Source organism: Streptomyces sp. C, from assembly GCF_000158895.1.
Classification (GTDB): Bacteria; Actinomycetota; Actinomycetes; order Streptomycetales; family Streptomycetaceae; genus Streptomyces; species Streptomyces racemochromogenes.
The window spans coordinates 2,758,504-2,815,726 of sequence record NZ_GG657750.1; the positions used below are offsets into that span (position 1 = coordinate 2,758,504).

Annotated in this window: 44 protein-coding genes and 4 pseudogenes (1 of these 48 cut by a window edge); 29 read left to right on the forward strand and 19 right to left on the reverse strand. The window is 73.5% G+C overall.

The genetic code is table 11. The features are described from left to right. Positions 1–390: pseudogene (locus SSNG_RS12200) on the reverse strand (alpha/beta fold hydrolase); the annotation flags it as partial. A gap of 94 nt (positions 391–484) precedes the next feature. On the opposite strand from SSNG_RS12200, the gene SSNG_RS12205 reads away from it, so the two are divergent. Further along, on the forward strand, positions 485–1,189 hold the full coding sequence (locus tag SSNG_RS12205; protein ID WP_007264131.1) for a 4'-phosphopantetheinyl transferase superfamily protein: 705 nt from the start codon (positions 485–487) through the stop codon (positions 1,187–1,189). A gap of 12 nt (positions 1,190–1,201) precedes the next feature. Here SSNG_RS12205 and SSNG_RS12210 read toward each other — a convergent pair whose 3' ends face one another. Then, complete coding sequence (locus SSNG_RS12210; RefSeq protein ID WP_007264132.1) at positions 1,202–1,879, reverse strand: nucleoside deaminase; 678 nt, start codon at positions 1,877–1,879, stop codon at positions 1,202–1,204. A 42-nt stretch (positions 1,880–1,921) separates the two neighbouring features. Here SSNG_RS12210 and SSNG_RS12215 point away from each other — a divergent pair, with 42 nt between their 5' ends. The 5 genes from SSNG_RS12215 (at position 1,922) to SSNG_RS12235 (ending at position 7,736) form a co-directional block, all read left to right on the forward strand. After that, positions 1,922–2,338 carry a GNAT family N-acetyltransferase gene (locus tag SSNG_RS12215; RefSeq protein WP_042803377.1) on the forward strand — a complete coding sequence of 139 codons (417 nt, stop codon included), beginning with the start codon at positions 1,922–1,924 and terminating at the stop codon, positions 2,336–2,338. 94 nt (positions 2,339–2,432) lie between these two features. Beyond that, positions 2,433–3,758, forward strand: coding sequence for a S8 family peptidase (locus SSNG_RS12220; protein ID WP_277752143.1), 1,326 nt, complete (start codon positions 2,433–2,435; stop codon positions 3,756–3,758). Between the two features lie 202 nt (positions 3,759–3,960). Next, a complete protein-coding gene (locus SSNG_RS12225; protein WP_128636938.1) occupies positions 3,961–5,256 on the forward strand; it encodes a hypothetical protein in 1,296 nt (431 codons plus the stop codon). 188 nt (positions 5,257–5,444) lie between these two features. Continuing rightward, positions 5,445–6,482, forward strand: coding sequence for a DUF916 domain-containing protein (locus SSNG_RS12230; RefSeq protein WP_007264136.1), 1,038 nt, complete (start codon positions 5,445–5,447; stop codon positions 6,480–6,482). A 63-nt stretch (positions 6,483–6,545) separates the two neighbouring features. Continuing rightward, positions 6,546–7,736, forward strand: a complete 1,191-nt coding sequence (locus SSNG_RS12235) for a hypothetical protein (protein WP_007264137.1) — start codon at positions 6,546–6,548, stop codon at positions 7,734–7,736. A gap of 169 nt (positions 7,737–7,905) precedes the next feature. Here SSNG_RS12235 and SSNG_RS12240 read toward each other — a convergent pair whose 3' ends face one another. The 4 genes and pseudogenes from SSNG_RS12240 to iolC form a co-directional block, all read right to left on the reverse strand. Further along, positions 7,906–9,405, reverse strand: coding sequence for a CoA-acylating methylmalonate-semialdehyde dehydrogenase (locus tag SSNG_RS12240; RefSeq protein ID WP_007264138.1), 1,500 nt, complete (start codon positions 9,403–9,405; stop codon positions 7,906–7,908). A gap of 11 nt (positions 9,406–9,416) precedes the next feature. Then, positions 9,417–11,304 (reverse strand): annotated as a pseudogene (gene iolD, locus SSNG_RS12245) (3D-(3,5/4)-trihydroxycyclohexane-1,2-dione acylhydrolase (decyclizing)). After that, positions 11,301–12,278: a 5-deoxy-glucuronate isomerase gene (gene iolB, locus SSNG_RS12250; RefSeq protein ID WP_050779607.1), complete on the reverse strand. Its 978-nt coding sequence runs from the start codon at positions 12,276–12,278 to the stop codon at positions 11,301–11,303. The pseudogene iolD and the gene iolB overlap by 4 nt, the downstream one beginning before the upstream one ends. After that, complete coding sequence (gene iolC, locus SSNG_RS12255; protein ID WP_050779857.1) at positions 12,262–13,185, reverse strand: 5-dehydro-2-deoxygluconokinase; 924 nt, start codon at positions 13,183–13,185, stop codon at positions 12,262–12,264. Before iolC ends, iolB begins: the two co-directional genes overlap by 17 nt. 116 nt (positions 13,186–13,301) lie before the next feature. Between iolC and SSNG_RS12260 the strand changes: the two genes are divergently transcribed. The 5 genes from SSNG_RS12260 to SSNG_RS12280 all read left to right on the forward strand — a co-directional run bounded on the left by SSNG_RS12260 (position 13,302) and on the right by SSNG_RS12280 (position 18,641). Then, entirely contained in the window at positions 13,302–14,216 is a 915-nt protein-coding gene (locus tag SSNG_RS12260; RefSeq protein WP_007264142.1) for a sugar phosphate isomerase/epimerase, read from the forward strand. A gap of 25 nt (positions 14,217–14,241) precedes the next feature. After that, positions 14,242–15,255 (forward strand): Gfo/Idh/MocA family oxidoreductase, encoded by a 1,014-nt coding sequence (locus tag SSNG_RS12265; RefSeq protein ID WP_007264143.1) that lies wholly within the window; start codon positions 14,242–14,244, stop codon positions 15,253–15,255. Positions 15,256–15,545: 290 nt separating this feature from the next. Next, positions 15,546–15,746 (forward strand): MerR family transcriptional regulator, encoded by a 201-nt coding sequence (locus SSNG_RS12270; RefSeq protein WP_042800909.1) that lies wholly within the window; start codon positions 15,546–15,548, stop codon positions 15,744–15,746. Positions 15,747–16,027: 281 nt separating this feature from the next. Then, positions 16,028–16,252 carry a cation transporter gene (locus tag SSNG_RS12275; RefSeq protein WP_007264145.1) on the forward strand — a complete coding sequence of 75 codons (225 nt, stop codon included), beginning with the start codon at positions 16,028–16,030 and terminating at the stop codon, positions 16,250–16,252. Positions 16,253–16,349: 97 nt separating this feature from the next. Next, positions 16,350–18,641 (forward strand): heavy metal translocating P-type ATPase, encoded by a 2,292-nt coding sequence (locus tag SSNG_RS12280; protein WP_007264146.1) that lies wholly within the window; start codon positions 16,350–16,352, stop codon positions 18,639–18,641. Positions 18,642–18,999: 358 nt separating this feature from the next. On the opposite strand, the gene SSNG_RS12285 is transcribed toward SSNG_RS12280, so the two are convergent. Continuing rightward, complete coding sequence (locus tag SSNG_RS12285; protein WP_007264147.1) at positions 19,000–20,289, reverse strand: citrate synthase; 1,290 nt, start codon at positions 20,287–20,289, stop codon at positions 19,000–19,002. Between the two features lie 183 nt (positions 20,290–20,472). Next, complete coding sequence (locus SSNG_RS12290; protein ID WP_042800910.1) at positions 20,473–22,719, reverse strand: ATP-dependent RecD-like DNA helicase; 2,247 nt, start codon at positions 22,717–22,719, stop codon at positions 20,473–20,475. A 276-nt stretch (positions 22,720–22,995) separates the two neighbouring features. Between SSNG_RS12290 and SSNG_RS12295 the strand changes: the two genes are divergently transcribed. Together SSNG_RS12295 and SSNG_RS12300 are read left to right on the forward strand one after the other, a co-directional pair. After that, the gene (locus SSNG_RS12295; protein WP_007264150.1) at positions 22,996–23,526 is read left to right on the forward strand and encodes a DUF937 domain-containing protein; all 531 of its coding nucleotides are present in this window, start codon (positions 22,996–22,998) and stop codon (positions 23,524–23,526) included. Between the two features lie 67 nt (positions 23,527–23,593). Beyond that, positions 23,594–24,085: pseudogene (locus tag SSNG_RS12300) on the forward strand (GNAT family N-acetyltransferase); the annotation flags it as partial. Here SSNG_RS12300 and SSNG_RS12305 read toward each other — a convergent pair. Beyond that, positions 24,036–24,974 carry an EamA family transporter gene (locus SSNG_RS12305; protein ID WP_007264152.1) on the reverse strand — a complete coding sequence of 313 codons (939 nt, stop codon included), beginning with the start codon at positions 24,972–24,974 and terminating at the stop codon, positions 24,036–24,038. The pseudogene SSNG_RS12300 and the gene SSNG_RS12305 sit on opposite strands and share 50 nt — an antisense overlap. Before the next feature lie 82 nt (positions 24,975–25,056). Between SSNG_RS12305 and SSNG_RS12310 the strand changes: the two genes are divergently transcribed. Further along, complete coding sequence (locus tag SSNG_RS12310) at positions 25,057–25,968, forward strand: LysR family transcriptional regulator (RefSeq protein WP_007264153.1); 912 nt, start codon at positions 25,057–25,059, stop codon at positions 25,966–25,968. Between the two features lie 59 nt (positions 25,969–26,027). Continuing rightward, positions 26,028–27,845 carry a glycoside hydrolase family 3 protein gene (locus SSNG_RS12315; protein WP_007264154.1) on the forward strand — a complete coding sequence of 606 codons (1,818 nt, stop codon included), beginning with the start codon at positions 26,028–26,030 and terminating at the stop codon, positions 27,843–27,845. Between the two features lie 50 nt (positions 27,846–27,895). On the opposite strand, the gene SSNG_RS12320 is transcribed toward SSNG_RS12315, so the two are convergent. Further along, complete coding sequence (locus SSNG_RS12320; protein ID WP_042800911.1) at positions 27,896–29,371, reverse strand: S28 family serine protease; 1,476 nt, start codon at positions 29,369–29,371, stop codon at positions 27,896–27,898. An 85-nt stretch (positions 29,372–29,456) separates the two neighbouring features. Next, positions 29,457–29,822, reverse strand: a complete 366-nt coding sequence (locus SSNG_RS12325; RefSeq protein WP_007264156.1) for a hypothetical protein — start codon at positions 29,820–29,822, stop codon at positions 29,457–29,459. A gap of 153 nt (positions 29,823–29,975) precedes the next feature. Here SSNG_RS12325 and SSNG_RS12330 point away from each other — a divergent pair, with 153 nt between their 5' ends. Continuing rightward, positions 29,976–30,530: an EF-hand domain-containing protein gene (locus SSNG_RS12330; RefSeq protein ID WP_007264157.1), complete on the forward strand. Its 555-nt coding sequence runs from the start codon at positions 29,976–29,978 to the stop codon at positions 30,528–30,530. A gap of 45 nt (positions 30,531–30,575) precedes the next feature. Here the strand turns inward: SSNG_RS12330 and SSNG_RS12335 are convergent, their stop codons facing one another. Beyond that, entirely contained in the window at positions 30,576–34,361 is a 3,786-nt protein-coding gene (locus tag SSNG_RS12335) for an ABC transporter ATP-binding protein (RefSeq protein WP_007264158.1), read from the reverse strand. A 250-nt stretch (positions 34,362–34,611) separates the two neighbouring features. Here SSNG_RS12335 and SSNG_RS12340 point away from each other — a divergent pair, with 250 nt between their 5' ends. Continuing rightward, entirely contained in the window at positions 34,612–35,712 is a 1,101-nt protein-coding gene (locus tag SSNG_RS12340) for an alpha/beta hydrolase-fold protein (RefSeq protein WP_007264159.1), read from the forward strand. A gap of 4 nt (positions 35,713–35,716) precedes the next feature. On the opposite strand, the gene SSNG_RS12345 is transcribed toward SSNG_RS12340, so the two are convergent. The 4 genes from SSNG_RS12345 to speB all read right to left on the reverse strand — a co-directional run bounded on the left by SSNG_RS12345 (position 35,717) and on the right by speB (position 39,116). Beyond that, positions 35,717–36,139, reverse strand: a complete 423-nt coding sequence (locus tag SSNG_RS12345; protein ID WP_007264160.1) for a PIN domain nuclease — start codon at positions 36,137–36,139, stop codon at positions 35,717–35,719. Then, a complete protein-coding gene (locus tag SSNG_RS12350) occupies positions 36,136–36,345 on the reverse strand; it encodes a type II toxin-antitoxin system VapB family antitoxin (RefSeq protein WP_007264161.1) in 210 nt (69 codons plus the stop codon). The genes SSNG_RS12345 and SSNG_RS12350 overlap by 4 nt, the downstream gene beginning before the upstream one ends. 63 nt (positions 36,346–36,408) lie before the next feature. Then, complete coding sequence (locus tag SSNG_RS12355) at positions 36,409–38,094, reverse strand: thiamine pyrophosphate-binding protein (RefSeq protein WP_007264162.1); 1,686 nt, start codon at positions 38,092–38,094, stop codon at positions 36,409–36,411. A 59-nt stretch (positions 38,095–38,153) separates the two neighbouring features. Further along, on the reverse strand, positions 38,154–39,116 hold the full coding sequence (gene speB / locus SSNG_RS12360) for an agmatinase (RefSeq protein WP_007264163.1): 963 nt from the start codon (positions 39,114–39,116) through the stop codon (positions 38,154–38,156). Positions 39,117–39,313: 197 nt separating this feature from the next. On the opposite strand from speB, the pseudogene SSNG_RS43715 reads away from it, so the two are divergent. The 5 genes and pseudogenes from SSNG_RS43715 to SSNG_RS12385 form a co-directional block, all read left to right on the forward strand. Further along, positions 39,314–40,926 (forward strand): annotated as a pseudogene (locus SSNG_RS43715) (PucR family transcriptional regulator ligand-binding domain-containing protein); the annotation flags it as partial. A gap of 151 nt (positions 40,927–41,077) precedes the next feature. Further along, complete coding sequence (locus SSNG_RS12370) at positions 41,078–42,235, forward strand: acyl-CoA dehydrogenase family protein (protein WP_007264166.1); 1,158 nt, start codon at positions 41,078–41,080, stop codon at positions 42,233–42,235. A 5-nt stretch (positions 42,236–42,240) separates the two neighbouring features. After that, positions 42,241–43,116 carry an acyl-CoA thioesterase II gene (tesB, locus tag SSNG_RS12375; protein WP_007264167.1) on the forward strand — a complete coding sequence of 292 codons (876 nt, stop codon included), beginning with the start codon at positions 42,241–42,243 and terminating at the stop codon, positions 43,114–43,116. A gap of 19 nt (positions 43,117–43,135) precedes the next feature. Continuing rightward, complete coding sequence (locus tag SSNG_RS12380) at positions 43,136–44,104, forward strand: cation diffusion facilitator family transporter (RefSeq protein ID WP_007264168.1); 969 nt, start codon at positions 43,136–43,138, stop codon at positions 44,102–44,104. A gap of 779 nt (positions 44,105–44,883) precedes the next feature. After that, positions 44,884–45,291, forward strand: coding sequence for a helix-turn-helix transcriptional regulator (locus SSNG_RS12385; RefSeq protein ID WP_042800912.1), 408 nt, complete (start codon positions 44,884–44,886; stop codon positions 45,289–45,291). A gap of 4 nt (positions 45,292–45,295) precedes the next feature. Here SSNG_RS12385 and SSNG_RS12390 read toward each other — a convergent pair whose 3' ends face one another. From SSNG_RS12390 to SSNG_RS12400, 3 genes are read right to left on the reverse strand one after another with little or no spacing between them, the layout of a single operon-like run. Continuing rightward, positions 45,296–46,120 (reverse strand): DUF4253 domain-containing protein, encoded by an 825-nt coding sequence (locus tag SSNG_RS12390; protein ID WP_007264170.1) that lies wholly within the window; start codon positions 46,118–46,120, stop codon positions 45,296–45,298. A gap of 55 nt (positions 46,121–46,175) precedes the next feature. Continuing rightward, entirely contained in the window at positions 46,176–46,982 is an 807-nt protein-coding gene (locus SSNG_RS12395) for a phosphatase (RefSeq protein WP_007264171.1), read from the reverse strand. A gap of 56 nt (positions 46,983–47,038) precedes the next feature. After that, positions 47,039–47,617 carry a TetR/AcrR family transcriptional regulator gene (locus SSNG_RS12400; RefSeq protein WP_007264172.1) on the reverse strand — a complete coding sequence of 193 codons (579 nt, stop codon included), beginning with the start codon at positions 47,615–47,617 and terminating at the stop codon, positions 47,039–47,041. A 100-nt stretch (positions 47,618–47,717) separates the two neighbouring features. Between SSNG_RS12400 and SSNG_RS12405 the strand changes: the two genes are divergently transcribed. The 7 genes from SSNG_RS12405 to SSNG_RS12435 form a co-directional block, all read left to right on the forward strand. Further along, complete coding sequence (locus SSNG_RS12405) at positions 47,718–49,334, forward strand: carboxyl transferase domain-containing protein (protein ID WP_007264173.1); 1,617 nt, start codon at positions 47,718–47,720, stop codon at positions 49,332–49,334. A gap of 25 nt (positions 49,335–49,359) precedes the next feature. After that, positions 49,360–51,504, forward strand: a complete 2,145-nt coding sequence (locus SSNG_RS12410; protein WP_007264174.1) for an acetyl-CoA carboxylase biotin carboxylase subunit — start codon at positions 49,360–49,362, stop codon at positions 51,502–51,504. 11 nt (positions 51,505–51,515) lie between these two features. Further along, entirely contained in the window at positions 51,516–52,436 is a 921-nt protein-coding gene (locus tag SSNG_RS12415) for a hydroxymethylglutaryl-CoA lyase (RefSeq protein ID WP_042803384.1), read from the forward strand. Between the two features lie 7 nt (positions 52,437–52,443). Next, positions 52,444–53,604 carry an acyl-CoA dehydrogenase family protein gene (locus SSNG_RS12420; protein WP_007264176.1) on the forward strand — a complete coding sequence of 387 codons (1,161 nt, stop codon included), beginning with the start codon at positions 52,444–52,446 and terminating at the stop codon, positions 53,602–53,604. Positions 53,605–53,754: 150 nt separating this feature from the next. Continuing rightward, positions 53,755–54,801, forward strand: a complete 1,047-nt coding sequence (locus SSNG_RS12425; protein WP_007264177.1) for an ABC transporter substrate-binding protein — start codon at positions 53,755–53,757, stop codon at positions 54,799–54,801. A gap of 123 nt (positions 54,802–54,924) precedes the next feature. Beyond that, the gene (locus SSNG_RS12430; RefSeq protein ID WP_007264178.1) at positions 54,925–55,833 is read left to right on the forward strand and encodes a siderophore-interacting protein; all 909 of its coding nucleotides are present in this window, start codon (positions 54,925–54,927) and stop codon (positions 55,831–55,833) included. Positions 55,834–56,013: 180 nt separating this feature from the next. Then, positions 56,014–57,223, forward strand: partial view of an aspartate aminotransferase family protein gene (locus SSNG_RS12435; protein ID WP_007264179.1) — the 5' portion only. 281 nt of this gene lie beyond the right edge of the window; 1,210 of the gene's 1,491 nt are visible here — the first part of the coding sequence; the start codon lies at positions 56,014–56,016; its stop codon lies beyond the right edge, outside the window.

Below are 57,223 nucleotides of genomic sequence, written 5' to 3' on the forward strand. Positions count from 1 at the left end.
GGCTGCGGGTCGAGGTTGGCGTCCACCAGGACGAGGGCGGGAGACCAGCCGGGGGTGACGGGCGGCCAGCACGATGGCCACCGCTCCGCCCATGCTGTGGGCGATCACCTCGGCGCCTTCGGCACCGGCCGCGGTCATGGCCTCCGCCACGGCGTCGGCGTGGGCCTCCAGGGTGTACGAGAACGTCTCGGGACGGTCGCTGTGGCCGTGCCCCAGCATGTCGAGCAGCAGCGAGCGCCGCCCGGCCAGCAGCGGGTGCACGGCGGTCGCGGCGAAGTAGGCGGGAGAGGTCGAGCCGAGCCCGTGCAGGTAGACACGGGGCGCGTCCGCTCCGGGCAGTTCTACCCAGCGGATCCGGTCGCCTTCCGGCGTCACGATGGCATTGTGCACGGCGAGTTCCCCCTGGAGCGATGCGTGAAGTGATGATCGACAAGTCCGGAACGAGGCTAACCGGGGCTCCAGCGGCCTCGTCTACCCTCATCTGATGACCTTGTACGTGAACCAGCTCGACGGCGCCGTGCCCCAGACCGGACCGCCCCCGGCCGGGTCCGGTGTGGCGGTGTGGTCGCTGGACACCACGCGCGAGGCGATCGGCGGCCACGAGGCCGGCGGGGCGCGGGCGCTGCTGGACGCGGCCGAACGGGAGCGCGCCGGCCGCCTGCTGCGCCCGGCCGACCAGCGCAGCTACCTCGCCTCGCACCTGGGGCTGCGCGTGCTGCTCGGCGGGTACCTGGGGCTGGCGCCGCAGGAGGTCGCCCTGGTCCGCGAGGACTGTCCGGGGTGCGGGGGGCCGCACGGCCGGCCCGCCGTGGCCGGGGGTGCGGTGCACTTCTCGCTGTCCCACAGCGACGACGTGGCGTACTTCGCCTTCTCGGGGGTGCCGGTGGGCGTCGACGTGGAGGGGATACCGAGGGCGAGCGCGGTGGGCGACGTCCTGAGCAGCCTGCATCCGGCGGAGGCGGGCGAGATCACCGCGCTCCCGGAGGCGGAGCGGCAGACGGCGCTGGCCCGGGTGTGGGCCCGCAAGGAGGCCTGCCTGAAGGGCACCGGCGTGGGGGTCGCCTTCGGCCTGGCCGATCCGTACGTGGGCTCGGGCCCCACCCCCGCCCCGGTCCCGGGCTGGACCCTGCGCGACCTCCCCGCCCCGGCCGGCTACGCCGCCGCGGTGGCCGTCCGCCGGCCTGCTTGACCGGAACCGGCGTCAGCGGGGCGGCCCCAGCCGGGCTGTGCGCGCCCGCGCGGCGGGGCCCAGCAGTGGCCACACCCCCGCCAGCCAGCCCGCCGCCGAACCGGCGGTGGGCAGCCCCGGGGGCACGCGGTCGTGGAGGGCCGTCGCCTCCGGTTCCACGGCCCGGTGGTGGGCGAGGATCGCCGGCTCGGCGGGCCCGGTGGCCGCGACGGCCACACTGCGCAGGAACATCAGGTTCGCGGCGAGCAGCCAGACCGGGTCCCCGACCGCGTCCGCTCCCGACGCCCCGTCGCAGCCGTCCGCCAGCGCCCAGGGGTCCGGCGCCAGGTAGCGCACCGCACCGACCCCCGTGAACCCGGCCGCCGCGGCGCACATCGCGCACGGCTCCTGCGTACTCCACAGCGTCGCGGAGCCGAGGTCCCATCCCGTCCGGGCGGCTCCGAGCGCGTTCATCTCCGCATGCGCCAGGGGCGTTCCCCGCAGCGGTCCCGTCCCCGTCCCTTCCCCGGGGGACTCGTAGGCCTCGTTGCGTCCCCGCGCCAATACCACCCCCGCCGGGTCCGTCAGCACCGCCCCTACCGCCAGGCCTCCGGCGGCCAGCGCCTCGTAGGCCAGTTCCAGCACCCGCCGCACCGCCTCCGGCGCAGACCGCCACGCCGTCTCGAACTCCCCACCCGCGTCCACCGTCATATCCGCATGCTCGCACGCCCCCGTCGCCCTACCCTGGCCGTCATGGACATTCGACGCGCCCGCAGCGCCGGCGAACTCATGGCCGCCGAGGGGCTCTTCGACGGGCCCGCGCGCCCCGAGTGGTGCGAGCGCTTCCTCGCTCGGACCGGCCACCTGATGCTCATCGCCTATGTCGACGGCGTGCCCGCCGGCATGGTCTCCGGCGTCGAGATGACCCACCCCGACAAGGGCACCGAGATGTGCCTGTACGAGCTGTCCGTGGACGAGGGCTACCGGCGGCGCGGCATCGGCCGGGCCCTGACGCTGGCCCTCGCCGACGAGGCCAAGGCCCGTGGCTGCTACGGCATGTGGGTGGGCGTCGACACGGACAACGAGGAGGCGCTGGCCACGTACGCGTCGGCGGGTGCCGAGGACGAGGGCCTCTTCTCCATGCGCGGCTGGCCCCTCCGCGACGCCTGACGGGCGCCCGGCCGCACCCTTTGGGCGGCGTGTCGTGGGGCCAGTCGGCGCACCCTCCGCGCGGGGGCGGTCGGGCTGGCCGAGCATCGGCCGCATGACCGCCATGACCGCAATGACCGCCGTGACCTCACTGCTCCCGGCCGCCGCCCTGCTCGCGGCGGCCGCCGTCCTGCCTCCGCACCCCGCCCCCGCCGCCGAGGCCGGCGACGCCCCCGCCGCCTACGTCGTCATGCTGAAGGACTCCACCTCCCGCGCCCCGACCCGGGCCCTGGCCGCCGAGGCGGCGCGGGCGGGGGACGAGGTCGGGGCGGTCTACGACGCCGCCCTCAACGGTTTCGCGGTCCGCACCACCGCCGCCCGCGCCGCCGCCCTCGCCGCCGACCCGAGGGTCGCCTCCGTGGAACCGGACGCGCCGTTCCGGATCTCCGGCGCGCCGGCCTTCCCCGACCCCCCTTACATCCCCGTCCCCGCCCCCGACCTCGCCCCAGGGCCCGTCCCAGGGCCCGTCCCCGTCCCCGGCCTCGTCCCCGATCCCGTCGCCGCACCCGCGCCCCTGACCCAGCGGCCGGCCCCCTGGGCGCTCGACCGGATCGACCAGCGCGAGCTGCCGCTCGACGGTGCGTACACGTACTCGGGCAATCAGGGCCGGGGCGTCACCGTCTACGTGGTCGACACCGGGATCAACACCCTCCACCAGGAGTTCGGCGGCCGCGCCCGCAACGGCTACAACGGCTACAACGGCCTCTTCCAGGGCGGCGCCCAGGACTGCAACGGCCACGGCACGCACGTCGCCGCCACCGTGGGCGGGGCGACGTACGGGGTCGCGAAGGGGGTCTCCCTGGTCGGTGTGAAGGTGGCCGACTGCCGGGGCGACGGGAGCCTCTCGGTGATCCTGCGCGGCCTCGACTGGATGGTGAGGGACCACGTCAGGAACCCGGCCCGGGGTCCCGCAGTCGCCAACATGAGCATGGGCGGCACCCGGAGCCACTCCATGGAGGCCGCGGTGATCCGCGCGGTCGCCTACGGGATCACCTTCACCGTCGCCGCCGGCAACGAGGCCCGGGACGCCTGCGCCGGCTCCCCGGCCGCCGTCCCGCAGGCCCTCACGGTCGGCGCGACCGACGGCGCGGACCGGCGGCCGACCTTCTCCAACCACGGCCGCTGCGTGGACATCTCGGCACCGGGCCAGTCCGTCACCTCGGCCTGGAAGGGCTCCCCGACCGCCCTCGCGCGGGCCTCGGGTACGTCGATGGCCGCCCCGCACGTCGCCGGCGCCGCCGCGCTGCTGCTGGCGGACGGCCGGGCCGGGACCCCCGCGGAGGTGGGCCGGCTGCTCGTCCGCGACGCCGTCCCGGACCGGATCGCGAACCTGCCCGCCGGGACCCCCAACCTGCTCCTGCACGTCCCCTCGGAGCAGTAGCCCGGCGGCACCGACCAGTCGGTATCCGATGTCCCATCAGACCAGGTCTGATGGGACATCAATGTCTGTGCGTTTCGGGCGAAAGCAAGCCATTGACTTCTCAACACCGCGACGCGTCAATGACGGCCATCCGCACCGGCTCGGCCTTCCCCACACAGCGGGTGGGGGGAGGGGTTCGTCATGACGAAGGAGTCGCGACCCTGTGAGTACGAGAACCCTCAGACGAAAAGTGCTGGCCGGGGCGGGCGCCCTGTCCCTGGCCCTGACGGGCGGCGTCGTGGCCCTGACGGGACCGGCGCAGGCCGCGACCAAGACCACACCCGTGCCGGTGAAGTGCGTCGCCCCCGCGCCCCAGCCGGGCGCCAACGGCAACCAGGACTACACCGTCACGGTGCCGGACACCGCCAAGGCGGGCGAGACCGTGCCGATCACCATCGACCCCGGCGAGACACCGGTCGTCCCGATGTTCACCATCGACACGGTCAACACCATCAAGGCGAAGCTGCTCGTCGGCGGGGTCGCGCAGACGGTCACCAGCCCGCCCGTGAACAGCCACCAGGAAGCCGGCAAGAAGGCCGACCCGCCCGCCTTCAGCGGCACGATCAAGATCCCGGACGGCACCGAGGGCACGACGGTCCAGATCACGATCGACCAGGTGGTCACGGACGCCGACCTCGGCGGCACGGTCTACACGACGACCTGTACGCCGGACCCGCGCCCCAGCGCCCCGGTCGCCTCGATCGCCGTCGAGGCCCTGCCGAAGGACCCGGTCACCACCAAGCTGACGCCGAACAGCGGCAAGGCCGGCACCGCCGTCACCGCCACCGGCGCCAACTTCCCGGCCGGCCCGGTCACCTGTTCCGCCCAGCTCGCGGGCGCGGCGACCGGTGACGCGGGTACCGGTACGGCGGACGCGTCAGGCGCCGCCACCTGCAACATCACGATCACCAAGAAGGCCGACGCGATCAAGATCGACGGATCGGTCGCCCCCGCCAAGCCCTTCGTGTTCATCGAGGAGCAGGCGGGCGTGCAGAACCCGGTGGACATCGAGGTGCTGCCCGGGCCGCTGGCCCTCGGCCCGAAGGACGGCCAGCCGGCCGTCAGCTTCGGGGCGGTCACCATCAACGGCAAGGCCCAGTCGGTGTTCGGCGCGTTCAACGCCGCGACCGTCCAGGACTTCCGCGGCGGCAGCCTCGGCTGGGACGTGACGGCGACCCGTACGCCGTTCCTGAACCAGGCGACGGGCCACTCGATGGCCAAGGCGCAGCTCGGCATCCAGCCGTCCTGCACCGTGACCAACCCGGACAGCCCGAGCACCTGCACGGCCGGCGCGCCGGGCGCCATCTCGGGCACGCCGATGAAGGTCGCCTCCCAGGCGGCCGGCGGTGAGGAGCTGACCGGCGGCGAGTTCGCCGTGGGCGGCGCGGCGATGATCCAGCTGCCGCCGTTCATGTTCGCCGACACCTACCAGTCGGTCGTGACCTTCTCCATCGCCTGACGGGCTTCCTGACGGACGCCCCGGACCGGGTGGTGCGGCGCCCCGGCGCCGCACCACCCTCCCGCGTTCGCCCCTCCCGCGTTCCACACGCCCGCGTTCGCCCCTCCCGCGTTCGCCCCTCCCGCGTTCCACACGCCCGCGTTCCACCCTCCCGCATTCCGCCGCCGCGACCCTGGAGACCGACGCCCATGCGCATCCGCACCGTTGTCCGCTCCCTCCTCCCCGCCCTGTCCGGCGCGCTGGTGCTGCTGGTGCTGCTGCTCCCCGCCGCCCCCGCGAGGGCCGCGGACAACGGCACGTGGGGGGTCTTCCCGACGCCGCCGGCCGGCGCGTCGGTGACCGACCGGGCGTACTTCTTCCACCAGGGCGCCGCCGGGACCTCCGTCAGCGACAGCGCGACGATCGTGAACTCCTCCGACAAGGAGCTGACCTTCCGGGTCTTCGCCACCGACGCGATGAACACGCCGTCGGGCGGGGCCTTCGCGCTGCTGCCCGTGCAGACGAAGCCGAAGGACGTCGGCGCCTGGGTCGCGCTGGCGCCCGAGGCGGCGGCCACCGTCACCGTCCCGCCCCGGGGCCGCAAGGACGTCCCCTTCACCGTCAGGGTCCCGCAGGACGCCGTGCCGGGCGACCACGTCGGCGGGATCGTCGCGCTGAACACCGAGGTCGAGGGGGTGCGCAAGGAGGGCAAGGTGCAGGTCGGGGTGCAGCGCCAGGTGGGCGCCCGGATGTACTTCCGGGTGCCCGGCCCGCTGACGCCCGGACTGACCGTGGAGGACGTACGGGTCACCCGGGGCGCCCCGCTGCTGCCGTGGGTCAAGGACGCCCGGGCCACCGTCACGTACACGCTGGTCAACCGGGGCAACGTGGTCGTCGAGCCGAGGGTGGCGGTGTCCGCCGAGGGGCTGTTCGGGCGTCGGGTTCTGGACCGGCCCGCCCGCGACCTGAAGCTCGTACTGCTGCCCGGCCAGCGCATCGAGCTGACCGAACCGTGGCCGGACGCGCCGCAGTTGGACTGGGTGTCCGTCAAGGTACGGGCGGGTGCGGCCGCTTACCCGGACCTCGCCCCGGACGCCGGTACGGACTTCGTCGCCGTCCCGTGGCCCGCGGCGGGCGTCGCCCTGCTCCTGGCGGGGGCCGGGGCCACCTTCCTGCTGCTGCGCCGGCGGCGCCGCGGCACTCCGGAAGAAGCGCTGAGCGAACCGGACTTGGCGGCGGCCCGCTGACCGGCGAGGGTGTCCCCGGGGTGACGGCATTCGGCCATCACCCGCGACGGGGAGGCACGACGGATGGAACGAGAGCACAGCGAGCCCGGGTCCGCCGCGCCCGCCGCCCGGCCGGTCAGGGGCGTGGGCCTGCTGACCCGCATCGAGCGGGCGCTGGGCACGGGGACCGCCGCCTACCTGCCCGGGGACGGCTGGATACGGCTCACCCTCCCGCTCGACGACGGGGGCCCGGCGCCCGTCACGGTGGACGTGATCGCCGACACCGTGCGGCCCCCGCGCGGGATCGCGTACCTGCTGCCCGGCGGTGGCCTGAACTTCGCGGCGGACTTCTTCACTCCGGGCCGCGACAACCTGGCCCACCACCTGCGCCGCCAGGGCCTGCTGGTGGTCGGGGTGACCCCGCGCGAGGACGCCGCCCGCCCCGAGGAGGTCACCGCGGACTTCGGACTGGCCGCGCACCGCCGGGACCTGGCGGCCGTGGTGGCCGCGCTGGACTCCGTACTTGCCCTGCCGTACGAGTACGCGGGCCACTCGGCCGGCGCCGCCCTGGCCCTGGACGCGGCCTCCCACGACCCCTCGGAGCGGCTGCGCCGGGTGCTGGCCCTGGACACGACCGGCCCGTACGCGGGGGCCCTGGCCGAGCGGGCCGCCGAGACCCGGGAGGCGTACGAGGAGCAGCTCGCGCGGGGCGCCCACGCCACCGACCCGGGCCTCGCGGCGCTGGTCGCACGGGCGGTCGCGGACCCGTCGGGCGCGTCGGAGGCGCCCTGGCCGCCGGACCCGGCCCGGCGCTTCACGCACGCGGGCCTGGCCCACTTCGCGCTGCTGTGCACCGCCGCGCTGCCCGGTCCGGCGAACTGGATCTACCGGCAGGGCCACGGCGCGGGCGAGTACGTCTTCGGCGCCACCCCGGCCGAGGACCGCTTCGCGCCGGCCCACACCCCGCTGGCCGCCTGGCACGCGGCCACCTCGGCACTGGGCAGCGGGCTGGTCCCGACGGCGCTGATGCGGGACCTCGCGGCGGTGTGGGCGGGCGACGGCAAGGCGTACGGGATCGCGTGGGAGCGGATCCGCTGCGAGGTGGTGTGGGTCAACACCGAGCTGGGCCGGGGCGACGAGCCGCGCGGCGCGGAGCTGATCCGCGCGGCGGGCAACGACCGGGTCCGCTTCGCCGTGGTCCCGGGCTACGGGCACGGCGACGCGGTCTGGTCGCGGACGGCGGCGGCGGACGTCTGGCCGCTGCTCCAGGGCTGAGGGGACGGCGCAGCCCCCGGCCGGTGAGGGTTGGCCGGGGGCTGCTGGTTCGGCGGGGCGTCGGGCCCGGCGCGGGGCGTCGGGCCCGGCGCGGTGGCGGCCCGGCGCGGGCGGTGGCCCGGCGCGGGCGGTGGCCCGGCGCGGGCGCGGCCCGGGGGACGGCCAGGGCTCAGTGGTTGCGGGGGAAGCCCAGGTCCACGCCGACGGGGGCGTCGGCCGGGTCGGGCCAGCGGGTGGTGACGACCTTGCCGCGCGTGTAGAAGTGGATGCCGTCGTTGCCGTAGATGTGGTGGTCTCCGAAGAGCGAGTCCTTCCAGCCGCCGAAGGAGTGGTAGCCCACCGGCACCGGGATCGGCACGTTGACGCCGACCATGCCGGCCTGGATCTCCAGCTGGAAGCGGCGGGCGGCGCCACCGTCGCGGGTGAAGATCGCGGTGCCGTTGCCGAACGGCGAGGCGTTGATGAGGGCCACGCCCTCCTCGTAGGTCTCGGTGCGCAGCACGCACAGGACCGGGCCGAAGATCTCGTCGCGGTAGGCGTCGGAGTCGGTCTTCACGTTGTCGAGCAGGGACAGGCCGATCCAGTGGCCGTTCTCGTACCCGTCGACCGTGTAGCCGGTGCCGTCCAGGACCACGTCGGCGCCCTGGTCGGCCGCGCCCTTGACGTACGAGGCCACCTTGTCGCGGTGGGCGGCGGTGATCAGCGGGCCCATCTCGGAGGTCGCGTCGTTGCCGGGGCCGATCTTGATCTTCTCGGCGCGCTCGCGGATCTTCTCGACCAGCTCGTCGGCGATGGAGCCGACGGCGACGACCGCCGAGATGGCCATGCAGCGCTCGCCGGCCGAACCGTACGCGGCGGACACGGCCGCGTCGGCGGCGGCGTCCAGGTCGGCGTCCGGGAGCACCAGCATGTGGTTCTTGGCGCCGCCCAGCGCCTGCACGCGCTTGCCGTTGGCGGAGGCGGTGGTGTGGATGTGGCGGGCGATCGGGGTGGAGCCGACGAAGGAGACGGCGGAGATGCCGGGGTGGGCGAGGAGGGCGTCGACGGCGACCTTGTCACCGTGGACGACGTTGAGGACGCCCGCCGGCAGGCCGGCCTCGGTCATCAGCTCGGCCAGCTTGACGGAGGCCGACGGGTCCTTCTCGCTCGGCTTGAGGACGAAGGTGTTGCCGCAGGCGATGGCCAGCGGGAACATCCACATCGGAACCATCGCCGGGAAGTTGAACGGGGTGATGCCCGCGACGACGCCGAGCGGCTGGCGGATGGCGGAGACGTCGACCCGGTTGGAGACGGAGGTCGACAGCTCGCCCTTGAGCTGCGTGGTGATCCCGCAGGCCAGCTCGACGATCTCCAGGCCGCGCGCGACCTCGCCCAGCGCGTCGGAGTGCACCTTGCCGTGCTCGGCGACGATCAGCTCGGCGATGGCGTCGCGGTTGGCGTCCAGCAGCGCGCGGTAGGCGAAGAGCACCTTGGTGCGGGCGGCCAGCGAGGACTGGCCCCAGGACAGGAAGGCCTCCTGGGCGACCTTGACGGCCGCGTCGACCTCCTCGGCGGAGGCCAGGGCGACCTGCGTGGTGACCTCGCCGGTGGCCGGGTCGGTGACCGGGCCGTAGTTGCCCGACGCGCCCTCGACGGTCTTGCCACCGATCCAGTGGTTGACGGTCTTCATGTGCTGCTCCTTCACAGATGGCGACGTCGCTGCGCGGCTTGCCGGTCGTACTCTTCACGGGCTCGGGCCGCCGACGCACGGGTCGCGGTCTCGGCCACAGGAACATCCCACCACGCCTGCGCCGGGGGCGGGCCCGACACAGTGTCGGGTGTTCGGGTCTGTGCGTAGACACATGTGGGCCGGTCCGACAGTCGGGCCTCGGCCAGGGCTTTTCGCAGGTCACCGATGGTGCGGGTGCGGATCACGGCCATCCCGAGGGAGGCCGCGTTGGCCGCGAGGTCCACCGGAAGGGGGGCCCCGGTGTACGCGCCGCCGGGCGCCCGGAAGCGGTAGGCCGTGCCGAAGCCCTCGCCGCCGACCGCCCCGGAGAGGCCGCCGATGGAGGCGTAGCCGTGGTTGTCGAGGATCACCACCTTGAGGGGGACGCCCTCCTGGACGGCGGTGACGATCTCGGTGGGGTTCATCAGGTACGAGCCGTCGCCGACGAGCGCCCACACCGGCCGCTCCGGGGCGGCGAGGGCCACGCCGAGGGCGCCGGGGATCTCGTAGCCCATGCAGGAGTAGCCGTACTCCACGTGGTACTGGTACGCGGAGCGGGCCCGCCAGAGCCGGTGCAGGTCGCCGGGGAGCGAGCCGGCCGCGTTGACGATCACGTCGGTGTCGTCGACGACGGGCGTCGAGGGCGCCGAGCACCTGGGCCTGGGTGGGGACGGCGTCCTCGTCGGGGGCGTGGAAGGCCTGGTCCACCAGGGCCTCCCAGTAGAGCTTGGCCTTGCGGTACGTCCGCTCGTACGCCGGGTCCACGCGGTGCCCCGCGAGCTCCGCGCGCAGCGCGTCCAGGCCCTCGCGGGCGTCGGCGACCAGCGGCAGCGCGGCCTGCTTGTGGGCGTCGTACGGGTCGAGGTTGAGGCCGAGGAAGCGGACGCCGGGGTCCTGGAAGAGGGTCGAGGAGGCGGTGGTGAAGTCGGTCAGCCGGGTCCCGGCCGCGATGACCAGGTCGGCTGCGCGGGCCAGGTCGTCGGCGGTGGCGGTGCCGGTGTGGCCGACGGCGCCGACTTCGGCGGGGTGGTCGTGGCGCAGCGCGCCCTTGCCGGCCTGGGTGGCGGCGACGGGGATGCCGGTGGCGTCGGCGAAGGCCCGCAGGGCGTCCTCGGCACCGCTGTGGCGGATGCCGCCGCCGACGACCAGCAGGGGCCGGCGGGCCGCCCGTACGGCCTCGGCGGCCGCCCGCAGCTCGTCGGTGCCGGGCCGGGGGCGGCGCACCCGCCACACCCGCTCGGCGAAGAACTCCTCGGGCCAGTCGTACGCCTCGGCCTGCACGTCCTGCGGGAGCGCGAGGGTGACGGCGCCGGTCTGGACGGGGTCGGTGAGCACCCGCATCGCCTGGAGGGCGGCCGGGACCAGGGCCTCGGGGCGGGTGATCCGGTCGAAGTAGCGGGACACCGGCCGCAGGGTGTCGTTGACGGAGACGTCGCCGGCCCAGGGCACCTCCAGCTGCTGGAGCACCGGGTCGGCGGGGCGGGTCGCGAAGGTGTCGCCGGGTAGCAGGAGCACCGGGATCCGGTTGATCGTGGCGAGGGCGGCGCCGGTGACGAGGTTGGTGGCGCCGGGCCCGATGGAGGTGGTCACGGCGTGCGCGGAGAGCCGCCCGCGCTGCCGGGCGTACCCGACGGCGGCGTGCACCATGGCCTGCTCGTTGCGCCCCTGGAGGAACGGCATGGCCTCCGGCCCGCTCTCCAGCAGCGCCTGCCCGATCCCGGCGACGTTCCCGTGCCCGAAGATCCCCCAAGTGGCGGCGATCAGCCGGTGCCGGCGCCCGTCGCGCTCGGCGTACTGCACGGCGAGGAAGCGGACGAGCGCCTGCGCGGTGGTGAGCCGGACGCTCCGCTGGGCGGTCACGGGGTCTCCTCGGGTCGGGGGAACGGGAGGCGGGGGTCGACGGTCTGGGCGGGCCAGGTGTCGCGGATCCAGGCGTGGTCGGGGTGGTCCCGGATCAGCCACTGGCGCTCCGCGTCCGGGCCGGCCATCACGTTCAGGTAGTACATGTCGTGCCCGGGCGCCGCGATCGACGGGCCGTGCCAGCCGTCGGGGATCAGGACGACGTCACCCGACCGCACCTCGGCGAGCACGTCGGTCTTCCCGGCGGGCGAGGGCGTCACGCGCTGGTAGCCGACGCCGGGGGTGTCGCCGTGCGGGGCGATCTCGTAGAAGTAGATCTCCTCCAGGCGGGATTCCTCGCCCGGGTGGTGCTCGTCGTGCTTGTGGGGCGGGTACGAGGACCAGTTCCCGCCGGGGGTGAGCACCTCGACGGCGATGAGCCGGTCGCAGTCGAAGGCGTCGGCGGCGGCGAAGTTGTGCACCTGCCGCGAGCACTGGCCGGCGCCGCGCAGCTCTACGGGTACGGCGGCGGCGGGGCCGTACCGCGCGGCCAGCCGCCGCTCGCACCGCGCCCCGACGAGCGCGAACCGGCCGCCTGCGGCGGAGGCGATCTCGGCGCGGGCGTCCCGGGGCAGGTACGCGAAGTCGGTGGGCCCGTCGAACACCGACCCCCGCCCGCCCAGCCGGAAGGTGCCTGCGGGCCCCTCCCCCACCCCGCCCCTTCCCGAAACCATGGCTGCGCCCCGGCCCCCCTCGGGGGCTCCGCCCCCGAACCCCTGCGCCTCAAACGCCGGCGGGGCCGGATCTTCCAGCCCGTCCGGCGTTTGAGGACCGGGGTCCGGGGGAGCGGCCGCGCAGCGGATCTCGCAGGGGCCCGTCAGCGGGAGGACGATCCACTCCGCGTCCCCGCACGTGTGCGCGTACGCCTCCCCCGGCTCCAGCTCCAGCACCACCAGCCGGGTGAGTTCCATCCCCGCCTCAGACCGCACCGGCACGCCCCAGCACCTCCTCCACCTCGTGCGGGAACGGCATCGCCGACGAGCACGCCAGCCGCGAGGCCACGATCGCCCCGGCGGCGTTCGCGTACCGCAGCACCCGTTCCAGGTCCCAGCCGGCCAGCAGCCCGTGGCACAGGGCGCCCCCGAAGGCGTCCCCGGCGCCGAGCCCGTTCACGACCTCCACCTCCACCGGCGGCACCTCCACCGCCGTCCCGTTCCGGTGGACCGCGAGGACGCCCCGCGGCCCCCGCTTGACCACCGCCAGCTCCACCCCGGCCGCGAGCAGCGCCTCCGCGGCCGCGTACGGCTCGCGGCGGCCGGTGGCGACCTCGCACTCCTCGGCGTTGCCTACGGCCACCGTCGCCAGCCCGAGGGCCCGCTCGTACCAGGGCTGCGGCGGGCCGTCCCACAGCATCGGCCTCCAGTCGAGGTCGAAGACCGTGGTCCCGGACTTCGAGCGGGCCTCCAGCGCGGCCAGGGTCGCGGTGCGGCTCGGTTCGGCGCTCAGGCCCGTGCCCGTCATCCAGAAGATCCGCGCCGCCCGCACCGCCGCCCGGTCGATCTCGTCCGGGCCGATCTCCAGGTCGGGCGCCTTCGGGAGCCGGTAGAAGTAGAGCGGGAAGTGGTCGGGCGGGAAGACCTCGCAGAAGGTGACGGGCGTCGGGTGGGCGGCGACCTCCGCCACCCACCGGTCGTCGACCCCGAACGCCCGCAGCTCGGCGCGCAGGTACGCGCCGAACGGGTCGGCCCCGGTCCGGGTGATGACGGCCGTGCGCCGCCCCAGCCGGGCGGCCGCGACGGCGACGTTGGTCGGCGAGCCGCCGAGGAACTTGCCGAAGGTGTCGGCCTCGGCGAGCGGTACGCCGGTCTTGAGCGGGTAGAGATCCACCCCGATCCGCCCCATCGTGATCAGGTCGTGGACGGCTCCCCCGTCCGACGTCTCCACAGCCGGTTCTCCGCCCACTCGTCCTCCCACTCGTCCTCCCTCTTCCTCGGAGCCCGCACCCTAAGGTGGCCGTCATGACCTCCTCCCCACCCGCGTTGACCCGTATCCGTGTCGGTTCGGCTCCGGACTCCTGGGGTGTCTGGTTTCCGGAGGATCCCCTGCAGACCCCCTGGGAACGGTTCCTCGACGAGGTCGCCGACGCCGGGTACGAGTGGATCGAGCTGGGCCCGTACGGCTATCTGCCCACCGATCCGGCCCGGCTCGCCGACGAGACCGCCAAGCGCGGGCTGCGGGTGTCGGCCGGCACCGTCTTCACCGGACTCCATCACGGCCCCGGCGTCTGGGAGCAGACCTGGGCGCACGTGTCGCGGATCGCCGCGCTGGCCCGGGACACGGGGGCGGAGCACCTCGTCGTGATCCCGTCCTTCTGGCGCGACGACAAGACCGGCGGAATGCTGGAGGACCCGGTCCTGGACCCGACCCAATGGCGTGAACTGACGTCCCAGACCGAGCGCCTGGGCCGGGAGGTGCGTGAGCGGTACGGGCTGCGGATCGTGGTCCACCCGCACGCGGACACGCACATCGACACCCCCGAGAACGTGGCCCGGTTCCTGGACGCCACCGATCCGGCTCTGGTCTCCCTGTGCCTGGACACGGGGCACTACGCGTACTGCGGCGGGGACAGCGTCGAGGCGATCGAGACGTTCGGCGAGCGGATCGGCTACCTGCACCTCAAGCAGGTCGACCCGCGGGTCCTCGCCGAAGTGCGGGCGCAGGGGACGCCGTTCGGCCCGGCGGTGGCGCGCGGGGTGATGTGCGAGCCGCCTTCCGGGGTGCCCGCGCTGGAGCCCGTGCTGGCGGCGGCGCAGCGGCTCGGGGTGGAACTGTTCGCGATCGTGGAGCAGGACATGTACCCGTGTCCGCCGGAGCGCCCGCTGCCGATCGCCCGGCGCACGCGTGCCTATCTGCGCTCCTGCGGCGCCCGTTGACGACCCCGAACCTCGGAGGAGAGACATGAGCACGCTCGGCATCGCCGTCATCGGGACCGGGAAGATGGGCGCCGACCACGTCCGCCGGATCGGCGAGGCGGTCGGCGGGGCGCGGGTGGTGGCCCTGGCCGACCCGGACGGGGACCGCGTCAAGGAGGTCGCGGCGGGCCTGGAGGGGGTGGGCGCGTACACCGATCCGGCGGCGGCGGTGGCGGCGCCCGGGGTGGACGCGGTGCTGATCGCCTCGCCGGGACCGGCCCACGAGGAAGCGATTCTGCACGCCCTGGGGCGGGAGTTGCCGGTGCTCTGCGAGAAGCCGCTGACGCCGGATCCGGAGGGGGCCCTGCGGGTGCTGGAGGCGGAGCGCGCGCTCGGCCGGCGGCTGGTGCAGGTGGGGTTCATGCGGCGCTTCGACGCCGAGTACGAGCGGCTCAAGGCGCTGCTGGACGCGGGCGGGATCGGCCGGCCGCTCTTCCTGCACTGCCGCCACCGCAACGCCGCCTCGCCGTCCTTCTTCACCAGCGACATGCTGATCAGCGACTCGGTGGTGCACGAGGTGGACGCGGCCCGCTGGCTGCTGGGCCAGGAGGTGACGGCGGTGACGGTGCTGTCCCCCACGCCGTCCTCCGCGGCGCCGGAAGGGCTGCGCGATCCGCGGCTGGTGCTGCTGGAGACCTCGGGCGGGGCGGTGGTCGACGTGGAGATCTTCGTGAACTGCGGGTTCGGCTACCAGGTGCAGTGCGAGGCCGTCGGCGAGTCGGGCAGCGCCCGGATCGGCGACGGGCACGCGATGGTCGTCCAGTCGGGCGGCCGCTGGGGCGGGGAGATCACCCAGGACTTCACCACGCGCTTCGCCGACGCCTACGACCGCCAGGTGCGGCGCTGGGTGGCGGCGGCCGCGCGGGGGCGGGTGGACGGCCCCGACGCCTGGGACGGGTACGCGGCCGCCGCCGTGTCGGAGGCAGGACTGGCGGCGGCGCGCAGCGGCGTACGGACCCCGGTGCGGCTGGCGGAGCGACCGGAGCTGTACGCCCGCTGAGGCCCGGCGGCCCAGGCCCCCGGCCGCCCCGCGCCGAGGCCCGCCGGGCCCGGCCCCCGGCCCGCAGCCGCCACGGGCGGCTCCTGTGTCACGTACGTCACGGGCGTCGCCGCCGTGTCACACATGTCCGGACTACGCGGGTTTTCCGTCACAGGGAGTCCACAGACACTCCCCCGCCCTCACCGAGCGTCGTTCTCCGGGCACAACCCGAGTGATCGTCAGTGTCCACGCGCCGGCTCCCCCGACGGCCTCCCGGCCGGCCCCGCGCCGTGGACCAGGAGGTGGCGTCGATGAGCGACCGACAGCTGTGGTCCTACAAGGAGATCGCCGCCCATATCCGGGTCCAGCCGGACACCGTGCGCTCCTACCGCAAGCACGGGCTGCTGCCCGCCCCCGACCACGTGGAGGGCGGCAAGCCCTACTGGTACGCCGACACCATCCGGACCTGGGTCTCGCGCCGCCCCGGCAACCGCGGCCGCCGCGAGGAGTGATCCGGCGTACGGGGTCGGGGGCGGGGCCGGGCCCCGCCCCGGTCACCAGGACTCCTCCCCGCCGCGCCGTTCCGCAGGCGAGCGGCGGCGCGGGCACCGCGGCGGCCATGATGAGGATGAGCGTCACAGACCGGGCCATGAGCGCCATGCGCGTACGCTCCGGCGATCCCGGGCACCGGAGACCGACCGGAGAGCCGCCGGACCCGCGCCCAATGGACGCTCAATACCCCCTAGGGGTATAGAGTGGGAAGGACAGACGTCCCCCGACAGAGGAGAACGACATGACCGCCGTGACGGTAACCGTGTACAAGGTCACCGGGATGACCTGCGGGCACTGCGAGGGCGCGGTGACCGCCGAGCTCGCCGCCCTCCCCGGCGTGACCTCGGTCAAGGCCGTCGCCGCCACCGGCGAGGTCACCGTCGAGTCCCGGGCGCCGCTCTCCGAGGACGACGTACGCGCCGCCGTGGACGAGGCCGGGTACGAGCTCGCCGGCGTGGCGGCCTGAGCCAGGCCCCCGCACCCCTCGCACGGCAGTACCCGCCGGGCCGCACCCGCCAGCTCATACTGGACCGTACGGCCCGGCCCTCCCCCTGGAGCGGGACATGAGCAGCAGCACAGTGCACGACGCGCCCATAACGGAGGCCCCCGCCTCCGAGGTCGAACTGACGATCGGCGGGATGACCTGCGCCTCCTGCGCGGCCCGCATCGAGAAGAAGCTCAACCGGATGGACGGCGTCAGCGCCACGGTGAACTACGCCACCGAGAAGGCCCGGGTCTCGTACGGCGGCGCGGTCCAGGTGGCCGACCTGATCGCGACCGTGGTCAGGACGGGCTACACCGCCGAGGAACCCCCGCCGCCACGCCCCGAACCGGAACCGGAAGCGGAAGCCGAAGCGGAGCCCGGGGACGCCGCCGCCGTACGCGACCCCGAGCTCGCGGCGCTGCGGCAGCGGCTGCTGGTGTCCGCCGCCCTGGCCCTGCCGGTGGTCCTGCTCTCGATGGTCCCCGCCCTCCAGTTCGACAACTGGCAGTGGCTCTGCCTCACCCTCGCCTCACCCGTGGTGGTGTGGGGCGCCCTCCCCTTCCACCGGGCCGCCTGGACCAACCTCCGGCACGGCGCCGCGACCATGGACACCCTGGTCTCGGTCGGCACGCTGGCCGCCTACGCCTGGTCCCTGTGGGCGCTGTTCCTCGGCCACGCCGGCATGCCCGGCATGCGGCACGGCTTCGACCTCACCGCCGGGCGGACCGACGGCTCCTCCGCCCTCTACCTGGAGGTCGCGGCGGGCGTCGTGACCTTCATCCTGCTCGGCCGCTACCTGGAGGCCCGCTCCAAGCGGAAGGCGGGCGCGGCGCTGCGGGCGCTGATGGAGCTGGGCGCCAGGGACGTGGCCGTACTGCGCGACGGCCGCGAGGTCCGGATCCCCGTCGGCGCGCTCGCGGTCGGGGACCGGTTCGTGGTCCGGCCCGGCGAGAAGATCGCCACCGACGGCACCGTCGTCGAGGGTTCCTCCGCCGTGGACGCCTCCATGCTGACCGGCGAGTCCGTCCCGGTCGACGTGACCGCCGGGGACGCCGTCACCGGCGCGACCGTGAACACCTCCGGCCGGCTCGTCGTGGAGGCCACCCGGATCGGGGCCGGCACCCAGCTCGCCCGGATGGCCCGCATGGTCGAGGAGGCCCAGAACGGCAAGGCCGAGGTGCAGCGGCTCGCCGACCGGATCTCCGCCGTCTTCGTGCCCGTCGTCCTGCTCCTCGCGCTCGGCACCTGGGTCGTCTGGCTGCTGCTCACCGACGACCCCGCCGCCGCGTTCACCGCCGCCGTGGCCGTGCTGATCATCGCCTGCCCCTGTGCCCTGGGCCTGGCCACGCCGACCGCGCTGATGGTCGGCACCGGCCGGGGCGCGCAGCTGGGCATCCTGATCAAGGGGCCGGAGGTGCTGGAGTCCACCCGGCGCGTGGACACCGTCGTGCTCGACAAGACGGGGACGGTCACCACCGGCCGGATGACCCTGACGGGGGTGCACCCGGCCGAGGGCGTGGACGAGGGGGAGCTGCTGCGGCTCGCGGGCGGGCTGGAGCACGCCTCCGAGCACCCGGTCGCCCGGGCGATCGCGGCCGGCGCCGCCGAGCGGGCCGGGGAGCTGCCCGCGCCGGCCTCCTTCGAAAACCTCGCCGGGCTCGGCGTCCGGGGCACGGTCGGGGGACACGAGGTCCTGGTGGGGCGCGAGCGGCTGCTCACGGACCACGGGATCACCCTGCCCGCCCCGCTCGCCGCGGCCAGGGCCGCCGCCGAGGCGGCCGGCGCGACCGTGGTGCTGGCCGCCTGGGACGGCGCGGCCCGCGGGGTGCTGACCGTGGCCGACGCCGTCAAGGGGACCAGCGCCGAGGCCGTGGCCCGGCTCCGGGCGCTCGGCCTCACCCCGGTGCTGCTGACCGGCGACAACAGGGCCGTGGCCGAGACGGTGGCCCGGGAGGTGGGCATCGACGAGGTGATCGCGGAGGTGCTCCCGCAGGACAAGGTGGACGTGGTCCGCCGGCTCCAGGCCGAGGGCCGCACGGTCGCCATGGTCGGCGACGGGGTCAACGACGCGGCCGCGCTCGCCCGGGCCGACCTGGGCCTCGCCATGGGCACCGGCACCGACGCGGCCATCGAGGCCGGCGACCTGACCCTCGTACGGGGTGACCTGCGGGTGGCGGCGGACGCGATCCGGCTCTCCCGGCGGACCCTGGCCACCATCAAGGGCAACCTGTTCTGGGCCTTCGGCTACAACGTGGCTGCGCTCCCGCTGGCCGCCGCGGGGCTGCTCAACCCGATGATCGCGGGGGCCGCGATGGCCTTCTCGTCGGTCTTCGTGGTGACCAACAGCCTGCGGCTGCGCTCGTTCCGCTAGAGGATCTCCTCCCCGTTCCCTCCACAGGTCCTTCACTGGAGACGCAGATCACAGTGATGACAACGTAACCATCCGGGGTCGTCGCAGGTCTAATGGGGCGATGCCGGAAAACGTCTTGGGGGACGTTTCACGGAGGTCCTTGGGGGGGGCTTCCGGGCATCCGCCGGCCGGGACGCGTGCCCTCGGGAAGCTTTGAGCGGCCCACCCGACCCGAACGGGTCCCGGCACACACCGACGCCCCGGCGCGGGTCCCGTGGGGGGAATCCGCTGCCGGGGAAAAGGGAAGCGCCCCGACCGTCGACCCGTGGGGGGATCGACGGCGGGGCGCTTTCCGCAAGACGGGAGCGGCCGGAAGGACCTAGCGGGCCTCGACCGGGACGAACTCGCGCAGGACCTCGCCGGTGTAGATCTGGCGCGGGCGGCCGATGCGGGAGCCGGGCTCCTTGATCATCTCGTGCCACTGCGCGATCCAGCCGGGAAGGCGGCCGAGCGCGAAGAGCACGGTGAACATCTCGGTCGGGAAGCCCATGGCCCGGTAGATCAGGCCGGTGTAGAAGTCCACGTTCGGGTAGAGGTTGCGGGCGACGAAGTACTCGTCGGCCAGCGCGTGCTCCTCCAGCTTGAGCGCGATGTCCAGCAGTTCGTCGCTCTTGCCGAGCGCCGAGAGGACGTCGTGCGCCGCCGCCTTGATGATCTTCGCCCGGGGGTCGAAGCTCTTGTAGACGCGGTGCCCGAAGCCCATCAGGCGGACGCCGTCCTCCTTGTTCTTCACCTTGCGGATGAAGGCGTCGACGTCGCCGCCGTCGTTCTTGATGCCTTCCAGCATCTCCAGGACGGACTGGTTGGCGCCACCGTGCAGCGGGCCCCACAGGGCCGAGATGCCGGCGGAGATCGAGGCGAACATGTTCGCCTGCGAGGAACCGACCAGGCGCACGGTGGAGGTCGAGCAGTTCTGCTCGTGGTCCGCGTGCAGGATCAGCAGCTTGTCGAGCGCGGAGACCACGACCGGGTCCAGGTCGTACTCCTGGGCCGGCACGGAGAAGGTCATGCGCAGGAAGTTCTCGACGTAGCCGAGGTCGTTGCGCGGGTAGACCACCGGGTGGCCGACCGACTTCTTGTACGCGTACGCGGCGATCGTCGGGAGCTTGGCCAGCAGACGGATCGTCGAGAGGTGGCGCTGCTTCTCGTCGAACGGGTTGTGGCTGTCCTGGTAGAACGTCGACAGCGCGCTGACCACGGACGACAGCATGGCCATCGGGTGGGCGTCGCGCGGGAAGCCGTCGTAGAACCGCTTCACGTCCTCGTGCAGCAGCGTGTGCTGGGTGATCTCGTTGCGGAACGACGCGAGCTGGTCGACGGTCGGCAGCTCGCCGTTGATCAGCAGGTAGGCGACCTCGATGAAGGTCGAGCGCTCCGCCAGCTGCTCGATCGGGTAGCCGCGGTAGCGCAGGATGCCCTGCTCACCGTCGAGGTAGGTGATCGCCGACTTGTAGGCGGCGGTGTTGCCGTAGCCACTGTCCAGCGTGACGAGCCCGGTCTGGGCCCGGAGCTTCGAGATGTCGAAGCCCTGGTCACCGACGGTGCTTTCGACCACCGGGTAGGTGTATTCACCGTCCGCGTACCGGAGTACTACAGAGTTGTCGCTCACGTCATCCCTCACCGACGTAGTGCCTCTTCTTCGAGGTGCCCTGACTGCCTCTACCTTCCCCCATTTGGCGCAGGAGAGTGCACTCGGGGTCGGCCTTTGGTCTCTTTGACGGCACTGAGTGCCTTCAACCTGCTCATCCTGCCCCCTCCGCGCCGGTTGTCGGAACCCCAAATGATCGATCATCTAGGTGATGTTTCCCACCGAGACCCGGCCGGCGAGCCGCGCGGCCACCGCCGTGTACCTCCTGCCTGCGGAAACGGTACGCACCGCCTGCCCGAGGGCCTTGCGGGACCCGACCAGCACGACCAGTTTCTTCGCCCTGGTCACGGCCGTGTAGAGCAGGTTCCGCTGGAGCATCATCCAAGCCCCGGTGGTGACGGGGATCACGACCGCCGGATATTCACTCCCCTGGGAACGGTGGATGGTGACGGCGTACGCGTGCGCCAGCTCGTCCAGCTCGGCGAATTCGTACCCCACCTCCTCGTCCTCCTCTGTACGGACCGTCAAGCGCTGCTCTTCCACGTCGAGAGCGGTGACCACGCCCACGGTGCCGTTGAAGACGCCGTTGGCGCCCTTCTCGTAGTTGTTGCGGATCTGGGTGACCTTGTCGCCGACCCGGAAGACCCGGCCGCCGAACCGCTTCTCGGGCAGGTTCGGCCGGGCCGGGGTGATCGCCTGCTGGAGCAGGCCGTTCAGGTTCCCCGCGCCGGCCGGACCCCGGTGCATGGGGGCCAGGACCTGGACGTCCCGGCGCGGGTCGAGCCCGAACCGGGCCGGGATCCGGCGGGCGGCCACGTCCACGGCGAGGACCCCGGCCGCCTCCGTGTCCTCCTCCGGGAAGAGGAAGAAGTCCGGCAGGCCGTCGGTGATGGGCGGCACCCCGGTGTTGATGCGGTGGGCGTTGGTGACGACGCCCGACTGCTGCGCCTGGCGGAAGATCCGGGTCAGCCGGACGGCCGGCACCGGACCACCCTCCGCCAGCAGGTCCCGCAGCACCTCGCCGGCGCCGACCGAGGGCAGCTGGTCCACATCGCCGACCAGCAGCAGGTGCGCACCCGGCGCCACCGCCTTGACCAGCTTGTTGGCCAGCAGCAGGTCCAGCATCGAGGCCTCGTCGACCACGACCAGGTCGGCGTCCAGCGGCCGGTCACGGTCGTACGCCGCGTCCCCGCCGGGCTTGAGCTCCAGCAGCCGGTGCACGGTGGAGGCCTCGGCCCCGGTCAGCTCGGACAGCCGCTTCGCCGCGCGGCCGGTGGGGGCGGCGAGCACCACCTTGGCCTTCTTGGCCCGGGCCAGCTCCACGATGGAGCGCACCGTGAAGGACTTGCCGCAGCCGGGCCCGCCGGTGAGGACCGCCACCCGGCGGGTGAGGGCCAGCCTGACGGCGTCCCGCTGCTCGGGGGCGAGGCTGGCCCCGGTGCGGCCGGCGAGCCAGCCGAGGGCCTTGTCCCAGTCCACGTCCTGGAAGCCGGGCATCCGGTCCTCCTCGGCGTGCAGCAGCCGGCGGACCTGGCCGACCAGCGACAGCTCCGCCCGGTGGAAGGGGACCAGGTAGACAGCGGTGAGGGGGTCGGGGCCGCCCTGGGGGTCGGGCACGGGCTCCCGTACGACGCCCTCCGGATCGGCGGCGAGCTCGGCCAGGCACTCGATGACCAGCCCGGTGTCCACCTGGAGCAGCTTCACCCCGTCGGCGATGAGGCGCTCCTCGGGGAGGAAGCAGTGCCCCTGGTCGGTGGACTGCGACAGGGCGTACTGGAGGCCGGCCTTGACCCGTTCGGGACTGTCGTGGGGGATGCCGACGGCCTGGGCGATGCGGTCGGCGGTGAGGAAGCCGATGCCCCAGACGTCGGCGGCGAGCCGGTACGGCTGGTTCTTGACCACCGAGATGGAGGCGTCCCCGTACTTCTTGTAGATGCGGACCGCGATGGAGGTGGAGACGCCGACGCCCTGGAGGAAGACCATGACCTCCTTGATGGCCTTCTGCTCCTCCCAGGCGGCTCCGATCAGCTTCGTCCGCTTGGGGCCGAGGCCGGGGACCTCGATCAGCCGCTTCGGCTCGGCCTCGATGACGTCGAGGGTGTCGAGGCCGAAGTGCTCGACGATGCGGTCGGCGATCCTGGGGCCGATGCCCTTGATGAGGCCGGAGCCGAGGTAGCGGCGGATGCCCTGGATGGTGGCGGGCAGGATCGTCGAGTAGTTCTCGACGCTGAACTGTCTGCCGTACTGCGGGTGCGAACCCCAGCGGCCCTCCATGCGCAGGGATTCGCCGGGCTGCGCGCCGAGCAGCGAGCCGACGACGGTCAGCAGGTCTCCCGCGCCGCGGCCGGTGTCGACCCGGGCGACCGTGTAGCCGCTCTCCTCGTTGGCGTAGGTGATGCGCTCCAGCACCCCCTCGACCACCGCCTGTTGCACCGCCCCGTTGTTCGCCATGACACGAAGCTACCGCCCCGCTCCGACAGCCCGGCGGGCCTGTGGACAAACGAAAGGGGGTCCGGCCTCGCGGCCGGACCCCCTCACGGTTACCCCTCCCTCGTCGGACTTCCCGATCCCCCCGGATCCCCACCCGGAAGTCCCGACGTTCCATACGACCCGCGTGGCGCCCGGAGGGTTGCATGCGGAATCACAGCTTTACCTTTCCATTACGTTCAGCCACTCGGGGAGTACTCCGAGGTGCCATGAAATCGGCATGCACGTAGCGTTTCGGGCATGAGCGAACCCTCCTTCCAGGACGACGTGCTGAACGAGCTCGGCGACGACAAGCTGACCGAGATCGCGGGGCTGCTCGGCACCGACACAGACGGCGCCCGCCAGACCGTCTCCGAGACCGTCGGGGCCATGACCGGCGACCTCCAGGAGAAGGCCGACGACGGTGACGACGAGGTCCGCCAGGCCTTCGCCGAGGTGTCCGAGCCCCCGCTCCAGGGCGTGGCCACCCTGGGCGGCGGCCTCGGCGGGCTGCTCGGCGGCGGGATGATGGCCGGGGTGCTCTCCAAGGTGAGCAAGCCGGTGGCCAACGCCGTCTCGAAGAAGACCGGCATCCCCGCCCCGACGGTCATGCGCGTCATCGAGATGCTGATCCCGGTGCTGATGGCCGTCTTCGCCAAGCGCGCCGCGGGCAGGGGCACCGCCGGGGCCTCCGGCGCCGCCGCCCCCGGCGCCGCCGCCCCCGGCGCCGCGGCCTCCGAGGGCCCCGACCTCGGCGACCTGCTGGGCCAGATCCTGGGCGGCAGGAAGTAGCCCCGCCCGGCCGGCCGGCCCCGCGCTATCCTCGGCGGCCATGGAGACTTCCGGCGCGGCGGTGCGGCTGCGGGACCCCGGGCCCGGCGAGCTGGGCTGGATCGTGCAGCGCCACGGCGCGCTCTACGCCGCCGAGTACGGCTGGAACCAGGAGTTCGAGGGCCTGGTGGCCCGGATCGTCGCGGACTTCGCCGAGGACCACGACCCCCACCTGGAGCGGGTCTGGATCGCGGAGCACGAGGGCGAGCCGGTCGGCTCGGTGATGTGCGTGCGCGAGGACGGCTCGCCCGGCACGGCCCGGCTGCGGCTGCTGCTGGTGGACCCGGCCGGGCGCGGCCTCGGGGTGGGCACCCTGCTGGTCGACGCCGTCATCGCCTTCGCCCGTTCGGCGGGCTACCGCGAGCTGGTGCTGTGGACCAACGACGTGCTGACCGCGGCCCGTTCGCTCTACGAGCGGGCCGGCTTCACCCTGGTCGCCGAGCGCCCGCACCGCTCGTACGGGGTCTCCCTCACGGGGCAGGACTGGCGGCTGCCGCTGCGCGCGGACCCGCCGCGCTGACCGCGTCCGGGGCCGGGCCCGTACGGGTCTTCGCGCGCGCGGGGGCCAGCGAGGTCAGGCCCACCCCGCCGACCAGCAGCACCGCCGCCACCCAGCCCGGCCCCGAGACCCCCTCGCCGAGCACCAGCGCGGCCGAGGACATCCCGAACACCGGCACCAGCAGCGAGAACGGCGCCACGGCCGAGGCCGGATAGCGGCGCAGCAGGTAGGCCCAGGCGCCGAAGCCGAACACCGTGGACACCCAGGCGACGTAGCCGATGACGGCCACCCCGGACCAGTCCAGGGCGCGCAGCGCGGCCAGGTCCCGCTCCGGACCCTCCAGCAGCAGCGACAGCGCGAACAGCGGGACCACCGGGACGACGCACACCCACACCTGGAAGTTCATGGCGTCGGACGGAGCGGCCTTGCGGGTGAGCACGTTGGACACCCCCCAGCAGGCGGCGGCCGCGACGACCAGCACGAAACCGGTGACGGGCCCGGACAGGCCCCGGTCCACGGCGGCCACCCCGATCCCGGCCAGCGCCACGGCCATGCCCAGCAGCCGCACCCGGGCGGGCCGCTCGCGCAGCACGACGGCGGCCAGCGCGGCGGTGAAGACGGCCTGGACCTGGAGCACGAGCGAGGACAGCCCGGCCGGCATCCCGGCGGCCATCCCCGTGAACAGCAGCCCGAACTTGGCGATGCCGAGGGCGGCGCCGACCCCGACGATCCACTTCCAGGCGACCTTGGGGCGCCCCACGAAGAACACGGCGGGCAGCGCGGCGACGAGGAAGCGCAGCGCGGACAGCAGCAGCGGCGGGAAGTGGCCGAGGCCGATCTCGATGACGACGAAGTTGAACCCCCAGACGGCGGCGACGAGTACGGCGAGTGCGGTGTGTACGGGACGCATGCTCCGAGCATCGACGCCCGGACCATGTAGCACCAGCGCGGATCCCTACCGGGATGGATGAAGCAGTGCTTACGATTGGCGGATGCTCGACCTGTCCCGGCTGCGCGCCCTGCACGCCGTCTCCGTCCACGGTTCGGTCGCGGGCGCGGCGGCCGCCCTCGGCTACACCCCGTCCGCGGTCTCGCAGCAGATCGCCAAACTGGAGCGGGAGACCCGCACGACGCTGCTGGAGCGGCGCGGGCGCGGGGTCGCGCTCACCGAGGAGGCCCGGCACCTCGCCGACACCGCCCGTGAGCTGCTGGCGATCGTGGAGCGCGCCGAGACCACCCTGGAGGAGCGGCGCGGCCGGCCGAGCGGGCTGCTGACGGTGGCCGCCTTCGCTTCGGCGGCGCGCGGACTGCTGCCGGGGGTGCTGGCCGAGCTGGCGGAACGCCATCCCGCGCTGGACGTGCGCCTCACGGAGGTCGACCCCCACCTGTCGGTGGACCTGGTCGCCCGGGGCGTCACCGACCTGGCGGTGGCGCACGACTGGGACATCGCCCCGCTGCCCGCCCCCGACGGCGTGGAGCAGGCGGTCATCGGCGACGACCCCTGCGATCTGGTGGTCCCGGCCGGGCACCCGTTCACCACCCGGCGGGCGGTGCGCCGGACGGACCTGGGGGGCCAGCGGTGGGTGTGCCAGCCGCCCGGCCGGGTGTGCCACGACTGGCTGGTGCGGACCGTGCGCACGGCGGGGTTCGAGCCCGACATCGCGCACACCGCCGAGGAGAACCACACGATCGTCGCGCTGGTCGCCGCCGGTCTGGGGGTGGCGGTCGTGCCCCGGCTGGGCACGGGCGCGCTGCCGCCGGGCGCGGTGGCCGTACGGCTGGAGCCCGGTCCGGTGCGCAGGCTGTACGCCCTGTGGCGCACGGGAGCGGCCCGCCGGCCCGCGATCACGGAGACCGTGCGCACCCTCCAGGAGCACTGGGCGACAGCCGGGGGGCGTACCTAACGGGCCATTCCCGAGTGTCCGTCAGGCGTGGCGCCGGGTACGGCAGTAGGGTCCCACGGGTGCCGAACCACGCCTCCCGCCGGGCCCTGCTCGCCGCCGCCATGGCCGCCGTCACGGCCGCCGGAGCCGCCGGGGCCGCCTCCACGGCCTCGACCGCCGCCCCCGGGACCCCGGACGACTCCCGCGCCCCCGGCGGGCCGCCGGGGCGGCGCCCGGACCGGGAGCGGCTGCGGGCGCTGGTCTCCGGGCTCGGGCTGCCCGAGCTGGTGGGGCAGTTGTTCGTGTCCCGGGCCTACGGGCATTCGGCGACGGACCCCGACCCGGCGGACGCCGAGCTGAACATGGAGCACTTCGGGGTGCGCACCGCCGCCGAGCTGGTGGCCCGCTACCACCTGGGCGGGGTCGTCTACTTCGCGTGGGCCCGCAACACCCGTGACCCGCACCAGATCGCCGCCCTGTCCAACGGGCTCCAGCGGGCCGCCGCGGGCTCGGGGGCGGGGATCCCGCTGCTGCTGTCGGTGGACCAGGAGCACGGGGCCGTCGCCCGGATCGGCCGGCCCGCGACCCTGCTGCCGGGGGCGATGGCGCTGGGCGCGGCGGGCTCGGCCGAGGGGGCGCGCCGGGCGGCCCGGGTGGCGGGGACGGAGCTGGCGGCGCTGGGCATCCGGCAGGACTGGGCTCCGGTGGCCGACGTGAACGTGAACCCGGCCAACCCGGTGATCGGCGTGCGCTCCTTCGGCTCCGACCCGGCAGCCGTCGCGGCCCTGGCCGCGGCCCAGGTGCGCGGCTACCAGGGGGCGGGGGTGGCGGCCGCGGCGAAGCACTTCCCGGGCCACGGGGACACCGAGACCGACAGCCACGTCGGGCTGCCGGTGATGCGGCACTCCCGCGCCCAGTGGGAGGCGCTGGACGCGCCGCCGTTCCGGGCGGCGGTGCGCGCGGGCGTGGACGTGATCATGACGGCGCACATCGTCTTCCCCGCGCTCGACCCCTCGGGTGACCCGGCGACCCTCTCGCGGCCCATCGTGACCGGTCTGCTGCGCGAACAGCTGGGCTTCCGCGGGGTGGTGGTCACCGACGCCCTCGACATGGCGGGGGTCCGGCAGAAGTACGGGGACGACCGGGTGCCGGTGCTGGCCCTGAAGGCGGGCTGCGACCTGCTGCTGAACGCGCCGGACCTGGGGCTCGCGCAGCGCGGCGTGCTGGCGGCGGTGGAGTCGGGCGAGCTGTCGCGGGCCCGGGTCGAGGAGTCGGTGCTGCGGGTGCTGGAGCTGAAGGCCCGCCGGGGCCTGTTCGAGGACCCGTACACCTCCGACGCGGCGGTGGACGCGGCGGTGGGGACGGGCGTGCACCTGGCGGCCGCCGACGTCGTCGCGGCGGGTACGACGACGCTGCTGGCCAATCCGCGCGGGCTGCTGCCGCTGGACGCGTCGGCCGGGCCGAAGCTGCTGGTCACCGGCACCGACCCGGTCTCCCCCACGGGCACCACGGGCCCCCCGACGGCGGTCCTGGCGCGGGAGCTGACCGCCCTGGGGTGCCGGGCGCAGGCGCTCCCGCCCGAGCGGGCGGTGGCGGCCGCGCCGGGGCACGCGGCGGTGCTGGTGTGCACGTACAACGTCCCGGAGGGCGAGAGTCCGCAGCGCACGCTGGTGGCGGAGCTGGTCGCGACGGGCGTCCCGGTGGTGCTGGTCGCGGTCCGCAATCCGTACGACCCGGCGCGGCTGCCCGCGTGCGCGGCCGAGGTGGCCACGTACACGTGGACGGACGTGGAGATGCGGGCGGCGGCACGGGTGCTGACGGGCGCGAGCCGGCCGTCGGGCCGGCTCCCGGTGCCCGTCCCGGGCCGCTACCCGCTGGGCCACGGGCTGTCGTACTGAAGTACCGGAAGTACCGGAAGTACCGGAGTACGACAGCCCGTCGGGGTCCCTTACCGGCGCAGCGACTCGCGGCGCAGGTCGGTCTGGTCGAGCACCGGGTCCGGCGCGGCGAGCGGTGCCGCCGGCTGCGGGGCGGCCCCGTCCGCGCGGAACACGTCGGCGGCGGGGGCCACTCCGGCCCACTGGAGGATCCGCGCGGTCGCGAGGGCCTTCTCGCCGTCCTGGAGCTTGGCGACGTTGGCCCCGTGGTTGGCGCCCGGAGCGGTCATCACGTAGCTGTCGCGCACCCCGTACCCGAGGTGGAAGGGCTCGGCGCCCCACGGGTCGTTCTGCCCGTACACGAACAGCATCTGGTGGGCGTTGTTGCGGACCCAGGTGTCCACGTCCGCCATGGCCGCCGGCTGGAAGGTCATGGGGATGTCGCGCGGCACGAAGTTGCGCGGCGGCTGGTAGCCGTACCGGCTCAGGCCCTTGAGGTGGGGCTGCTTGATGTCGGGCGAGCCGAGCTGCGTACCGGCCTGGTAGTAGTACGGCGTGTACGTCTCCAGGCCCTGGTCGGCGTAGGCCGAGAAGCCGGAGATCGCGTCGACCGTGTCCCAGATCTGCTGGTCGGTGGCGGTCTTGGCGTCCGGGATCGTGGCGCAGTCGGCGAGCAGGCTGTACTGCCAGAAGGCCCAGGTGTAGTCCAGGACCACGGCCTCGAAGGCCTTGTCGAGGCTGCCGACGGTGTTGAAGGTCCAGCCGTTCTCGGCGGCGGCGGCCTTGTACTTGGCCTCCAGCGGCTCGCGGCGGATCAGGGCCTCGCGCTGGACGTTGTTCAGCTTGTCGCGGCACTCCTTGGTGCCGACCTTGCCGAAGAACCGGTCGTAGGCCGAGTCCTCCTTGTTCACGACGTCGTTGGGCGCCACGTAGGCGACGACACCGTCCATGTCGCGCGGGTAGAAGCGCTCGAAGTACGTCGCCGTCATGCCGCCCTTGCTGGCGCCCGTGGACAGCCAGTTCTTGGGGTAGATCTTCTTCAGGGCGGTGAAGAGGCGGTGCTGGTCGCTGGCGGCCTGCCAGATGTCGAGCTTCGACCAGTCCGCCGGGTCGGGGCGGGACGGGTTGAAGAATCGATACTCCATGGACAGCTGGTTGCCGTCGATGATGGTCGTCGGCTCCGCGCGGCGCGGGTTGGTGTTGACGTTGTAGCCCGAGGTGTAGAACACCGTGGGGCGGGAGACGTCCTTGTGCAACAGGGTGATGCGCTGCTTGAAGGTGCCCTTCCACGGCTGCCGGTGGTCGACCGGCTGCTCGTAGTTCAGTACGAAGAACCGGTAGCCGGGGTACGGCTTCTCCTCGATCAGGCTCATCCCCGGGATGGCGAGGATCTGGTCCTTGATGTCCGCTGCGGAGCCCTGTCCCGCGGTGGCCTGCGCGGCGGCGGCCGGCTCTGCGGCGGTTGCCGTCTGAGCCGTGAGACCGGCCGTGCCCATGGTGCCGATCAGCACCGCGACGGGCAGTACCCGGCCAAGCGTCTTGCGCATTCACCCTCCCCTTGAGTTCACTGTGGTCGCCCGTGAACCTAGCGGGATCAACGCGCCCGTGAACAGACCCAGTTGGGACGCGGCCTCAGCACAGGATCCAGCCAGATTCGACGGATCCGGCCGCCATCTCGCCCCTTACGTACACACACCGGCTGATCGCGCCCACGGTGACGGGGCCCGCGTAACGGGTGAACTGCCCCGCATCGCCCACCGGCACCCCGCCGCGCGGCTGAACGCTGACGGCCATGTGGCGGCGCTCCCCCGGCAGCAGGGCGACGGTCATCGCGCAGACCTGGGCCCGGCTCTTGAACACCCGCACCTCGGCCCCGGGCAGCGGCATCGTCTGGACCAGCTGGCCGGCACAGCCTCCGCCGGCCGCCGACGCGGCGGGCGCCGCGAGGACGCCTCCCACCGCGAGCCACAGCGCGCCCCCGAACACCCCCAGGGACACGGCCCGTCCCCGACGTCCGCGGTCCTGCCTCATCTGTCCCCCCGATCGGTCGTACGTAACACGTACGCACGTACGACGCTCGGTCGACCCGGAAGGTTGCACTACCCTGGGCGATCGACCGAACGCACACCGTAGCCGTGAAAGGCAGCCGACATGACGACCGATCTGCTCGACCGCAAGCTGGAGCGCGCCTTCGCCCACCTGGACGCCGACGACAACGGCGTGATCGACGAGAAGGACATGATCGCGCTCGGGTCGCGGCTGCTGACGGCGCTGTCGGAGCCCGCCGACTCCCCCAAGGCGACCGAGGTGTTCCGCGGGCTCACCGACTTCTGGGTGGACCTCTTCAACGAGCTGGGCGTCGGCCAGGACCAGAAGCTGACGCCGGTGCAGTACCGGGACGGCATGACCCGCCTGTACAAGGACGGCGGCCCGGCCTACGACAAGTCCTTCCGGCCGATGATGAAGGCGATCCTCACGGTCGTCGACACCAACGGCGACGGGCACATCAGCCCCGAGGAGTTCCACAAGGCGCAGCTGGCCTTCGACACCCGGCTGGAGCGCGCCGACGCGGACACCCTCTTCGCGAAGATCGACAAGAACCACGACGGCTACCTGTCGGTGGACGAACTCCTCGACGCCGTGCGCGAGTACTACACCGGCGACGACGAGGACGCCCCCGGGAACCTGCTCTTCGGCGAGCTCTGATCCCGGGGGCGCCCCTGTCGGACCGCGGCCGTGGCGGCCGGCCGGTTACGCGGCGGCGGCCGCCTCGTCCTCGCCGGCGAAGGTCCGCCACAGCACCGCGTACCGCCCGCCGCGGGCCAGCAGTTCCGCGTGGCTGCCGTCCTCCACGACCCGGCCCCGGTCCATGACCACCACCCGGTCGGCCCGGGCCGCGGTCGTCAGCCTGTGGGCCACCACGAGGGTGGTCCGCTTGCCCGCGAGGCGCTCGGTGGCCTGGTTGACCTGCGCCTCGGTGGCCAGGTCCAGGGCCGCCGTGGCCTCGTCGAGCAGCAGTACGTCCGGGTCGACCAGCTCGGCGCGGGCCAGCGCGATCAGCTGGCGCTGGCCGGCCGAGAGGTTGCGGCCGCGCTCGGCGACGGCGTGCAGGTAGCCGCCGTCGAGGGTGGCGATCATGTCGTGGGCGCCGACCGCGCGGGCGGCGGCCTCCACCTCGGCGTCGCTCGCCCCGGGCCGGCCGTAGGCGATGGCGTCGCGGACCGTCCCCGGGAAGAGGTACGGCTCCTGGGGGACGACCCCCAGCCGGTGGCGGTACGCCGTCAGGTCCAGCTCCCGCAGGTCGGTGCCGTCGGCGGTGACCCGGCCGGCGGTCGGGTCGTAGAACCGGGCCACCATCTTGACCAGCGTGGACTTGCCCGCCCCGGTCTCGCCGACGAAGGCGACGGTCTGCCCGGCGGGTATCCGCAGGCTGATGCCGGCCAGCGCGTCGCCCTTGGACCCGCGCTCCTCCGCGGTGCCGTAGCGGAACCGCACGCCCTCGAAGGCGATCTCGCCGCGCAGCGCGGTGACCTCGCGGGGCTCGGCCGGGCGCGGGGTGGTGGTGGGCTCGCGCAGCAGGTCCTGGATCCGGCCGAGGGAGACGGTGGCCTGCTGGTAGCCGTCGAAGACCTGGGACAGCTGCTGGACCGGCGCGAAGAACAGGTCGATGTACAGAAGGTACGCCACCAGCGCGCCGGTGGTGAGGGTGGCCGCCTCGACCCGGCCCGCGCCGACGATCAGCACGGCCGCCGCCGCGCCCGAGGACAGCAGCTGGACGAAGGGGAAGTAGACCGATATCAGCCACTGGCCGCGCACCCGCGCCTCGCGGTACGCGTCGCTGCGCTCGGCGAACCGGGCCCGGCCCGCGTCCTGCCGGCGGAAGGCCTGCACCAGCCGGAGGCCGGCCACGGACTCCTGGAGGTCGGCGTTGACCAGGCTGACCCGGTCGCGCGCCAGCTCGTACGCGGCGACCGACCTGCGGCGGAACACGATCGTGCCGACGACCAGCACGGGCAGGGTGGCGAAGACGATCAGCGCGAGTTCGACGTCGAGGACCAGCAGGGCGACCAGGATGCCGAAGAAGGTCAGGACGGAGACGACGGCGGTGACGAGCCCGGTCTGCAGGAAGCTCGACAGGGAGTCCACGTCGGTGGTCATCCGGGTCATGATCTTGCCGGTGAGCTCGCGCTCGTAGTAGTCCAGGCCGAGCCGCTGGAGCTGCGCGAAGATCTTGACGCGCAGGGAGTAGAGCACGCGCTCGCCGGTGCGCCCGGTCATCCGGGTCTCCGCGAACTGTGCGGCCCACTGGCCGAGGACCACGGCGAGGGCGAGCAGGGAAGCCGCCCACACCGCGCCCAGCGCGGCCCGCTCCACGCCCTGGTCGATGCCGTGCCGGATCAGGACGGGCAGCAGCAGCCCGGCGCCCGCGTCGAGGGCGACCAGGCCCAGGCTGATCGCGAGCGGGGCCCAGAAGCCGGCCAGCAGCCTGCGCAGGCCGTAGCTCTCCTCGGCGGCCGCGGACCGGGTCTCGTCCACGCCCGGCTCGTCGTCGGCGGGGGGCAGCGCGGCCACCTGCGCCAGCAGTTCGGGCGTGGCGCCCGGCGCCGGGGCGGCCTCGGACTCGTCCCCGCGCCGCCACAGCTCGGGGGTGACCCCGTCGACGACGCGCCGCTTGGCGCTCACCGGCTCGGAGTCGATCTCCGCTTCGAGCTCGATGTCCTTCTCCAGGTCCCGCTCGAACTCCGCCATGGGCGGCGCGTCGGGGGTGCGCGGCGAGTGCGCGCCGAGGACCTCGGGGTCGGTGAGCAGCCGCCGGTACAGCGCGGAGCGGCGCTCCAGCTCCTCGTGCGTACCGATGTCGGCGAGCCGGCCGTGCTCCATGACGGCGATCCGGTCGGCGAGCGCGAGGGTGGAGCGGCGGTGGGCGATCAGCAGGGTGGTGCGGCCGGCCATCACGGCCCGCAGCGCCTCGTGGATCTCGTGCTCGACGCGGGCGTCGACGGCCGAGGTGGCGTCGTCCAGGAGCAGCAGGCGGGGGTCGGTGAGGATGGCGCGGGCGAGCGCGACGCGCTGGCGCTGGCCGCCGGAGAGGGTCAGGCCCTGCTCGCCGACCTTGGTGTCGTAGCCGGCGGGGAGGGCTTCGATGAACCCTTCCGCCTGGGCGGCGCGGGCGGCGGCGCGGATGTCCTCCTCGGAGGCGCCGGGGCGCCCGTAGGCGATGTTGGCGCGGATGGTGTCGGAGAAGAGGAAGGAGTCCTCGGGCACCAGGCCGATGGCGCCGCGCAGCGAGTCGTAGGTCAGCTCGCGCACGTCGTGGCCGCCGACGCGGACGGTGCCGCGGTCGGCGTCGTAGAAGCGCGGCAGGAGCTGGGAGACGGTGGACTTGCCGCTGCCGGAGGCGCCGACGAGGGCCACGGTCTCGCCCTCGGCGAGGGCGAGGGAGAACCCGTCGAGGACGGGGCGGCCGGGCTCGTACCCGAAGTGGACGTCGTGGAACTCGACGGTGGCGGGCGCGTCGGCGGGGAGTTCCCGCGTCCCCTCGCGGATCTCGGGCTCGGTGTCGATGAGCTCGAAGACCCGCTCCGCGCCGGCCCGGGCCTGCTGGGCGACGGTGAGCACCATGGCGAGCATGCGGACGGGCCCGACGAGCTGGGCGAGGTAGGTGGAGAAGGCGACGAAGGTGCCGAGGGTGACCTGTCCCCGGGTGGCCATCCAGCCGCCGAGGGCCAGCATGGCGACCTGCGCGAGGGCGGGGACGGCCTGGAGGGCGGGGGTGTAGCGGGAGTTCAGGCGGATGGCGCGCATCCGCCCGCCGAAGAGCCGGCGGCCGGCCGCGCGGAGCTTGCCGGTCTCCTGCTCCTCCTGCCCGAAGCCCTTGACGACGCGTACGCCGGTCACCGCGCCGTCGACGACGGAGGCGACGGCCGCGGCCTGCTGCTGGGCGTACCAGGTGGCGGGGAAGAGCTTCTTGCGGCTGCGCTTGGCGATGAACCAGAGGGCGGGGGCCATCAGCAGCGCGACGAGGGTCAGCAGCGGGGACAGCCACAGCATGACGCCGAGGGATATCCCGAAGAGCAGGAAGTTCCCGATGGTCATGGGCAGCATGAAGAGCAGCCCCTGGATCAGCTGGAGGTCGCTCGTGGCCCGGCCGACGACCTGTCCGGTGGACAGCTCGTCCTGCCGGCGCCCGTCGAGGCGGGCGATGGTGTCGTACATGTCGGTGCGCAGGTCGTGCTGCACGTCGAGGGCGAGGCGTCCGCCGTAGTACCTGCGTATGTAGGTCAGTACGTAGACCAGCAGGGCGGCGCCTATGAGCAGGCCGGCCCAGGGCCCCATGGGCTTGCTCTCGTCGCCGATGACGTCGTCGATGATGACCCGGGTGACGAGGGGGACGAGCGCCATGACGGCCATGCCCGCCAGCGAGGACCCGAGCGCGAGGAGCACGTTGGCCTTGTACCGCCAGGTGTGGGCGGCCAGCCGCCTGCCCCAGCCCGGCTTCTCACCAGCCGCTGTCTCCCCAGCCTGCGCCGCCGTCACCTGATTGCCTCCCCGTAGGTCCTGTCCTGCCGCCTCCACCAACGCCCCCACCGGCGGATTTCATCCCACCGCAACAATCGCACCGGTGTCCGGACGGCGCCCGGGGGCGGCGGCCGTCCAGGGGACCGCCGGCCGCTCGACCCGCGCTGGAGGGGGGCGGGCGGCGGGAACCGATGGGCCCCGGGGGCGCTCTAGCCGGGTGCGCACCGGTTGGCGGTGCTCTGGGCTTGTTGGAAGGTTTCGCCGGTTCATGGGTCTGACGAGTGGCACGCTCCTGGCGGGTGCCGTGCTGTGCACGGTGCTGGCGTTCGCGGCGACGGTGTGGCTGTGGCCGCGGCTGGCGGGAGGGAACCGGGGACCGGTCCTGGGGCGCTTCGGGCTGCTGCTCCTGGTCCAGGTGCTCCTGTTCTCCTCGGTCGCGCTCGCGGCCAACCGGAGCTTCCTGATCTACGGCTCGTGGCAGGACCTGGCCGCCGGGGCGCCGCGCCAGGAGGCCGTGGCCGGCGGGGCGGCCGTGCAGGTGCTGGGGCGGCAGGCGCCGGACGTCCCGGGCGGGGGCGACCCGCGGTCGGGCGGGGTGATCGAGAAGGTGACCCTGCACGGGCAGCGGTCGGGGGTGGCGGCCCAGGCGTACGTGTACCTGCCGCCGGAGTACTTCCAGAAGGGCTCCGAGCAGCGCAGGTTCCCGGCGGCCGTGGTCCTGACGGGTTACCCGGGCACGGCGGAGAACCTGCTGAAGGGGCTGCGGTACCCGAAGACGGCCTGGACGCAGGCCCGGCAGAAGAAGATGCAGCCGATGATCCTGGTGATGATGCGGCCGGTGGTCGGCCCGTCCAACAGCCAGTGCGTCGACGTCCCCGGCGGCGGCCCGCAGAGCGAGACCTTCTTCGGCACGGACGTCCCCCGGACCGTCGCGAGCCACTACCGGGTCGGCACCGCAGCCCGGAACTGGGCGATCATCGGCGACTCGACGGGCGGCTACTGCGCCCTGAAGATGACCCTCCAGCACCCGGAGACGTACGCGGCGGGCGTCGGCCTCTCGGCGGACTACAAGCCGGAGGTCGACGCGGACTCCGGTGACCTGTTCCACGGGAACAAGGACGAGGAGAAACGTTCCGACCTGCTGTGGCACCTGGCCAACCGGCCCCAGCCGAACGCGTCGTTCCTGGTCACCACCTCACTCCAGGGCGAGAGCAACCTCCGGCCGACGCAGCAGTTCGTCAAGGCCGTGAAGGACCCGGCCCACGTCTCGTCGATCACCCTCGACCGGGGCGGCCACAACTTCAACACCTGGAACCGCGAGATCCCCCCGGCCCTGGCATGGACCAGCGCCCGGCTGAAGGCCGAGTGATGCCCTAGGCCTCGCCCGGGCGGGCCACCCAGCGGGTGGGCTGGCCCGTCGCCCGCGCGATGGCGTCGAAATCCTTGTCGTAGTGCAGCAGTGTGAGGCCGGTGAGTTCGGCGGTCGCCGCGACGAGCAGATCGACCGGGCCGGCGCTGCGGTGCTCACCCCGGCCGGTGAGCAGACGCTGCACCGCGCGGGCGCGGACGTAGACGCTCTCGGGCACGGGCGTCCAGTTGAAGAGCTCGCCCAGCAGCGCTTCCTTCTCCAGACGGTCGGCGAGCGACTTGGCCGAGAAGAGGATCTCCAGCTCCGTCACCTCACAGATGCCGATGACCCCCTCGGCGAGGTGGTCGCGCCAGGCCTTGCGCACGTCCTCGTTGGTCAGGACCCGCACCACCGCGGAGGTGTCGATCAGATACGTGACCGGGCTCATCGACGGTAGTCGGCCTTGTCGAGGAGGACGTCGAAGTCGCCCCGCTCGCCCATCTCCACGAGCCGCTCCAGCGCTTCGAGGCGCTTGCGCCTGCGGGCGACCTCGTGGAGGGCCGCGTTGACGGTGTCCTTCTTCGACTTCGTGCCGAGTATGGCCGCCGCCTCCGCGAGGGCCTCGTCGTCGACTTCCATGTAGAGGTTGGACATATATGCCTCCTATCCCCGTCTCATATGAAGCATAGGAACGAGGACGGGAGCACGCAATGGGTCTCAGAGGTGCGTCGGGGCGAACATCTTGAGGGTGGCCGGGAGGACCAGGAGGGAGGGGCCCGGGGTCTTCAGGGCCCGGGTGAGGTCCTCGCGGAGGGTGGCCGGGGTGGTGGTGGACGCCGGGACGCCGAAGGAGGCGGCCAGGGCGGTGAAGTCCGGGCGGGCCAGTTCGGTGGCCGTCGTGCGGCCGTCGAAGGAGGCCGTCATGTACTCGCGGAGGATGCCGTAGCCGCCGTCGTCGACGATCAGCCAGGTGACGTCCAGGTCGTGTTCCTTCGCGGTGGCCAGCTCCGAGAGGGAGTACATGGCGCCGCCGTCGCCGGAGACCGCGAGGACCGGGGTGCCGGGCTCGGCGACCGCCGCGCCCAGGGCCGCCGGGAAGGCGTAGCCGAGGCCGCCCGCGCCCTGCGCCGAGTGCATGGTGTTCGGGTGCTTCGGGTCGAACGCGGACCAGGCCCAGTAGGCCAGGATCGTCATGTCCCAGAAGGACGGGGAGCGGGGCGGGAGGGCCTGCCTGATGGAGTCCAGCAGTTCCCGTTCGAGGGTGACGTCCTGCGGGGCGAGGCGGTCCTCGACCGCGGCGAGGAGCGCGCGGACCCGCTCGGGGGCCTCGTCGTCCTCACGGGGTTCGACCGTCTCCAGGAGGGCCTGGAGGGCGAGGCGGGCGTCGGCGTGGATGCCGAGGGCCGGGTGGTTGGACTCCAGCTTGCCGAGGTCCGCCTCGATCTGGACGACCCGGCCGGTGGGGAAGAACGTGTGGTAGTTCGAGGACAGCTCGCCCAGGCCGGAGCCGACGACGAGGAGGACGTCCGCGTCCTCCAGGAAGTCCGTCGTGTGGCGGTCCTCCATCCAGGACCGGAGGGAGAGCGGATGGTTCCAGGGGAAGGCGCCCTTGCCGCCGAAGGTGGTGACGACGGGGGCGTTCAGGCGCTCCGCGAGCTGCCGGAGCTTGCCGGCGGCGTCGGCGCGGACCACGCCGCCGCCCGCGATGATCACGGGGCGGGAGGCCTTCGAGAGCCAGTGCGCGGCCAGCGCGGTGAGCTCCGGGCGCGGGGCCGTCTCGTGCGGGGTCGCGTCCAAGCCGGTGACCTCGGGGATCAGCGTCTCGGCGCGCAGCACGTCCTCGGGGATCTCCACCCAGACCGGGCCGTGCGGGGCGGTGAGCGCGGACTCCCAGGCCTCGGCGACCGCGGAGGGGATCTGGGAGGGGGTGCGGGCGGTGTGGACGGACTTGACCACCTCGCGGAAGGACGCCGACTGGTCCCGCAGCTCGTGCAGGTGGCCCCGGCGGCCCCCGCCCAGGCCCGCGGTGGGGACCTGGGAGGAGATCGCGAGGACGGGGGCGGAGGCGGCCGCCGCCTCCGCGAGGGCGGGCAGGGACATCAGTGCCCCGGGCCCGGTGGAGAGCAGCAGCGGCACGGCCTCGCCGGTGAGCCGGCCGTACGCGTCGGCGGCGAAGCCGGCGTTGTTCTCCGTGCGCAGGGTGACCAGGCGCAGGTCGGAGCGGCCGACGGCGTCGAAGAGGCCCAGCGCGTGCTGGCCGGGCAGGCCGAAGACGGTGGTGGCGCCGAGCCCGCGCAGCGTCTCCACGACCAGGTCCCCGCCCGTGCGGCCCGGCGGCGGCGCCAGGGCGGCCGCCGTCTGGGCCTCGGTGGGACGGAGTACCAGGTCGTGGTCGTGCGTCACGGGTGTGTGGTGCCCTTCGTGCTCGGCTGCCGCACCGTCCCCGCCGCCGTGCCGGGGGTTCAGCCCTGGCGGGAGGCGGCGATCTGACGGCTCATGATCGTGGTCAGCTCGTACGCGGTGTGCGAGGCCGCGACCGAGGTGATCTCCGCGTGATCGTACGCCGGGGCGACCTCGACGACGTCGGCCGAAACCAGGTTGCAGGACGACAGGCCGCGGATGATCTCCAGCAGCTCGCGGGAGGTCATGCCGCCGGCCTCCGGCGTGCCGGTGCCGGGCGCGTGGGCCGGGTCGAGCACGTCGATGTCGATGGAGATGTACAGCGGGCGGTCGCCGATGCGCTGGCGCAGCTGGTCGGCGACCTCGTCGGCGCCGCGGCGGTAGACGTCGGCGGAGGTGACGATGCCGAAGCCCATCTTGGCGTCGTCGTCGAGGTCCTGCTTGCCGTACAGCGGGCCGCGGGTGCCGACGTGGGAGAGCGCCTCGGTGTCGAGGATGCCCTCTTCGACGGCGCGGCGGAACGGGGTGCCGTGGGTGTACTCGGCGCCGAAGTAGGTGTCCCAGGTGTCGAGGTGGGCGTCGAAGTGGAGCAGGGCGACCGGGCCGTGCTTCTTCGCGACCGAGCGCAGCAGGGGGAGGGCGATGGTGTGGTCGCCGCCGAGGGTCATCAGGCGGGAGCCGTTGCCGAGGAGCTCGTCGGCGGCGGCCTCGACCGTCTCGACGGCCTCGTTGATGTTGAAGGGGTTCACCGCGATGTCACCGGCGTCCGCGACCTGCGCGAGGGCGAAGGGGGAGGCGTCCTGGGCCGGGTTGTACGGGCGCAGCAGGCGGGAGGCCTCGCGGATGGCGTTGCCGCCGAAGCGGGCGCCGGGGCGGTAGGAGACGCCGGAGTCGAAGGGCACGCCGACGACGGCGACGTCGGCGGAGCCGACCTCGTCGAGGCGCGGCAGGCGGGCGAAGGTCGCCGGGCCCGCGTAGCGCGGGATGCGGGAGGAGTCGACGGGGCCGCGCGGCTGCGTGCTCATGGGGGGTGCCCTTCTGGTGGTCCTGCTGGTGCGGTCCTTCGAGCGTAAGCGTGCCGTGCGGGGGTGGGGAGGGTACGTTTCATCCATCTGGCAGCACTGGAATGTACGGAGTATCCATGGCGGATGTCCCGGTCCCCTCGAACCCCGGCGACGGGCCGCGGGCGGGGGTGCCGTCGTCGGCGCCCGCCGGTGAGCCGATGACGCCGCCCGTGGGGCTGGCGGCGCTGCTCGGCGAGCGGGGGCTCGGGCTGCGGCACCTCGCGGGTCCGGCGGTGGCGGAGGTGCACGGGGTGCACGCCTCCGAGATGGCGGACCCCTCCCCGTACCTGCTGGGCGGCGAGCTCCTGCTGACGGCCGGGGCCGAGCTGACGGAGGCCGGCGCCGCCGCCTACGTCGGCCGGCTGGCCCGCGCCGGGGCCGCCGCGCTCGGCTTCGGTGTGACCCCGGTGCACGAGGTGGTGCCGCCGGGCCTGGCCGAGGCGTGCGAGCGGTACGGGCTGCCGCTGGTCGAGGTGCCGCCCGGGACCCCGTTCACGGCGGTCGCCCGCAGCGTCGGGCGGCTGATGGCGGAGGCGCGCACGCGGGAGCTGCGCCGGGTCGCGGAGGCGCAGCAGGCCCTGGCGGCGGCCGCGGCCCGCCCGGACCCGGTCCCGGCCCTGCTGTCCCGCCTGGCGGCGAGCCTGGGCGGCTGGGCGGCCCTCCTCGCCCCGGGCGCCGACCCGGCCCCCGACCCGGCGGGGGCCGTCGGGGCGGCCGCGGGGCGGCCCGGGAAGGCGGAGTCGGCGGGACCCGCCGGCCCGGGTGCCGGGCCGGCACCCGCGGCCCCCGGCGCCGCCGGGCCGGCCGGCGACGCCGGGAGAACCCGGAACTCCGGTACCGCCCGGGCCACCGGAGCCGCCCTGGGCGCCGCCCAGGACGCAGCTTCGCGCCGGGTGTCCCCGCGACACCCGCGACACTCGCGACCGGCGGAGGCGCCGGGGCCGTCGCCGCCGGGGGCGTTCCGGACGCGGAGGTGCTCGGGGCCGTGGCCGCGTTGGTGCGGCGGGTGGGGCCCGGGGCCGCGGCCACCGCCACCGACTCGCTCGGCGCGACGAGCCTGGCCGCGTACGCCGTCGGCGGCGGGCGGGTGCTGGCTCTGGCCACCCCGGGGCGGACCCCCGGGGACCACACCATCGCCTCCATCGCCGCCGTACTGCTGAGCCTGGTCACCGCGGAGCGCCCCGCCGGGGACGAGGCCGCGGCCCTGACCCGGCTGCTGCTGGACGGGGATCCGGCCGGGGCGCTCGCGCCCGGGCCCTGGTACGCGGTCCACGCCCGCGGCGGCGGCGACCCGGGGGCCCTCGCCGCCGCGCTGGGCACCGTACTGCTGGACCCGCGCGGGGACGGCGTACGCCTGCTCACCGACCGCGAGCCCGGCCCGCAGCCCGGCTGGCGGCTCGGGGTCAGCGCCCCGGCCGCGCCCGGCGCCCTGGCCACCGCCGCGGCGCAGGCCCGCCGCGCCCTGGCCCGTGCCGAGGCGGCGCGGACCCCGCTGTCCCGGCACGCGGACCCCGGCTTCGCGGGCCTGGTCGGCGACGCCGAGGCGCGGGCCCACGCCGAGGCCCTGCTGGAGCCCCTCTCCCCCGCGCTGCGGGACACCCTGCGCGGCTGGCTGGCCCACCACGGCAGCTGGGACCGCAGCGCGGCGGCCCTCGGCGTGCACCGCAACACCGTCCGCCAGCGCATCGCCCGCTGCGCGGCCCTGCTGGACCGGGACCTCGACGACCCGGACACCCGGATGGAGCTGTGGTTCGCGCTGCGCCGCCTTCCCTAGGGGGTGTCCGCAAAGTCTCGCCCGCCCCGGCCGGCGTCGGGCGGTGTGACCGACCCGCTATGGACAGGATCCACAACCCGCCGGTAACTTAGCTATGAGCAAGCGCTTAGACATGGGCGGCGGACCGCCGCGACGAAGGGAGCCGGCCGTGCGCCGTACGGTGTTCAACGAGGACCACGAGGCGTTCCGCGAGACCCTCCGCGCCTTCATCGAGGCCGAGGTCGTCCCCGTCTACGACGAGTGGTTCCAGGCCGGCCAGGCGCCGCGCGACTTCTACTACAAGCTCGGCGAGCTGGGCATCTTCGGCATCAACGTGCCCGAGGAGTTCGGCGGCGCGGGCCTGGACACCCACAAGTTCGAGGCCGTCCTCTACGAAGAGACCTCCCGCGCGGGCGTCAACTTCGGCGGCTCCGGCGTGCACGTGCTGCTCGCCCTGCCCTACATCAAGATGCTCGCCACCGACGAGCAGAAGAAGCGTTTCCTCCCGAACTTCGTCTCCGGTGAGGAGATGTGGGCGCTGGCGATGACCGAGCCGGGCACCGGCTCCGACGTCGCGGGCATGAAGACCACCGCCAAGCTCTCCGAGGACGGCACCCACTACGTCCTCAACGGCGCCAAGACCTTCATCACCGGCGGCGTGCACGCCGACCGCGTGATCGTCTGCGCCCGCACCTCCGCCCCCTCGGCCGAGGACCGCCGCTTCGGCATCTCCCTCTTCGCCGTGGACACCAAGTCCGAGGGCTACTCGATCGGCCGCAAGCTCGACAAGCTGGGCCTGAAGACCTCCGACACCGCCGAGCTGGCGTTCGTCGACGTCAAGGTCCCGGTCGAGGACCTCCTCGGCGAGGAGGGCAAGGGCTTCTACTACCTCGGCCACAACCTGGCCTCCGAGCGCTGGGGCATCGCCTTCGGCGCCTACGCCCAGGCCGCCGCGGCCGTCCGGTTCGCCCAGCAGTACGTCACCGACCGCACCGTCTTCGGCAAGCCGGTCTCGCACTTCCAGAACACCAAGTTCGAGCTGGCCGCCTGCCAGGCCGAGGTGGACGCGGCCCAGGCCGTCGCCGACCGCGCGCTGGAGGCCCTGGACGCCGGCGAGCTGACCCCGGCCGAGGCCGCCTCCGCGAAGCTCTTCTGCACCGAGGTCGCGCACCGCGTCATCGACCGCTGCCTCCAGCTGCACGGCGGCTACGGCTACATGAACGAGTACCCGATCGCCCGCCTGTACGCCGACAACCGCGTCAACCGCATCTACGGCGGCACCAGCGAGATCATGAAGTCGATCATCGCCAAGTCGATGGGTCTCTGACCCACTTGAACGACTCGCTGGCGGACCTCCTCGATCTGCTCGACCTGGAGCAGATCGAGGAGGACATCTTCCGCGGCACGAGCCGCACCTCCCTGGTGCCGCGCGTGTTCGGCGGCCAGGTCGCGGCCCAGGCACTGGTCGCGGCCGGCCGCACGGTGCCCGCGGACCGGCTGCCGCACTCGCTCCACTCGTACTTCCTGCGCACCGGCGACTCCGGCGCGCCGATCGTGTACTCCGTGGACCGGATCCGCGACGGGCGGTCCTTCACCACCCGCCGCGTGGTCGCCGTCCAGCACGGACAGCCGATCTTCCACCTCTCCGCGTCCTTCCAGACGTACGAGGAGGGCATGGAGCACCAGGCCCCGATGCCGGCGGCACCGGATCCCGAGTCCCTGCCGACGGCCGCCGAGGCGCTGCCCGCCTACCGGGAGATCTTCCGGGACCCGGGCACGGTCGAGCGGCTGCTGGAGGCCCGCGGCGCCGTGGACCTGCGGTACGCGACCACCCCGCCGTGGGGCTCGGTCGGCGAGCCGCTGGAGCCGCGCTCCCAGGTCTGGTTCCGCACCCAGGGCAAGCTCGCGGACGACCCGCTGCTGCACATCTGCCTGGCCACCTACGTGTCCGACATGACGCTGCTGGACTCGGTGCTCCTCGCGCACGGCCGGGGCGGCTGGGCGGTCGGCGACGTGGTCGGCGCCTCCCTGGACCACGCCATGTGGTTCCACCGCCCCTTCCGGGCCGACGAGTGGCTCCTGTACGACCAGGAGTCCCCCTCGGCGTCCGCCGGCCGGGGCCTGGGCCAGGCCCGCATCTGGACCCAGGACGGCCGCCTGGCGGTCACGGTCATCCAGGAAGGTGTCGTGCGCGTCCCGCGCGGCTGAGCGGACATACCGTCGCCCCATGCCGGTCGTAGCCGAATCCGACGTCGCAGCCGACGGGGCGGGATCCGAGAGCGTCGCCACGGTGGTCGTCGCCGTGGTCACCAACCTGGCCATCGCCGCCGCGAAGGCCGTCGCCGGGATCGTCAGCGGGTCCAGCGCGATGCTGTCCGAGGCCGCGCACTCGGTGGCCGACACGGTCACCGAGGTGCTGCTGCTGGCCTCCCTGAAACGCAGCGCCCGCCCCGCCGACGAGGCGCACCCGCTGGGCTACGGGCCCGAGCGCTACATCTGGGCGCTCCTCGCCTCGATCGCCACGTTCGCGGGCGGTGCGGTCTTCGCCGTCTACGACGGGATCCACACCCTGGTGCACGGCGAGGATCCCGGCGACCCGGCGTTCTCGTACGCCGTCCTCGCGGTCGCGTTCGTCCTGGAGGGCTACTCGCTGCTGGTGGCCTGGCGGCAGGTGACGGGCGAGGCGGCGCGGATGCGGGCGCCGCTGGGGATGTACGTGAAGCACACCCCGGACACGGCCGTGAAGGCGGTCCTGCTGGAGAACACCGCCGCACTGGCCGGCCTCGCGCTGGCGGCGGGCGGGCTGCTGGGGGCGCAGCTGACGGGGTCGGGCGTCTACGACGGGGTCGCCTCGCTGCTGATCGGGGTGCTGCTGGTGGCGGTGGCGTGGGAGCTGGGGCGCTCGAACGCGCAGTACCTGATCGGGCGGCCGCTGCCCGCGGCGATGCGGGCGGAGGTGCGCGAGGAACTGCTGTCGGTCCCGCACATCGAGGGGGTGCTGGAGCTGACCACCCTGGTGCAGGGGCCGGACGAGGTGCTGATCGCGGCGAAGGTGGACTTCCACGACCTGGCGTCGGCCCGGCAGGTGGAGGCGGCCTGCGAGGACGCGGAGGACCAGCTGCGGGAACGGTGGCCGGCGGTCCGCCGGGTCTACCTGGACCCGACGCCGGCCCCGACGCCTCCTGTGCAAGGCTGACGCAGTCCCTTGGGGATCCATGGTGATCGTGTTGTGCTCTCGCCGTGGTGTCCTGCGGTGGGCGGTGGCGGATGTGGGTTTGCTGGTCGAATGGGTGACCTTCCGCGGGCGGTGTCGTTGGTCGGATGAGAGCACTGGCGGCAGGGGAGGTGGGCGTTGAGTCGCAAGGTGCCGCTCGCCGTGGGTCAGACCGCCCGGACTGCTTGTGCCCGTGGTCTGTTGCGGGCCGGTGTGGATGAGAAGAGCGGTGAGCTGTTGGCGGTCTCGGTGCTGGCGGAGCGGGTCGGCTGGGCCGCTGGTCTGGTGGCCGCCATGGTCGCCGAGCTGCTGGCCGGCCACTGGAGCGCCGCCTGTGTGGATGCGCTGGCTTGCGGGGAGGACGCGGGCGGGCGGAAGCTGCCGTCGAACGCGTGGATGGCTCTGCGTCGTCTGGGATGGAGCGTCGCGCCGCCCGAAGGCATTCGGGTCAACAAGTCAACACGTCCGACGCCCAGGCGACGCCGGACGCCCTCCCCCGCCAGGCCCCTCGGCCGAGTGGGAAAGTGTCCGGAGGGACACGCTCACACGGACCGCGCACGGCTGCCCCGCGCAGCCCACCGGCACCAGGGCGTGACGACGATCAGCACACCCCCCACTAGCCGACACCGGCCACGAGGCGCGGCACTGGGCGCCGGATTCCACCTCCACGCCCACGCCACCCCTCCACGGTGGGAACAGATTCCCGAACCAGACACCATGTCTGCCACAGGATCACCAAGCTGATCAGAGACACTGAACGGGTGAACCTGGAGGACCTCGCCCGGCTGCGCCGGGCCCGCGACCTGATGGACCGCAACTACGCGGAGCCGCTCGACGTCACCGCGCTGGCCCAGGTCGCCCTGATGTCGGCGGGGCACTTCTCGCGCAGCTTCCGCGCCGCCTACGGGGAGACCCCGTACAGCTACCTGATGACGCGCCGGATCGAGCGGGCGAAGGCGCTGCTGCGGCGCGGCGACCAGTCGGTGACGGAGGTGTGCTTCGCGGTGGGCTGTACCTCGCTGGGGTCGTTCAGCGCGCGGTTCACGGAGCTGGTGGGCGAGAGCCCGAGCGCGTACCGGGCCCGTGACCACGGGGCGGACGCGGCCCTTCCGGCCTGCGTCTCCAAGATCCACACCCGACCGGTCAGGAACGGCCCCCACGCCGGCTGACCGGTCAGTCCCACCAGAACGACCAGTGGGCCGCGCCCACCAGCGCCTCCGCGGCGTAGTCGCGGACCGTGCCGGAGCCCTGCCAGACGTTGTCGGGGCAGAACGCGAAGTGCTCGGCGGCGACCGGGAGGGCCTCGGCGAGCGTGCGGGGCGGGGCCGCGACCGAGAGGTCGAGACGGGCGAAGCCGATGGCGAGGACGCGGGCGCCGAAACGGTCCTCCCAGGAGCGCAGGACGGCGCAGACGCGGGCGGTGTCGTTGTCGTGGTTGACGGGGCCGCACCAGCCGATCGCGGCGGGTACGTCGGCCCCGCGCCCGGCCGGGGCCAGCGCGAGCCGGGGGCCGTCGCCCAGCCACCGCTGCGCGAACAGCTCGCCCGCCACCGCATCGGCGGCCGCCCGCGGCTCCGCGGCGGGGGTCCCGGGCCGGGCGGTGCCGGGCCAGGACCGGCCGAAGGGGGCGATGAGCTCCGCGCCCTCCTCCCCCTCCTCCGGGTCGGGGACGACGGCGTCCCACCACTCCCGCAGCACGGTCTCGGCGTCGTGGTCGTCAGGGTCGGAGCAGCGGTCCGGCTCCACGTAGTCCTCGTCCTGCCACCACCGCTCGGGCCCGTACTGGTCGTGCAGCAGTACGGGCAGCAGCCCGGCGGGCGCCGGGTGCGCGGCGGCCGGGGTCTCCACCGGCCCGTCGGAGAGCCACAGCAGCGGCTCGTCCCGCCGCCGCCGCAACCGCCCCCGGCGCACCGCCCGGGTCACCAGCCCGCCGGGCGGCAGCCCGGCGAAGCCGCCGGGAACGTCGAGCACGGACAGCGGGTGCGGGTCATCGGCCATACCGCCGACGCTACCGACGCCCACTGACACCGCACGGGCGGCGGCCCGGCCGGGGCTACAACAGGCCCGCCGCCGACAGGAGGTACGCCACCATCGGGTCGTAGAAGCGCGGGTCGCGGACGTGGTCGTCCAGGGGGACGGCGACCTGGAGGGTGCCCTCCGCCTCGCCGAGGAACAGCGCCGGGTCGTTGCAGTCCGCGTACCCCACCGCGTCCAGCCCGCGCTGCGCCGCGCAGCCCGCCCAGCCGTGGTCGGCGACGACCAGGTCCGGCTGCGGGCGGCCCTCCGCCGCCAGGCCGTCCAGGATCGCGGCCATCGGGGCCGGGGAGTGCGTGTGCCACAGGGTCGCGCCCCGCTCCAGCACGGCCACGTCCGCGAACTGCCACACCGAGCCCTCGTCGGCGACCAGGCCGGACGGGATCCGGACGATCTCGCAGCCCGCGGCGCGCAGCGCGTCGGCGGTGGCGCGGTGGACGTCGAGCAGGCCACCGGGGTGGCCGGTGGCGAACAGCACGCTGTGCCGGTCGAGCGCGGCCTTGTGCAGCCGGGCCGCCATCCGGTCCAGGCCGGCGACGGTCAGTTCCGGGTCGATGGTGTCCTGGCCGGCCCGGTGGGCCGGGTCGTCGACGACGCCGACGCGCTCGGCCATCACGGCCAGCACGTCCTGCTCGTCGGCCCAGCGGTCGCCGAGCTCCAGGCCGAGCCAGTAGTGCCGGTCGCCGTTGGCGAGCTTGCGGTAGTGGGAGAGGTTGTTCTCGCGCGGGGTGGCGACCTGCCCCGCGATCCGCGTGCGGACCAGGTGGTCGACGAGTTCGGCGCGGCTGGGTACGGGCGTCTCTATCGGCTTCGGCATGCGGCCCATTCTGCCGCCGCCCGCCCGGAGGCGTCCGTTCCACCAAGCACCCCTTGAGCCGGGCCTCACCCCGACAGCGCCCCGAAGGCCCCGTTGGCCAGCCTGCGCAGCAGGGACTCGGTGGCCTCGCGGCCCGGCGCGGCCAGGTGGGGGGTGGAGTTCAGCAGGCCGAAGACGGCGTGCACGGCCACCCGTACCTCCGCCTCGCCGACCTCGGGGTGCAGTTCCCGTACGACCTCCACCCACAGCTCGACGTACTGCCGCTGGAGCTGGCGCACCAGCTTGCGGTCGGCCTCGCGCAGCCGGTCGAGCTCGCGGTCGTGCAGGGTGATCAGCGCCCGGTCGTCCAGGGCGAAGTCGATGTGCCCCTCGACGAGGGAGGCGAGGATCGCCTCCGGGTCCCCGGCCGCCTCCTCGACGCGCCGCCGGCCGCCGGTCAGCAGCCGCTCGCTGATCCCGACGAGCAGCTCGGCGAGCATGGCGTCCTTGCCGGCGAAGTGCCGGTAGAGGCCGGGGCCGCTGATGCCGACCGCCGCCCCTATCTCGTCCACGCCGACGCCGTGGAAGCCGCGCTCCGCGAAGAGACGAGCGGCCTCACTGAGGATCTGCTCACGACGGGTCGGGGTGGCCGCTCTGGTGCTCATGGAAATCCATTCTAGACAGGGCGGTTAGCGCTCGTTAACCTGAAGCCCAAACGCGTTAACGGTCATTAACAAAGCGTGCACGAGCAAGGGAGCTCGACCGATGCAGCAGGCACCAGTGCTGACGAGCGCCGCGGACCCGGCGTCCGAGGCCTGGCGGACCAATGAGGCCGCCCACCGCGAACTGGCCGAAGGCCTGCGCGCCCGGCTCGACGCGGCCCGCCTCGGCGGCGGCGAGAAGGCCCGCGCCCGCCACACCGCGCGCGGGAAGCTGCTCCCCCGCGACCGCGTGGACACCCTCCTCGACCCCGGTTCCCCCTTCCTGGAGCTGGCGCCGCTGGCCGCCGAGGGCATGTACGGGGGCGCGGCCCCCGCCGCCGGGGTGATCGCGGGCATCGGCCGGGTCAGCGGGCGCGAGTGCGTGATCGTCGCGAACGACGCGACCGTCAAGGGCGGCACGTACTACCCGATGACCGTGAAGAAGCACCTGCGCGCCCAGGAGGTGGCCCTGGAGAACCGTCTCCCCTGCCTCTACCTGGTCGACTCCGGCGGCGCCTTCCTCCCCATGCAGGACGAGGTCTTCCCCGACCGGGAGCACTTCGGCCGGATCTTCTACAACCAGGCCCGCATGTCCGGGGCCGGCATCCCGCAGATCGCCGCCGTCCTCGGCTCCTGCACGGCCGGCGGGGCGTACGTCCCGGCGATGAGCGACGAGGCCGTCATCGTCCGCAACCAGGGCACGATCTTCCTCGGCGGCCCGCCGCTGGTGAAGGCCGCCACCGGTGAGGTGGTCACGGCCGAGGAGCTCGGCGGCGGCGAGGTCCACTCGCGGGTCTCCGGCGTCACCGACCACCTCGCGGAGGACGACGCGCACGCGCTGCGGATCGTACGGAACATCGTGGCGACCCTGCCCGCGCGCGGGGCCCTGCCCTGGTCGGTCGAGGCTCCCGAGGAGCCCAAGGTCGACCCGTACGGCCTGTACGGCGCGGTCCCCGTCGACTCCCGCACCCCCTACGACGCCCGCGAGATCATCGCCCGCGTCGTGGACGGCTCCCGCTTCCAGGAGTTCAAGTCGGAGTTCGGGCAGACCCTGGTCACCGGCTTCGCCCGGATCCACGGCCACCCGGTCGGCATCATCGCCAACAACGGCATCCTGTTCGCCGAGTCCGCCCAGAAGGGCGCCCACTTCATCGAGCTGTGCGACCAGCGCGGCATCCCGCTGCTCTTCCTCCAGAACATCTCCGGCTTCATGGTCGGCCGCGACTACGAGGCGGGCGGCATCGCCAAGCACGGCGCGAAGATGGTCACCGCCGTGGCCTGCGCCCGGGTACCGAAGCTGACCGTGGTCGTCGGCGGCAGCTACGGAGCGGGCAACTACTCGATGTGCGGCCGGGCGTACTCGCCGCGCTTCCTGTGGATGTGGCCCAACGCCAAGATCTCGGTGATGGGCGGCGAGCAGGCCGCCTCGGTGCTGGCCACCGTCAAGCGCGACCAGATCGAGGGCGCCGGCCAGGAGTGGCCCGCCGAGGACGAGGAGGCCTTCAAGGCCCCGGTCCGCGCGCAGTACGAGGAGCAGGGCAACGCCTACTACGCCACCGCGCGGCTGTGGGACGACGGGGTCATCGACCCGCTGGAGACCCGGCAGGTGCTGGGGCTGGCCCTGACCGCGTGCGCGAACGCCCCCCTGGGCGACTCCGGCTTCGGCATCTTCCGTATGTGACGTGAGTGACGTGAGGACCCCTTCGATGTTCAGCACTGTTCTGGTCGCCAACCGCGGCGAGATCGCGGTACGCGTCATCCGCACCCTGCGGCAGCTCGGCATCCGCTCCGTCGCCGTCTTCAGCGACGCCGACGCCGACGCCCGCCACGTACGGGAGGCCGACACGGCCGTCCGGATCGGCCCGGCGGCCGCCGCCGAGAGCTACCTGTCGGTGGAGCGGCTCCTGGACGCCGCGAAGCGCACCGGCGCCGAGGCCGTCCACCCCGGCTACGGCTTCCTCGCCGAGAACGCGGCCTTCGCGGCGGCCTGCACGGAGGCCGGGCTGGCCTTCATCGGGCCGCCCGCCTCCGCCATCTCCCTGATGGGCGACAAGATCACGGCGAAGGAGACGGTCCGCGCGGCCGGCGTCCCGGTGGTCCCGGGCTCCTCCGGCAGCGGCCTGACGGACGCCGAACTGGCCGCGGCCGCCTCCGAGATCGGCATGCCGGTCCTGCTCAAGCCCTCGGCGGGCGGCGGCGGCAAGGGCATGCGGCTGGTGCGCGACGAGGCGCTGCTCGCCGAGGAGATCGCGGCCGCCCGCCGCGAGGCGAAGTCCTCCTTCGGCGACGACACCCTGCTCGTGGAGCGGTGGATCGACCGGCCCCGGCACATCGAGATCCAGGTGCTGGCCGACGCCCACGGGAACGTCGTGCACCTCGGCGAGCGCGAGTGCTCCCTCCAGCGGCGCCACCAGAAGGTCATCGAGGAGGCCCCCTCGGTCCTGCTGGACGAGAAGACCCGCGCGGCGATGGGCGCGGCGGCCGTGGAGGCGGCGCGCTCGTGCGGGTACGTCGGCGCGGGCACGGTGGAGTTCATCGTCCCGGGCGGGGACCCGTCCTCGTACTACTTCATGGAGATGAACACCCGCCTCCAGGTGGAGCACCCGGTGACCGAGCTGGTCACGGGCCTGGACCTGGTGGAGCAGCAGCTGCGGGTCGCCTCCGGCGAGCCCCTGCCCGTCACCCAGGACGGGATCCGGCTGACCGGGCACGCGATCGAGGCCCGCGTCTGCGCGGAGGACCCGGCGCGCGGGTTCCTGCCGTCCGGCGGCACGGTGCTGGCGCTGTCGGAGCCGGACGGCGGCGCGGTGCGCACCGACTCCGGCCTGACGGCCGGGGTGCCGGTGGGATCGACGTACGACCCGATGCTGTCGAAGGTCATCGCGTACGGGCCCGACCGGGCCGCCGCACTCCGTGTCCTGCGGGGTGCGCTGGCGGACACCGTGATCCTGGGTGTCCAGACCAACGCCGGCTTCCTGCGGCGCCTTCTCGCGCACCCGGACGTGGTGTCCGGCGACATGGACACGGGCCTGGTGGAGCGGGACCTCCCGTCCCTCCTGCCCGAGGGCGTCCCGCCGGAGGTGTACGCGGCGGCCGCACTGCTGGCTCCTTCCCCCCACCCCGCCCCTTCCCGAAACCGGGGCTCCGCCCCGGACCCCGCGCCTCAAACGCCGGCGGGGCTGGATACGGCCGGCGGCTCCGCCGCGTGGGTGGACCCGTTCGACGTGCCGAGCGGCTGGCGCCTCGGCGGGACTCCGGCCTGGACGGTGCACCACTTCCGCCTCCCCGGGCAGGACCCGGTGCAGATCCGCACCCGGCTGCGGGGAACCGAGCAGGAGCTCCTGCTTCCCGCAGGCGACGACGGCGGGTCGGCAAATCAAGCCCCGCCGGCGATTGAGGCGCGGGGTCTGGGGCAGAGCCCCAGCGGCCCGGCCCGAGCCCGGATCGTGGCCCGCACCCCCGACACCCTCACCCTCGAACTGGACGGCGTCACCCACCGCTTCAGCCACGCCACCTCCCCGGACGGGGTCTGGCTCGGCCGTGACGGCGACAGCTGGCACGTCCAGACGTACGACCCCGTCACGGCATCCCTCAGCGGCAGCGGCAGGGCGGGGGCCGACACCCTCGCCGCCCCCATGCCCGGCACCGTCACCGTCGTCAAGGTGGCCGTCGGCGACAAGGTCACGGCCGGGCAGAGCCTGCTGGTCGTCGAGGCGATGAAGATGGAGCACGTCATCTCCGCCCCGCACGCCGGCACCGTCACCGAACTCGACGTCACCCCGGGCACCACCGTGGCCATGGACCAGGTCCTGGCCGTGGTGACCCCGGACGAAGAGGAGGAGGCCTCGTGAACGGGCTGCCCATGACCGTCCCGGCCCCCGGCGGGCTCCCGTCCCGCGTCCGCATCCACGAGGTCGGCGCGCGCGACGGGCTGCAGAACGAGAAGACGGCCGTACCGACGGCGGTGAAGGCCGAGTTCGTCCACCGGCTCGCCGCCGCCGGTCTGACCACCATCGAGGCCACCAGCTTCGTCCACCCCAAGTGGGTGCCCCAACTGGCGGACGCCGAGGAGCTCTTCCCCCTCCTCTCCGACGTGGACGCGGCGCTCCCGGTCCTGGTGCCCAACGAACGCGGCCTGGACCGGGCGCTCGCCCTGGGAGCGACCCGGATCGCCGTGTTCGGTTCGGCCACGGAGACCTTCGCCGCCCGCAACCTGAACCGGACCGTCGCCGAGTCCCTGGCCATGTTCGAGCCCGTCGTGGCCCGCGCCAAGGCCGGGAAGGCGCACGTGCGGGGCTACCTCTCGATGTGCTTCGGGGATCCCTGGGAGGGGGCCGTCCCGGTCCACCAGGTGGTCCGCGTCGCGAAGGCCCTGCTCGACCTCGGCTGTGACGAGCTGAGCCTCGGCGACACCATCGGCGTCGCCACGCCCGGCCACGTGCAGGCCCTGCTGTCCGAGCTGAACGCCGCGGGCGTGGGGACCGACCGGATCGGCGTGCACTTCCACGACACCTACGGCCAGGCGCTCTCCAACACCCTCGCCGCGCTCCAGCACGGCGTAACCACGGTCGACGCGTCCGCCGGCGGCCTCGGCGGCTGCCCGTACGCCAAGAGCGCCACCGGCAACCTCGCCACCGAGGACCTGGTGTGGATGCTCGACGGCCTCGGCATCGAGACCGGGGTCGACCTGGCCGCCCTCACCGCCACGAGCGTGTGGATGGCCGAACAGCTGGGGCGCCCCAGCCCCTCCCGTACCGTCCGCGCCCTCTCCCACAAGGAGTAGTCACACCATGTCCCTCGACCACCGGCTCACCCCCGAGCACGAGGAACTCCGCCGCACCGTCGAGGCGTTCGCGCACGACGTGGTCGCGCCGAAGATCGGCGCCCTGTACGAGCGGCACGAGTTCCCGTACGAGATCGTCCGCGAGATGGGCCGCATGGGCCTGTTCGGCCTGCCGTTCCCGGAGGAGTACGGCGGCATGGGCGGCGACTACCTCGCCCTGGGCATCGCCCTGGAGGAGCTGGCCCGCGTCGACTCCTCGGTCGCGATCACCCTGGAGGCGGGCGTCTCCCTGGGCGCCATGCCCCTGTACCTGTTCGGCACGGAGGAGCAGAAGCAGCAGTGGCTGCCGAAGCTGTGCTCGGGCGAGGTGCTCGGCGCGTTCGGCCTGACCGAGCCCGGTGCGGGCAGTGACGCGGGCGGCACCCGCACCACGGCCGTGCGCGACGGCGACGAGTGGGTGATCAACGGCTCGAAGTGCTTCATCACCAACTCCGGTACGGACATCACCGGCCTGGTCACCGTCACGGCCGTGACGGGCCGCAAGGCAGACGGCCGCCCGGAGATCTCCTCGATCATCGTCCCGTCCGGCACCCCGGGCTTCACGGTGGCCGCTCCCTACTCCAAGGTCGGCTGGAACTCCTCCGACACCCGCGAGCTGTCCTTCGACGACGTGCGGGTGCCGCTCGCCAACCTGGTGGGCCAGGAGGGCCGCGGCTACGCCCAGTTCCTGCGGATCCTCGACGAGGGCCGGATCGCCATCGCGGCCCTGGCCACGGGGCTGGCGCAGGGCTGCGTCGACGAGTCGGTGAAGTACGCCAAGGAGCGGCAGGCCTTCGGCAAGCCGATCGGCGACAACCAGGCCATCCAGTTCAAGCTGGCCGACATGGAGACGCGCGCCCACATGGCCCGCATCGGCTGGCGCGACGCGGCCTCCCGGCTGGTGCACGGGGAGCCGTTCAAGAAGGAGGCGGCGATCGCGAAGCTGTACTCCTCGACGGTCGCCGTCGACAACGCCCGGGACGCCACGCAGATCCACGGCGGCTACGGCTTCATGAACGAGTACCCGGTGGCGCGCATGTGGCGCGACTCCAAGATCCTGGAGATCGGCGAGGGCACGAGCGAGGTGCAGCGCATGCTGATCGCCCGCGAACTGGGCTTCGCCGGCTGACGCAACACCCGCCCCGCGCACGGGGAACGACGAGGGGACCCAAAAAAATTAGGGTCCCCTTATCGTTTTCGGCCAAGGTTAGGCTAACCTTCCCACCGAACGGCCTCGGGTCCCCCGGCCGCCCCTGCACGCACGAAAGCGGACTTCCCCATGCCCAAGCCCAGCTCCACGTTCCTCTCCCGCCGCGGTCTCGTCGCCGCCGGCGGCGCCCTCGGCCTCGTCGCCGCGCTCACCGCGTGCGGCGGCAACGACAAGGCGAAGGACGCTGAGGGCGGCAAGGGCGGCACGGCCGCCGCCTCGGGCGCGTGGAGCTTCAAGGACGACCTGGACAAGACCGCCAGTGCCAAGTCCACGCCGAAGAACATCGTGGCCTACACCGGCACCGCCGCCGCGCTGTACGACTACGGCGTGCAGGTCAAGGGCGTCTTCGGCCCGACCAAGCTGGCCGACGGCAAGCCCGACCCGATGGCCGGATCCATGGACATCTCCAAGGTCGAGATCCTCGGCAACGTCTACGACGAGTTCAACGTCGAGAAGTACGCGGCCCTCAAGCCCGAGCTGCTCGCCACCAACACCTGGGACGGCACGTACTGGTACGTCCCGGAGGCCTCCAAGGACAAGATCCTGAAGCTGGCCCCGGCCGCCGCGATCGGCGTGGGCGACAAGGCCAGCATGGACAAGGCCCTGGAGCGCACCGCGGACCTCGCCAAGTCCCTCGGCGCCGACCTGAACTCCAAGAAGGCCGCCGACGCCAAGGCCCGCTTCGACGCCGCCTCCGCCAAGGTCCGCGAGGCCGTCAAGGCCAACCCGGGCATCAAGGTGCTCGTCGGCTCCGGCGCCGACCAGCTCTTCTACGTCTCCACCCCGAAGACCTCGGCCGACCTGAAGTACTTCGAGACCCTGGGCGTCGAGTTCGTCTCCCCCGAGCAGGACAAGCTGGACCCGCAGGGCTTCTACGAGAGCCTGAGCTGGGAGAACGCCGGCAAGTACAAGGCCGACGTCGTCCTGCTCGACAACCGCACCCAGGCCCTGCAGCCCGAGGCCCTGAAGGCCAAGCCGACCTGGAACGAGCTGCCCGCCGTCAAGGCCGGCCAGGTCGCCCCGCGCGTGACCGAGCCGATCTACTCGTACGAGAAGTGCGCGCAGCTCCTCGAGGACCTCGCCAAGACCATCCAGAACGCCAAGAAGGTCTCCTGACCCTCTTCCGCCGGTCCTGAAGGCCGGGCCGCGGGCCACCGCCCGCGGCCCGGCCTCCGGCACCGACCGCCCGGCACCACACCCGCCGCCGGCGCCCACTCGAATCCCAGGGGGGACTCGCGCATGACCGCCACCGCATCCGAGGCCGAACAGGCCGTGGCGCACTTCCGCTTCTTCACGATGGAAGTGCTGCGCACGCGCCGGCTCGGCCACTCGTTCCTGCGCGTCACCTTCGGCGGCGAGTCCCTGGCCGGCTTCAGATCGGGCGGGTACGACCAGAGCCTCTCGCTCTTCCTGCCGCCGACGCACGTCGAGCACACCGAACTGCCCTCCACCGACGAGGACACCTGGTTCGGGGCCTGGCGCGCGATGCCGGACGAGGACCGCCCGGTGATGCGCTCGTACACCGTGCGCGAGCAGCGGCGTACGGACGAGGGCGTGGACGAGGTCGACATCGACTTCGTGCTGCACGGAGATGCCTCACCGGCCTCCCGCTGGGCGGGAAGGGCCGTCACCGGCCGCCGGATCATGGCGATCGGCCCGGCCGTCGCGGAGAACAAGTCCGTGCGCTTCCAGCCCCCGGCCGCCACCGACGCCTTCCTGATGTACGCGGACGAGACGGCCCTGCCCGCCGCCGCCGCGATCCTGGACCGGCTCCCGGCCGGAGCGAAGGCCAGGGCCTGGTTCGAGGTCCCGCACGCGGACGACCGGCTGGCCCTGCGCACCGACGCCGACGTGGACATCACCTGGATCGTGCGCGAGAAGGGCGCGTCCGGCGCCGACCGGGCGGGCCGCGTGGTGGAGGAGATGCGCGCGGCGGAACTGCCCGCCGCCGAGGCCCCGTACGCCTGGCTGGCGGGTGAGGCCGGCACGATCCGCGCGGTACGCCGCCACCTGGTGCAGGAACGTTTCATCGACCGGCGCGCGGTGCGCTTCACCGGCTACTGGCGGCTCGGCGCGAGCGAGGAGCAGCTGCTCGCCGAGGCGTACGCGGGCAAGGCCCCGAGCGAGGACCCGGCGTCCGAGCTGTAGCCGCGCAGGCACAACGTCACGACGTCACAACGGCCGTGCCGTGTGCGGCAGTTCACGCGGGAGCCCCCCTCATTCGCCGGGGCCTCCCGCATTTGTGATCGAATTAAGGTTAGGCTAACCTAACTCTCGCATCCCCAGCCCCACCCGTCCCCCCGCTCCCCCCTGCCCGGAGGAAAGTTGATGCGCCAGCATCTGCTGAACGAGACGACCGCGGACCTCTACCGGCGCTCCGTCACCGAGGGCGTCGACCGCGTCGCCGCCAAACTCGCCACGACCGAGCGGCCCCACACCGGCATATCCGTCGACGCACTCGCCCCGGTCATCGACGGGATCGACCTCGACAAGCCGCTCGGCGACGCCACCGCCGCCCTCGACGAGCTGGAGGACGTCTACCTCCGCGACGCCGTCTACTTCCACCACCCGCGCTACCTGGGCCACCTCAACTGCCCGGTGGTCATCCCCGCGGTGGTCGGCGAAGCGGTCCTGTCGGCCGTCAACTCCTCCCTCGACACCTGGGACCAGTCCATCGGCGGCACGCTCATCGAGCGCCGCCTGATCGAGTGGACCGCCCGCCGCATCGGCCTCGGCGAGGGCGCGGACGGCATCTTCACCTCCGGCGGCAGCCAGTCGAACTTCCACGCCCTGCTCCTCGCCCGCGACGAGGCCTGCCGCACCGTCATGAAGCGGGCCCTCGACGAGGGCACCGAGCTCACCAAGGCCGAACTGCTGCCGAAGCTGCGCATCTTCACCTCCGAGGCCAGCCACTTCAGCGTCCAGAAGTCCGCCGCCATGCTGGGCCTCGGCTACGAGGCCGTCATCTGCGTGCCCGTCGACCGCAACCGCCGCATGGACACCTCGGTCCTGGCCCTGGAGCTGGAGAGCTGCGCCGCCGAGGGCCTCTTCCCCATGGCCGTCGTCGCCACCGCCGGCACCACCGACTTCGGGTCCATCGACCCGCTCCCCGAGATCGCCCGCCTGGCCGACGAGCACTCCGCGTGGATGCACGTGGACGCCGCCTACGGCTGCGGACTGCTGGTCTCCCCCACCCGCCGGCACCTCCTCGACGGCATCGAGAAGGCCGACTCGGTCACCGTCGACTACCACAAGTCGTTCTTCCAGCCCGTGAGCTCCAGCGCGATGCTGGTCCGCGACCGCGACACCCTCAAGCACGCCACGTACCACGCGGACTACCTCAACCCGCGCCGGATGGCCGAGGAGCGGATCCCGAACCAGGTCGACAAGTCCATCCAGACCACGCGCCGCTTCGACGCCCTCAAGCTCTGGATGACCCTGCGCATCATGGGCGCCGACGGCGTCGGCTCCCTCTTCGACCAGGTCGTCGACCTCGCCGCCGCCGGCTACGGGGTCATCGCGGCCGACCCGCGCTTCG

What these genes read in the sequence shown, in the direction of transcription:
- SSNG_RS12290 (WP_042800910.1), bottom strand. Translation starts at nt 22,719, where the DNA reads ATGGCGAACAACGGGGCGGTGCAACAGGCGGTGGTCGAGGGGGTGCTG.
- SSNG_RS12205 (WP_007264131.1), top strand. Translation starts at nt 485, where the DNA reads ATGACCTTGTACGTGAACCAGCTCGACGGCGCCGTGCCCCAGACCGGA.
- SSNG_RS12415 (WP_042803384.1), top strand. Translation starts at nt 51,516, where the DNA reads ATGACCGTCCCGGCCCCCGGCGGGCTCCCGTCCCGCGTCCGCATCCAC.
- SSNG_RS12220 (WP_277752143.1), top strand. Translation starts at nt 2,433, where the DNA reads ATGACCGCCATGACCGCAATGACCGCCGTGACCTCACTGCTCCCGGCC.
- SSNG_RS12380 (WP_007264168.1), top strand. Translation starts at nt 43,136, where the DNA reads ATGCCGGTCGTAGCCGAATCCGACGTCGCAGCCGACGGGGCGGGATCC.
- SSNG_RS12420 (WP_007264176.1), top strand. Translation starts at nt 52,444, where the DNA reads ATGTCCCTCGACCACCGGCTCACCCCCGAGCACGAGGAACTCCGCCGC.
- SSNG_RS12405 (WP_007264173.1), top strand. Translation starts at nt 47,718, where the DNA reads ATGCAGCAGGCACCAGTGCTGACGAGCGCCGCGGACCCGGCGTCCGAG.
- iolC (WP_050779857.1), bottom strand. Translation starts at nt 13,185, where the DNA reads ATGGGGCGGATCGGGGTGGATCTCTACCCGCTCAAGACCGGCGTACCG.
- SSNG_RS12410 (WP_007264174.1), top strand. Translation starts at nt 49,360, where the DNA reads ATGTTCAGCACTGTTCTGGTCGCCAACCGCGGCGAGATCGCGGTACGC.
- SSNG_RS12210 (WP_007264132.1), bottom strand. Translation starts at nt 1,879, where the DNA reads ATGACGGTGGACGCGGGTGGGGAGTTCGAGACGGCGTGGCGGTCTGCG.
- SSNG_RS12340 (WP_007264159.1), top strand. Translation starts at nt 34,612, where the DNA reads ATGGGTCTGACGAGTGGCACGCTCCTGGCGGGTGCCGTGCTGTGCACG.
- SSNG_RS12260 (WP_007264142.1), top strand. Translation starts at nt 13,302, where the DNA reads ATGACCTCCTCCCCACCCGCGTTGACCCGTATCCGTGTCGGTTCGGCT.
- SSNG_RS12240 (WP_007264138.1), bottom strand. Translation starts at nt 9,405, where the DNA reads ATGAAGACCGTCAACCACTGGATCGGTGGCAAGACCGTCGAGGGCGCG.
- SSNG_RS12270 (WP_042800909.1), top strand. Translation starts at nt 15,546, where the DNA reads ATGAGCGACCGACAGCTGTGGTCCTACAAGGAGATCGCCGCCCATATC.
- SSNG_RS12390 (WP_007264170.1), bottom strand. Translation starts at nt 46,120, where the DNA reads ATGGCCGATGACCCGCACCCGCTGTCCGTGCTCGACGTTCCCGGCGGC.
- SSNG_RS12280 (WP_007264146.1), top strand. Translation starts at nt 16,350, where the DNA reads ATGAGCAGCAGCACAGTGCACGACGCGCCCATAACGGAGGCCCCCGCC.
- SSNG_RS12320 (WP_042800911.1), bottom strand. Translation starts at nt 29,371, where the DNA reads ATGCGCAAGACGCTTGGCCGGGTACTGCCCGTCGCGGTGCTGATCGGC.
- SSNG_RS12350 (WP_007264161.1), bottom strand. Translation starts at nt 36,345, where the DNA reads ATGTCCAACCTCTACATGGAAGTCGACGACGAGGCCCTCGCGGAGGCG.
- SSNG_RS12265 (WP_007264143.1), top strand. Translation starts at nt 14,242, where the DNA reads ATGAGCACGCTCGGCATCGCCGTCATCGGGACCGGGAAGATGGGCGCC.
- SSNG_RS12345 (WP_007264160.1), bottom strand. Translation starts at nt 36,139, where the DNA reads ATGAGCCCGGTCACGTATCTGATCGACACCTCCGCGGTGGTGCGGGTC.
- SSNG_RS12430 (WP_007264178.1), top strand. Translation starts at nt 54,925, where the DNA reads ATGACCGCCACCGCATCCGAGGCCGAACAGGCCGTGGCGCACTTCCGC.
- SSNG_RS12295 (WP_007264150.1), top strand. Translation starts at nt 22,996, where the DNA reads ATGAGCGAACCCTCCTTCCAGGACGACGTGCTGAACGAGCTCGGCGAC.
- SSNG_RS12425 (WP_007264177.1), top strand. Translation starts at nt 53,755, where the DNA reads ATGCCCAAGCCCAGCTCCACGTTCCTCTCCCGCCGCGGTCTCGTCGCC.
- SSNG_RS12235 (WP_007264137.1), top strand. Translation starts at nt 6,546, where the DNA reads ATGGAACGAGAGCACAGCGAGCCCGGGTCCGCCGCGCCCGCCGCCCGG.
- SSNG_RS12395 (WP_007264171.1), bottom strand. Translation starts at nt 46,982, where the DNA reads ATGGGCCGCATGCCGAAGCCGATAGAGACGCCCGTACCCAGCCGCGCC.
- SSNG_RS12215 (WP_042803377.1), top strand. Translation starts at nt 1,922, where the DNA reads ATGGACATTCGACGCGCCCGCAGCGCCGGCGAACTCATGGCCGCCGAG.
- SSNG_RS12310 (WP_007264153.1), top strand. Translation starts at nt 25,057, where the DNA reads ATGCTCGACCTGTCCCGGCTGCGCGCCCTGCACGCCGTCTCCGTCCAC.
- SSNG_RS12305 (WP_007264152.1), bottom strand. Translation starts at nt 24,974, where the DNA reads ATGCGTCCCGTACACACCGCACTCGCCGTACTCGTCGCCGCCGTCTGG.
- SSNG_RS12230 (WP_007264136.1), top strand. Translation starts at nt 5,445, where the DNA reads ATGCGCATCCGCACCGTTGTCCGCTCCCTCCTCCCCGCCCTGTCCGGC.
- SSNG_RS12330 (WP_007264157.1), top strand. Translation starts at nt 29,976, where the DNA reads ATGACGACCGATCTGCTCGACCGCAAGCTGGAGCGCGCCTTCGCCCAC.
- SSNG_RS12275 (WP_007264145.1), top strand. Translation starts at nt 16,028, where the DNA reads ATGACCGCCGTGACGGTAACCGTGTACAAGGTCACCGGGATGACCTGC.
- speB (WP_007264163.1), bottom strand. Translation starts at nt 39,116, where the DNA reads ATGAGCACGCAGCCGCGCGGCCCCGTCGACTCCTCCCGCATCCCGCGC.
- SSNG_RS12400 (WP_007264172.1), bottom strand. Translation starts at nt 47,617, where the DNA reads ATGAGCACCAGAGCGGCCACCCCGACCCGTCGTGAGCAGATCCTCAGT.